This is a genomic window from Nocardia sp. NPDC003482, from assembly GCF_053588115.1.
The window spans coordinates 343310-399083 of the sequence record NZ_JBSFPI010000004.1 but is presented as its reverse complement, the minus strand read 5'-3'; the positions used below and the strand labels follow the sequence as shown (position 1 = coordinate 399083).

57 protein-coding genes and 4 tRNA genes (2 of these 61 cut by a window edge) are annotated in these 55774 nt (G+C 68.5%); 37 read left to right on the top strand and 24 right to left on the bottom strand.

The window, feature by feature from the left end:
- Both ACWDSJ_RS08970 and ACWDSJ_RS08965 read left to right on the top strand, forming a co-directional pair.
- Nucleotides 1-499, top strand: partial view of a PaaI family thioesterase gene (locus ACWDSJ_RS08970; protein WP_450030382.1) — the 3' portion only. 158 nt of this gene lie to the left of the window's left edge; the window shows 499 of its 657 coding nt (coding positions 159-657); the start codon falls outside the window, past its left edge; its stop codon occupies nucleotides 497-499.
- Nucleotides 500-583: 84 nt separating this feature from the next.
- Entirely contained in the window at nucleotides 584-1030 is a 447-nt protein-coding gene (locus ACWDSJ_RS08965) for a DUF6918 family protein (RefSeq protein ID WP_387359529.1), read from the top strand.
- A 48-nt stretch (nucleotides 1031-1078) separates the two neighbouring features.
- Here the strand turns inward: ACWDSJ_RS08965 and ACWDSJ_RS08960 are convergent, their stop codons facing one another.
- The gene (locus tag ACWDSJ_RS08960) at nucleotides 1079-1843 is read right to left on the bottom strand and encodes a siderophore-interacting protein (protein ID WP_450030380.1); all 765 of its coding nucleotides are present in this window, start codon (nucleotides 1841-1843) and stop codon (nucleotides 1079-1081) included.
- A gap of 145 nt (nucleotides 1844-1988) precedes the next feature.
- On the opposite strand from ACWDSJ_RS08960, the gene menD reads away from it, so the two are divergent.
- Nucleotides 1989-3620, top strand: coding sequence for a 2-succinyl-5-enolpyruvyl-6-hydroxy-3-cyclohexene-1-carboxylic-acid synthase (menD, locus tag ACWDSJ_RS08955; protein WP_450030378.1), 1632 nt, complete (start codon nucleotides 1989-1991; stop codon nucleotides 3618-3620).
- Here menD and ACWDSJ_RS08950 read toward each other — a convergent pair.
- Entirely contained in the window at nucleotides 3617-3814 is a 198-nt protein-coding gene (locus ACWDSJ_RS08950; RefSeq protein ID WP_450030377.1) for a hypothetical protein, read from the bottom strand. The genes menD and ACWDSJ_RS08950 overlap by 4 nt on opposite strands.
- 100 nt (nucleotides 3815-3914) lie before the next feature.
- A complete protein-coding gene (locus ACWDSJ_RS08945; protein ID WP_387359537.1) occupies nucleotides 3915-4148 on the bottom strand; it encodes a hypothetical protein in 234 nt (77 codons plus the stop codon).
- Nucleotides 4149-4258: 110 nt separating this feature from the next.
- Between ACWDSJ_RS08945 and ACWDSJ_RS08940 the strand changes: the two genes are divergently transcribed.
- Complete coding sequence (locus tag ACWDSJ_RS08940; RefSeq protein ID WP_450030375.1) at nucleotides 4259-4822, top strand: TIGR03086 family metal-binding protein; 564 nt, start codon at nucleotides 4259-4261, stop codon at nucleotides 4820-4822.
- 112 nt (nucleotides 4823-4934) lie between these two features.
- Here the strand turns inward: ACWDSJ_RS08940 and ACWDSJ_RS08935 are convergent, their stop codons facing one another.
- Nucleotides 4935-5537 carry a TetR/AcrR family transcriptional regulator gene (locus tag ACWDSJ_RS08935; protein ID WP_450030373.1) on the bottom strand — a complete coding sequence of 201 codons (603 nt, stop codon included), beginning with the start codon at nucleotides 5535-5537 and terminating at the stop codon, nucleotides 4935-4937.
- 83 nt (nucleotides 5538-5620) lie between these two features.
- Between ACWDSJ_RS08935 and ACWDSJ_RS08930 the strand changes: the two genes are divergently transcribed.
- A complete protein-coding gene (locus ACWDSJ_RS08930) occupies nucleotides 5621-6655 on the top strand; it encodes an aldo/keto reductase (protein WP_450030371.1) in 1035 nt (344 codons plus the stop codon).
- A gap of 1 nt (nucleotide 6656) precedes the next feature.
- Here ACWDSJ_RS08930 and ACWDSJ_RS08925 read toward each other — a convergent pair whose 3' ends face one another.
- The 5 genes from ACWDSJ_RS08925 to ACWDSJ_RS08905 form a co-directional block, all read right to left on the bottom strand.
- Complete coding sequence (locus ACWDSJ_RS08925) at nucleotides 6657-10736, bottom strand: molybdopterin-dependent oxidoreductase (protein WP_450030369.1); 4080 nt, start codon at nucleotides 10734-10736, stop codon at nucleotides 6657-6659.
- A 65-nt stretch (nucleotides 10737-10801) separates the two neighbouring features.
- On the bottom strand, nucleotides 10802-11506 hold the full coding sequence (locus ACWDSJ_RS08920; RefSeq protein WP_387359545.1) for a demethylmenaquinone methyltransferase: 705 nt from the start codon (nucleotides 11504-11506) through the stop codon (nucleotides 10802-10804).
- A 28-nt stretch (nucleotides 11507-11534) separates the two neighbouring features.
- On the bottom strand, nucleotides 11535-12311 hold the full coding sequence (gene erm / locus ACWDSJ_RS08915) for a 23S ribosomal RNA methyltransferase Erm (protein ID WP_450030367.1): 777 nt from the start codon (nucleotides 12309-12311) through the stop codon (nucleotides 11535-11537).
- A 259-nt stretch (nucleotides 12312-12570) separates the two neighbouring features.
- The gene (locus tag ACWDSJ_RS08910; RefSeq protein ID WP_450030365.1) at nucleotides 12571-13713 is read right to left on the bottom strand and encodes a glycosyltransferase family 4 protein; all 1143 of its coding nucleotides are present in this window, start codon (nucleotides 13711-13713) and stop codon (nucleotides 12571-12573) included.
- Nucleotides 13714-13787: 74 nt separating this feature from the next.
- On the bottom strand, nucleotides 13788-14219 hold the full coding sequence (locus ACWDSJ_RS08905) for a DUF3592 domain-containing protein (RefSeq protein WP_450030363.1): 432 nt from the start codon (nucleotides 14217-14219) through the stop codon (nucleotides 13788-13790).
- A gap of 41 nt (nucleotides 14220-14260) precedes the next feature.
- Here ACWDSJ_RS08905 and ACWDSJ_RS08900 point away from each other — a divergent pair, with 41 nt between their 5' ends.
- The gene (locus tag ACWDSJ_RS08900) at nucleotides 14261-14767 is read left to right on the top strand and encodes a DUF2505 domain-containing protein (protein ID WP_450030361.1); all 507 of its coding nucleotides are present in this window, start codon (nucleotides 14261-14263) and stop codon (nucleotides 14765-14767) included.
- A 129-nt stretch (nucleotides 14768-14896) separates the two neighbouring features.
- Here ACWDSJ_RS08900 and ACWDSJ_RS08895 read toward each other — a convergent pair whose 3' ends face one another.
- From ACWDSJ_RS08895 to ACWDSJ_RS08885, 3 genes are read right to left on the bottom strand one after another with little or no spacing between them, the layout of a single operon-like run.
- Nucleotides 14897-15343 (bottom strand): VOC family protein, encoded by a 447-nt coding sequence (locus ACWDSJ_RS08895; protein ID WP_450030359.1) that lies wholly within the window; start codon nucleotides 15341-15343, stop codon nucleotides 14897-14899.
- A 52-nt stretch (nucleotides 15344-15395) separates the two neighbouring features.
- The gene (locus tag ACWDSJ_RS08890) at nucleotides 15396-15809 is read right to left on the bottom strand and encodes a helix-turn-helix transcriptional regulator (protein WP_387359557.1); all 414 of its coding nucleotides are present in this window, start codon (nucleotides 15807-15809) and stop codon (nucleotides 15396-15398) included.
- Nucleotides 15809-17068, bottom strand: coding sequence for a geranylgeranyl reductase family protein (locus ACWDSJ_RS08885; protein WP_450030358.1), 1260 nt, complete (start codon nucleotides 17066-17068; stop codon nucleotides 15809-15811). Before ACWDSJ_RS08885 ends, ACWDSJ_RS08890 begins: the two co-directional genes overlap by 1 nt.
- A 160-nt stretch (nucleotides 17069-17228) precedes the next feature.
- Here ACWDSJ_RS08885 and ACWDSJ_RS08880 point away from each other — a divergent pair, with 160 nt between their 5' ends.
- Nucleotides 17229-18251, top strand: coding sequence for a polyprenyl synthetase family protein (locus ACWDSJ_RS08880; protein WP_387359561.1), 1023 nt, complete (start codon nucleotides 17229-17231; stop codon nucleotides 18249-18251).
- Between the two features lie 75 nt (nucleotides 18252-18326).
- Entirely contained in the window at nucleotides 18327-19211 is an 885-nt protein-coding gene (htpX, locus tag ACWDSJ_RS08875; RefSeq protein WP_387359563.1) for a zinc metalloprotease HtpX, read from the top strand.
- On the opposite strand, the gene ACWDSJ_RS08870 is transcribed toward htpX, so the two are convergent.
- Nucleotides 19202-19693 carry a YajQ family cyclic di-GMP-binding protein gene (locus ACWDSJ_RS08870; RefSeq protein ID WP_387359565.1) on the bottom strand — a complete coding sequence of 164 codons (492 nt, stop codon included), beginning with the start codon at nucleotides 19691-19693 and terminating at the stop codon, nucleotides 19202-19204. The two genes, htpX and ACWDSJ_RS08870, sit on opposite strands and share 10 nt — an antisense overlap.
- Nucleotides 19694-19865: 172 nt before the next feature.
- On the opposite strand from ACWDSJ_RS08870, the gene ACWDSJ_RS08865 reads away from it, so the two are divergent.
- The 25 genes from ACWDSJ_RS08865 to ACWDSJ_RS08745 all read left to right on the top strand — a co-directional run bounded on the left by ACWDSJ_RS08865 (nucleotide 19866) and on the right by ACWDSJ_RS08745 (nucleotide 45443).
- Nucleotides 19866-19946 (top strand) — tRNA-Tyr (locus ACWDSJ_RS08865).
- Between the two features lie 189 nt (nucleotides 19947-20135).
- Nucleotides 20136-20208 (top strand) — tRNA-Thr (locus ACWDSJ_RS08860).
- A gap of 73 nt (nucleotides 20209-20281) precedes the next feature.
- Nucleotides 20282-20354: transfer RNA gene (locus ACWDSJ_RS08855), tRNA-Met, on the top strand.
- A 45-nt stretch (nucleotides 20355-20399) separates the two neighbouring features.
- Nucleotides 20400-20570, top strand: coding sequence for a 50S ribosomal protein L33 (gene rpmG, locus ACWDSJ_RS08850; protein WP_011211653.1), 171 nt, complete (start codon nucleotides 20400-20402; stop codon nucleotides 20568-20570).
- A 138-nt stretch (nucleotides 20571-20708) separates the two neighbouring features.
- Nucleotides 20709-21764: a fused (3R)-hydroxyacyl-ACP dehydratase subunits HadA/HadB gene (locus ACWDSJ_RS08845; RefSeq protein WP_387360177.1), complete on the top strand. Its 1056-nt coding sequence runs from the start codon at nucleotides 20709-20711 to the stop codon at nucleotides 21762-21764.
- Nucleotides 21765-21937: 173 nt separating this feature from the next.
- Nucleotides 21938-22010: transfer RNA gene (locus ACWDSJ_RS08840), tRNA-Trp, on the top strand.
- 27 nt (nucleotides 22011-22037) lie between these two features.
- Entirely contained in the window at nucleotides 22038-22454 is a 417-nt protein-coding gene (gene secE, locus ACWDSJ_RS08835) for a preprotein translocase subunit SecE (RefSeq protein WP_387359567.1), read from the top strand.
- A 241-nt stretch (nucleotides 22455-22695) separates the two neighbouring features.
- On the top strand, nucleotides 22696-23403 hold the full coding sequence (gene nusG, locus ACWDSJ_RS08830) for a transcription termination/antitermination protein NusG (protein ID WP_387360179.1): 708 nt from the start codon (nucleotides 22696-22698) through the stop codon (nucleotides 23401-23403).
- Nucleotides 23404-23441: 38 nt separating this feature from the next.
- Complete coding sequence (gene rplK, locus ACWDSJ_RS08825) at nucleotides 23442-23876, top strand: 50S ribosomal protein L11 (RefSeq protein ID WP_387359569.1); 435 nt, start codon at nucleotides 23442-23444, stop codon at nucleotides 23874-23876.
- A gap of 68 nt (nucleotides 23877-23944) precedes the next feature.
- A complete protein-coding gene (rplA, locus tag ACWDSJ_RS08820; RefSeq protein ID WP_387359571.1) occupies nucleotides 23945-24658 on the top strand; it encodes a 50S ribosomal protein L1 in 714 nt (237 codons plus the stop codon).
- A 372-nt stretch (nucleotides 24659-25030) separates the two neighbouring features.
- The gene (rplJ, locus tag ACWDSJ_RS08815; protein ID WP_387359573.1) at nucleotides 25031-25585 is read left to right on the top strand and encodes a 50S ribosomal protein L10; all 555 of its coding nucleotides are present in this window, start codon (nucleotides 25031-25033) and stop codon (nucleotides 25583-25585) included.
- Nucleotides 25586-25647: 62 nt separating this feature from the next.
- Nucleotides 25648-26031, top strand: a complete 384-nt coding sequence (gene rplL, locus ACWDSJ_RS08810; RefSeq protein WP_387359575.1) for a 50S ribosomal protein L7/L12 — start codon at nucleotides 25648-25650, stop codon at nucleotides 26029-26031.
- A gap of 221 nt (nucleotides 26032-26252) precedes the next feature.
- The gene (locus ACWDSJ_RS08805; RefSeq protein ID WP_387359577.1) at nucleotides 26253-27329 is read left to right on the top strand and encodes an ABC transporter ATP-binding protein; all 1077 of its coding nucleotides are present in this window, start codon (nucleotides 26253-26255) and stop codon (nucleotides 27327-27329) included.
- An 11-nt stretch (nucleotides 27330-27340) separates the two neighbouring features.
- The gene (locus tag ACWDSJ_RS08800) at nucleotides 27341-28135 is read left to right on the top strand and encodes an MlaE family ABC transporter permease (protein ID WP_387359579.1); all 795 of its coding nucleotides are present in this window, start codon (nucleotides 27341-27343) and stop codon (nucleotides 28133-28135) included.
- A 2-nt stretch (nucleotides 28136-28137) separates the two neighbouring features.
- Complete coding sequence (locus tag ACWDSJ_RS08795) at nucleotides 28138-28992, top strand: MlaE family ABC transporter permease (protein WP_387360181.1); 855 nt, start codon at nucleotides 28138-28140, stop codon at nucleotides 28990-28992.
- A 17-nt stretch (nucleotides 28993-29009) separates the two neighbouring features.
- Nucleotides 29010-30341, top strand: a complete 1332-nt coding sequence (locus ACWDSJ_RS08790; protein WP_450030430.1) for an MCE family protein — start codon at nucleotides 29010-29012, stop codon at nucleotides 30339-30341.
- Nucleotides 30338-31420, top strand: a complete 1083-nt coding sequence (locus tag ACWDSJ_RS08785; RefSeq protein WP_450030352.1) for an MCE family protein — start codon at nucleotides 30338-30340, stop codon at nucleotides 31418-31420. The genes ACWDSJ_RS08790 and ACWDSJ_RS08785 overlap by 4 nt, the downstream gene beginning before the upstream one ends.
- Before the next feature lie 14 nt (nucleotides 31421-31434).
- A complete protein-coding gene (locus ACWDSJ_RS08780; protein ID WP_450030428.1) occupies nucleotides 31435-32430 on the top strand; it encodes an MCE family protein in 996 nt (331 codons plus the stop codon).
- Nucleotides 32430-33659, top strand: coding sequence for an MCE family protein (locus tag ACWDSJ_RS08775; RefSeq protein ID WP_387359583.1), 1230 nt, complete (start codon nucleotides 32430-32432; stop codon nucleotides 33657-33659). The genes ACWDSJ_RS08780 and ACWDSJ_RS08775 overlap by 1 nt, the downstream gene beginning before the upstream one ends.
- Nucleotides 33656-34867 (top strand): MCE family protein, encoded by a 1212-nt coding sequence (locus ACWDSJ_RS08770; RefSeq protein WP_450030350.1) that lies wholly within the window; start codon nucleotides 33656-33658, stop codon nucleotides 34865-34867. The genes ACWDSJ_RS08775 and ACWDSJ_RS08770 overlap by 4 nt, the downstream gene beginning before the upstream one ends.
- Nucleotides 34864-36105, top strand: a complete 1242-nt coding sequence (locus tag ACWDSJ_RS08765; RefSeq protein ID WP_387359587.1) for an MCE family protein — start codon at nucleotides 34864-34866, stop codon at nucleotides 36103-36105. The genes ACWDSJ_RS08770 and ACWDSJ_RS08765 overlap by 4 nt, the downstream gene beginning before the upstream one ends.
- A 52-nt stretch (nucleotides 36106-36157) precedes the next feature.
- Entirely contained in the window at nucleotides 36158-36826 is a 669-nt protein-coding gene (locus ACWDSJ_RS08760) for a hypothetical protein (protein WP_450030348.1), read from the top strand.
- Between the two features lie 9 nt (nucleotides 36827-36835).
- Complete coding sequence (locus tag ACWDSJ_RS08755) at nucleotides 36836-37525, top strand: hypothetical protein (RefSeq protein WP_450030347.1); 690 nt, start codon at nucleotides 36836-36838, stop codon at nucleotides 37523-37525.
- Between the two features lie 421 nt (nucleotides 37526-37946).
- Entirely contained in the window at nucleotides 37947-41432 is a 3486-nt protein-coding gene (rpoB, locus tag ACWDSJ_RS08750; RefSeq protein WP_387359593.1) for a DNA-directed RNA polymerase subunit beta, read from the top strand.
- Nucleotides 41433-41489: 57 nt separating this feature from the next.
- The gene (locus ACWDSJ_RS08745; protein WP_450030345.1) at nucleotides 41490-45443 is read left to right on the top strand and encodes a DNA-directed RNA polymerase subunit beta'; all 3954 of its coding nucleotides are present in this window, start codon (nucleotides 41490-41492) and stop codon (nucleotides 45441-45443) included.
- Between the two features lie 61 nt (nucleotides 45444-45504).
- Here ACWDSJ_RS08745 and ACWDSJ_RS08740 read toward each other — a convergent pair whose 3' ends face one another.
- The 5 genes from ACWDSJ_RS08740 to ACWDSJ_RS08720 form a co-directional block, all read right to left on the bottom strand.
- Complete coding sequence (locus ACWDSJ_RS08740; protein ID WP_450030344.1) at nucleotides 45505-45951, bottom strand: hypothetical protein; 447 nt, start codon at nucleotides 45949-45951, stop codon at nucleotides 45505-45507.
- On the bottom strand, nucleotides 45948-47201 hold the full coding sequence (locus ACWDSJ_RS08735) for a hypothetical protein (RefSeq protein WP_450030343.1): 1254 nt from the start codon (nucleotides 47199-47201) through the stop codon (nucleotides 45948-45950). Before ACWDSJ_RS08735 ends, ACWDSJ_RS08740 begins: the two co-directional genes overlap by 4 nt.
- 19 nt (nucleotides 47202-47220) lie before the next feature.
- Entirely contained in the window at nucleotides 47221-48036 is an 816-nt protein-coding gene (locus ACWDSJ_RS08730; RefSeq protein ID WP_450030341.1) for a hypothetical protein, read from the bottom strand.
- A gap of 2 nt (nucleotides 48037-48038) precedes the next feature.
- Nucleotides 48039-48656, bottom strand: coding sequence for a DUF3558 domain-containing protein (locus ACWDSJ_RS08725; protein ID WP_450030339.1), 618 nt, complete (start codon nucleotides 48654-48656; stop codon nucleotides 48039-48041).
- Nucleotides 48657-48765: 109 nt separating this feature from the next.
- Nucleotides 48766-48903, bottom strand: a complete 138-nt coding sequence (locus ACWDSJ_RS08720) for a hypothetical protein (RefSeq protein ID WP_387359605.1) — start codon at nucleotides 48901-48903, stop codon at nucleotides 48766-48768.
- 210 nt (nucleotides 48904-49113) lie between these two features.
- Between ACWDSJ_RS08720 and ACWDSJ_RS08715 the strand changes: the two genes are divergently transcribed.
- Nucleotides 49114-49584, top strand: a complete 471-nt coding sequence (locus ACWDSJ_RS08715) for a PaaI family thioesterase (protein ID WP_450030337.1) — start codon at nucleotides 49114-49116, stop codon at nucleotides 49582-49584.
- On the opposite strand, the gene ACWDSJ_RS08710 is transcribed toward ACWDSJ_RS08715, so the two are convergent.
- Together ACWDSJ_RS08710 and ACWDSJ_RS08705 are read right to left on the bottom strand one after the other, a co-directional pair.
- Nucleotides 49556-50209, bottom strand: a complete 654-nt coding sequence (locus tag ACWDSJ_RS08710) for a hypothetical protein (protein WP_450030335.1) — start codon at nucleotides 50207-50209, stop codon at nucleotides 49556-49558. The two genes, ACWDSJ_RS08715 and ACWDSJ_RS08710, sit on opposite strands and share 29 nt — an antisense overlap.
- Before the next feature lie 106 nt (nucleotides 50210-50315).
- A complete protein-coding gene (locus tag ACWDSJ_RS08705; RefSeq protein WP_450030333.1) occupies nucleotides 50316-51320 on the bottom strand; it encodes an aldo/keto reductase in 1005 nt (334 codons plus the stop codon).
- Between the two features lie 101 nt (nucleotides 51321-51421).
- On the opposite strand from ACWDSJ_RS08705, the gene ACWDSJ_RS08700 reads away from it, so the two are divergent.
- On the top strand, nucleotides 51422-52285 hold the full coding sequence (locus ACWDSJ_RS08700; RefSeq protein WP_450030331.1) for a helix-turn-helix transcriptional regulator: 864 nt from the start codon (nucleotides 51422-51424) through the stop codon (nucleotides 52283-52285).
- Here ACWDSJ_RS08700 and ACWDSJ_RS08695 read toward each other — a convergent pair.
- The 3 genes from ACWDSJ_RS08695 to ACWDSJ_RS08685 form a co-directional block, all read right to left on the bottom strand.
- Nucleotides 52280-53266 (bottom strand): pirin family protein, encoded by a 987-nt coding sequence (locus ACWDSJ_RS08695; protein WP_450030329.1) that lies wholly within the window; start codon nucleotides 53264-53266, stop codon nucleotides 52280-52282. The genes ACWDSJ_RS08700 and ACWDSJ_RS08695 overlap by 6 nt on opposite strands.
- Nucleotides 53263-53574 (bottom strand): GNAT family N-acetyltransferase, encoded by a 312-nt coding sequence (locus ACWDSJ_RS08690; RefSeq protein ID WP_387359620.1) that lies wholly within the window; start codon nucleotides 53572-53574, stop codon nucleotides 53263-53265. Before ACWDSJ_RS08690 ends, ACWDSJ_RS08695 begins: the two co-directional genes overlap by 4 nt.
- 70 nt (nucleotides 53575-53644) lie before the next feature.
- Nucleotides 53645-54106, bottom strand: a complete 462-nt coding sequence (locus tag ACWDSJ_RS08685; RefSeq protein ID WP_387359622.1) for a MarR family winged helix-turn-helix transcriptional regulator — start codon at nucleotides 54104-54106, stop codon at nucleotides 53645-53647.
- A gap of 93 nt (nucleotides 54107-54199) precedes the next feature.
- Here ACWDSJ_RS08685 and ACWDSJ_RS08680 point away from each other — a divergent pair, with 93 nt between their 5' ends.
- Nucleotides 54200-54808, top strand: a complete 609-nt coding sequence (locus tag ACWDSJ_RS08680) for a GTP cyclohydrolase II (RefSeq protein WP_450030326.1) — start codon at nucleotides 54200-54202, stop codon at nucleotides 54806-54808.
- 13 nt (nucleotides 54809-54821) lie between these two features.
- Nucleotides 54822-55607, top strand: coding sequence for a dioxygenase family protein (locus ACWDSJ_RS08675; RefSeq protein ID WP_450030324.1), 786 nt, complete (start codon nucleotides 54822-54824; stop codon nucleotides 55605-55607).
- Between the two features lie 9 nt (nucleotides 55608-55616).
- On the opposite strand, the gene ACWDSJ_RS08670 is transcribed toward ACWDSJ_RS08675, so the two are convergent.
- On the bottom strand, nucleotides 55617-55774 hold the 3' portion of the coding sequence (locus tag ACWDSJ_RS08670; RefSeq protein ID WP_387359629.1) for an STAS domain-containing protein. The gene runs 166 nt beyond the window's last position; 158 of the gene's 324 nt are visible here — the last part of the coding sequence; its start codon lies beyond the right edge, outside the window; it ends in the stop codon at nucleotides 55617-55619.

The window sequence follows — 55774 nt, the reverse complement described above, 5'->3', positions numbered from 1 at the left end:
CGCCGACTGCCCGGACGAGGTGTTCGGGGCGGCGCTGGACAAGGCGCGCGAACTCATCGATCTGCTCGAGCCCTATCGGGCCCCCGAATTGCACAGTCCCGCCGGGCGGGTCGTGACCCTGCCGGGGCGCGGCAGTCTGCTCATGCCGCCGTGGGTCACCGTCGAGGCGGGACCGACGGGCGTGCGGATGCGCGGGGAGTTCCGCCGCTATCACCTCGGCGGCAACAGCGCGGTGCACGGCGGCGTGTTGCCGCTGCTGTTCGACGATCTGTTCGGCTCGCTCGTGCACTATGCCGGTCGTCCGATCAGTCGCACCGCCTTCCTGCATGTCAACTACCGCAAGGTGACTCCGCTCGAGACTCCGCTCGTGGTAGAGGGCACCGTGGACCGGATCGAGGGGCGCAAGACATTCGTAAGCGCAAGGCTCCGAGACGAATCCGAAACGCTGCTCGCCGATTGTGAAGGGCTCATGGTGCAACTGCTGCCCTGGCAGCCTTAGCGGGTTGCGGGAGTGTGCCTGGTTCGTCCGGTGCGTATAGTGGCGTGCGCTCGCTCATCGAAAACTATCCGGAGGAACCTGAAAGTGGTTGCTGCACTGTCTGAATCCCTGCTCGATGATGCCAAGCGCCCGGCCTTCATCGCCGACGCTCAGCAGGTTCTGGACGCGGAGGTGTCGGACAAGGGTGGCGCGTCCGGCCTCGCCGTGAAGGGTGCCTACGCCGCGGCGAAGAAGGTCAGCCCGACCATCGTGTCGGACGCGCTGGAATCGTTCGTGCCCAAGTTCGTCGAGCGCCTCGAGCCCTACTGGGCCGAGTACCAGGCCGGCGGTAGCGGTCGGTTCGCCGACCTGCTGGTGTCCAAGCAGGACGAGGTTGCCGAATCGCTGCTCGCGGTGACCGACGCCCGTGCCGAGGCCTCCTCGCGTCCGGCCCTGAAGAAGGCGTACTCCGCGGTGCGCGGTTCGGCGAAAAAGCATGTCGTCGAGGCGCTTCCGCGAGTCGGCGATCTCATCGAGAAGCACGCGGGCTGATCCGGGCTCGGCGGGCGCCCGCCCGCCGAGACCAGCCGTGGGCCGCGCTCAGCCCTGAGCCCTGCCCACCCGCCAATATCCGGTGAAGCAGATATCGGCCTTCGGGACGCCGCGGTCGGCAGCCAGGTGCCGCCGCACGCCCGAGGCGAGTCGCTGCTCACCGGCGACGAAGCCGTACACGCCCCCTTCGGGCAGCGCGGCATCGCGGACCGCCGCCAGTGCGACGCTGCCGACGGCGGCGGTCGGATCGCTGCGCACCAGCCAATTCACTTGCACGCCTTCGGGTTCGCCCAGGTCCTGCGCGTCGTCGGGGTGGACGATCTCGACATAGGCGGACCCGCGCAGATCCCGCGGCGCCGACCGCAGGATGCCCGCGATCGCGGGCAGCGCGCTCTCGTCGCCGACCAGCAGCGAATACGAACAATGCTGCGGCACTTGGTACATGATGCCCTCGTCGAGCAGTCCGACCCGCTCGCCCGGCGTCACCCCGCCGGCCCACTCGCAGGCGGGCGTCTCGCCGCCGTGCATGGCGAAATCGATGTCCAGCTCGCCCGTTTCGCCGAATTCCCCCGCACCCGCCGGGCGCCACGCGCGCACCGTGTAGTTGCGCACCACGGGCCGATGATCCTTGCCCATCATCAGATATTGGGCGTACCAGAGGTTGCTCGCCGCGCTCGGCAGCCGAAGTCCGTCCCGGCCCGGCAGGAACAGCCGGAACCACTGGTCGTAACCCATCGGGATGAACCCGGCGAGCCCCGGGCCGCCGAGCGTGACGCGGACGAAATTCGGACCGATCCGCTTGCTCGCCAGCACCTCGGCGGTGAGTATCTCCCGCTGCTCGGGCTTGACGTATTTGTGCGCTTCGCCATGGACGTTAGGTTAGCGCAACCTAACTCCCTCGACATCGTGTGAGCGAGTCGACTGCCCCGATCCGACGGTGGTCTGACAGTCTGGGGTGGTGAATCCATCGACTGCACAGGCGCAGGTCGTCGTCGACGAGCTCGTGCGCGGCGGGGTGCGCGAGGTCGTGCTGTGCCCCGGTTCGCGCAACGCGCCGCTGGCCTTCGCGTTGCAGGCCGCCGACGCGGCGGGCCGGTTGCGGCTGCACATGCGCGTCGATGAGCGCACCGCCGGATTCCTCGCGATCGGGCTGGCCGTGTCGAGCGGGCATCCGGTGCCGGTCGTGATGACGTCCGGGACCGCGGTGGCCAATCTGGGCCCGGCGGTGCTGGAGGCGAACTACGCCCGGCAGCCGCTGATCGTGCTGAGCGCCAACCGGCCCTACGAGATGCTGGGCAGCGGCGCCAACCAGACGGTGGAGCAGTTCGGGCTGTTCGGCAGTCAGGTGCGCGCGGCCATCAGCCTCGGGCTGGCCGAGCGGGAGGACGGTTACCGGCGGCAGAACAGCGTGTGGCGGGCGGCGGTGTGCCGAGTCTTGGCTGCGGCGCGCGGCACCCGCTCGGGGAACGCCGGTCCGGTGCAGTTCGACATCCCGTTGCGCGAGCCGCTCGTGCCCGACGCGCACGAGGGCGAGTCGTTCCCCGTCGGTCGTGAGGGCGGAAAGCCTTGGACCGCAACGCAATACGCGACCCTCGACGTCCCGCTAGACATCGATCTGACGCCCGATACCGTGGTGATCTCCGGACACGGCGCGGGATATCGCCCGGAGCTGGCCGCGCTGCCGACGGTCGCCGAGCCGACCGCGCCCATGCCCGGGCCCGCGCTGCATCCGATGGCGTTGCCGCTGCTGCGGCCCCGGCAGGCGATCATCACCGGGCGGCCGACCCTGCACCGGCAGGTGTCGAAGGTGTTGTCCGATCCGGAGATCACGGTGTTCGCGCTGACCACCGGTCCGCGCTGGCCGGATGTCTCGGGCAATGTGGTCGGCACCGGCACCCGCGCGGTCACCGCCGGTGCGCCGAGCGCGAGCTGGCTCGAGCGGTGCCGCGCGCTGGACGCCATGGCGCGGCGGGTGATGCGCGACGAGCTGGCCCGGCATCCCAAACCGACGGGGTTGCACGTGGCCGCGGTGGTGACCGACGCGCTGCGCGAGGGCGATCAGTTGTTGCTGGGCGCGTCGAATCCGGTGCGGGACGCGGCACTGGTCTCGTATCCGCGGCCGGGGATCAAGGTGGTGTCCAATCGCGGCGTCGCGGGGATCGATGGCACGGTGTCGACGGCGGTCGGTGCGGCGCTGAGTCATTCGGGCCGCACGGTCGCGCTCATCGGCGATCTCACCTTCCTGCACGACGCGTCCGGGCTGCTGATCGGTCCGGGGGAGCCGCGGCCGGAGGATCTGACCATCGTGGTCGCCAATGACGACGGCGGCGGCATCTTCGAACTGCTCGAGCAGGGCGATCCGCAGTACGCGGGGGTGTTCGAGCGCGTGTTCGGCACTCCGCACGGCATGGATCTGGCCGCGTTGTGCGCGGCGTATCGGGTTCCGCACCGGCAGGTGGATCCGGCCGAACTCGCGCTCGAATTGTCCCGTCCCGCACACGGAATCCGCGTGCTCGAGGTCGCCACCGAACGGTCCGGTCTGCGGGAGTTGCACGCGGCCGTGAAGGCGGGGATCACCGCCGGGGGTTAGTACTCCGGTTCGGTGTCCGGGTACTCGTCGTCGAGGGGAACCTCGCGGGACTGCTCGAAGACGTCGGCCTCGGGGGCCTCCAGCGCGGGTTCCGGGGGGAGGGCGAGGTCGTCGCCGTCGTCGTCGGGGTCGGCGGGGACGGCCTGTTCCACATAGTCGGCTTCGGGAACGGCGTCGACGATCGGGTCGGTCATCGGGTGCTCCTTTCGCTGCTCGGCCGTGGGCCGGTAGTACCCCGGCTGGTGTCGAGCATGCGCGCCCAGCGCCGACCTGGCAACCGTCGTGTCGATCGTGTCACTCGTCCGGCAGCGGACCCGGATCGGCCGGATACTCCACGAGCGCCAGTGTGCGCCCGGCCATGAACCGCGCGGTGCGCACCGCGGTTCCGGTCCGCGTCACCTCGCTGACCTCGACCACGCCCCGCGCGATCCGGATCTCGACCCGCCGCCCCGCGCGCGTGGCGGCCACCTCGTAACTGCGCGAGCCGTCGCCGGTGTCGACGACGATCTCCACTCGATCGCCCTTCATCAACCAATTCTCCCCGGTACCAGGGGTTTTCGCTGCTAACAAGTGGGTTTCGGGATTCCGGTGTACGTACGGGCCGATGAATTCTCCCGGCCCGAGTCGTCTCGTCACACATGTTCGATCTGGAACCCGCGGCCACCGAACTGGAATCGGTACTCGCCGCCATCACCGACGACCAACTCGACGCGACCACCCCCTGCGACGGCATCTCGGTGCGCGCCCTCCTGGCCCACGTCGAAATGCTCACCGAGGCATTCCGCCAGGCGGCCACGAAGGAATCCGTCGGCCGCTCCCGGGCCCCCCGGGTGGGCGACGACGACACGCCCCTGTCCCCCGACTGGCGAACCCTGATCCCGGCACGTCTGAAGGCCCTAGCGGCCGCCTGGCGTGACCCCGCCGCCTGGCAGGGCGACACCGAAGCGGGCGGCGTCACCATGCCCGCCGAACCCATGGCCAAGGTCGCCCTCAACGAACTCGTCGTCCACGCCTGGGACCTCGCCACCGCCACCGGCACCCCCTACCACCCCACCCCCACCGACATCACCCTCCTCCTCGACTTCCTCGCCGACACCCCCGCCGAAGGCGTCCCCGGCATGTTCGCCCCCGTCGTCCCCCTCCCACCCACCGCCCCACCCCTGGCCCAACTCCTCGCCCGCACCGGCCGAAACCCGAACTGACCCCAGGCCCACGAACCCAGCCGCACCCCTTATTCGGATCCGCACCCGTTGTATAGCTCTGCAAGGGGTGCGGATTCGAATAAAGGGTGCGGCTGGGTTCGTGCGCCTGGGGTCAGGTGTAGAGGCCCAGGAGGGCGGCTTGGTGGGCGGAATGGGCTGCGGTGGTGGCGGATTGGGGGGTTATGGGGTCGCCGGTGGTTAGGAGGTTGTAGTAGAGGGGGGCGGAGACTGCTTTGAGGAGGGTTCGGGGGTTGGTTTCGGGGGGGATTTCGGCTCGGGATTTGGCTCGTTCCACGCAGGGGGTCCATTCGGTGAGGCGGGTGTCGTAGAAGTGGCGTAGGGCTCGGGCGGCCTCTTCGTCGCAGGTGGCGGCGGCTATGAGGGATTTGAAGAGGGGGCCTTGGCGGGGGTGGGTGAGGGTTTCGGCGACCAGGGTCGCGTTGGCCAGCAGGTCGCCGAGGAGGGTGCCGGTGTCGGCGTGGGGGAGGGAGGTTTCGGCCATGTCGGTGAGGATGTCGGCGACCAGGCCCGCGGGAGTGCGCCAGCGGCGGTAGACGGTGGTCTTGCCGACGCCCGCGCGGGTGGCGACCTCGGTGAGGTCGAGGTGGGCGAAGCCGCGTTCGACGAGCAGGTCGCCCCCGGCGCGCAGGACGGCCTCGCGGACGCGGGCGGTGCGGCCGCCGGGGCGGAGTGAGCCGGGCCTCTCATCGGTCATAACGGTTCTCCAGTTTCATTAGTTGCCTGATGAGTGTATCGTCGGCGGCGTTAATGAAACAGTAGTTCCGTTAGGAGTGAGTCATGGAGTATCGGCGGCTGGGTGCGTCGGGGCTGTTGGTGCCCGCGTTGAGCTTCGGGGCGGGGACGTTCGGCGGGCGCGGCGAGCTGTTCTCGGCGTGGGGCGATACCGACGCGCGGGCGGCGCGGGAGATGGCGGACATCGCGCTGGACGCGGGCGTGACGATGTTCGACACCGCGGACGTCTACTCGGACGGGGCCTCGGAAGAGGTGCTGGGACAGGCGATCCGGGGCCGACGCGATCGAATCCTGTTGTCCACCAAGGCTTCCCTACCCACCGGTCCGGGACCCAACGACGCCGGATCCGGCCGATCCCGGTTGATCGGCGCGGTGGAGGCGTCGCTGCGGCGGCTCGGCACCGACCACATCGACCTGTTCCAGCTGCACGCCTTCGACGCCGGAACGCCGGTGGAGGAGACCCTCGGCGCGCTGCGTGATCTGGTGACCGCGGGCAAGATCCGCTACGTCGGCGCCTCGAATTTCGCGGGCTGGCAGCTGATGAAGTCGCTCGCCGCCGCCGACCGGCACGGCTTCCCCCGCTACGTCGCCCACCAGGTGTACTACTCCCTCGTCGGCCGCGATTACGAATGGGAGCTCATGCCGCTCGGCCGCGATCAGGGCGTGGGCGCGGTGGTGTGGAGTCCCCTCGGCTGGGGCCGCCTGACCGGGAAAATCCGTCGCGGACAACCCCTTCCGCCGAACTCTCGCCTGCACAAGACCGCCGCCGCGGGCCCGCCCGTCGACGACGAACTGCTCTACGACGTGGTCGACGTCCTCGACGACATCGCCGCCGAAACCGGCCGCACCGTCCCGCAGATCGCCCTGAACTGGCTGCTGTCCCGCCCCACCGTCGCCACCGTCATCGTCGGCGCCCGCGACGCCGACCAACTGCGCCAGAACCTCGGCGCCATCGGCTGGCAGCTGACCCCCGACCAGATCGCCCGCCTGGACAAGGCCAGCGCCGTCACCCCGCCCTATCCCTACTATCCGTACTATCGCCTGCCGGACTTCACCCGCCTGAATCCGCCTGCGGCATAGCTCAATACACGTCCCGCAGGTACCGCTTCTCGGCCACCAGCCGCTTCCGGAAGGCCAGCGCGGCGTCCGGATCGAGGTTGCCGTGGACGCGGGCGATGCGCAGCAGGGCGTCGTCGACGTCGCTCGCCATGCGGGCGGCGTCGCCGCAGACGTAGAGGTGCGCGCCGTCGGCCAGCCACGACCACAGCTCCGCGCCGTGCTCGATCATGCGGTGCTGCACGTAGATCCGCTCCCGCTGATCCCGGGAGAACGCCAGATCCAGGCGGGTGAGGAAGCCCGTGCGGAACATGTCCTCGAGTTCCTCGCGGTAATAGAAGTTGTCGGCGGCGTGCTGATCGCCGAAGAACAGCCAGTTGCGCCCGCGGCTGCCCAGCGCCCGCCGCTCCTGGAGGAAGCCGCGGAACGGCGCGATGCCCGTGCCGGGACCGATCATGATCATGGGCGCGTTCGGATCCCGCGGCGGCCGGAAGTGCGGGGCGCGGTGCAGGAAGACCGGCACCTCCCCGCACCGGTCGGCGAGAAAGGTCGAGCACACCCCGCCCCGGCGCGCGCCCGGTGCGCCGTAGCGGACGACGCCGACGGTCAGCTCCACCTCGTGCGGGCTGACCGCCGGGCTCGACGAGATCGAATACTGGCGTGGCTGAAGCCTTTTCAGCACGCCGAGCCAGTCGACGAGATCCGCCCGCACCGGGAAGTCGCGCAGCACGTCGACGGCCTGCCGGTCCCACAGATAGCCGTCGAGCTCGTTGCGGTTGTCGCGGCGCAGCAGTTTGGCCAGCCGCGGGCTGGCGTTGTGCCGGGCGATGAACGTCAGCAGGTCGGGGGAGACCTTGCTGATGTCGTAGTGGGTGCGCAACGCCTCGGCGAGCGGCACCTCGCGGTCGTCGATCTCGACGCCGTGCCGGCCGTCGAGTCCGGTCGCGGCGAGCCATTCGGCGATCATGTGCTCGCCGTTGGTCGGCCACACCCCGAGCGAATCGCCGACCTCGTAGGTCGCCTCGACCGCGCCGAGGTCGAAGCCGAACCGCCGCACCTCCTTCGCCGAGCCGGGGCGGGAGAGCAGTTCGTTGCGGACCAGCGGAACCGTCACCGGCGCGTTGCGGGTGAAGGGGACCGCCGCCCGGCGGGTGCGCTCGAGGACCAGGGTGGTGCCGCCCGCCGGGCGCGGCGGTTCGGGCGCGTCGCCGGAGAGCGCGTCGATCACCTCGTCGAGCCAGGTGCGCGAGCGGGTGTCGTGATCCGGTTCGCTGTCGACGCGCTCCAGCAGCCGGGTCGCCCCGCGTTCGGCGAGCAGCTGATCCAGGCGGCGGCCGTGGCCGCAGAAGTCGTCGTAGGACGAGTCGCCCAGCGCGAACACCGCGTACCGCAGGCCGGTGAGGCGAATCTCGGTGCCGCGCAGGCGGTCCCAGAAGTCCGCGCCGTTGTCCGGCGGGCCGCCGTCGCCGAAGGTGCTGGTGATCACCAGCGCGTTCCCGGTGAGGTCGGACAGGTCGCAGGAGTCCATGTCCAGCAGCCGGGGCGTGAAGCCGGACTCGGTCAGGCGCTCGGCGGCCGCGGCCGCGAGTTCCTCCGCGGTTCCGGTCTGGGAGGCCCACAGCACCGTGATCGCCTCGCCCGCAGCGGATTCGCTCGGGGTAGCATCGGGTTCGATTGCGCGCGAGTACATTCCGGCCAGCAGGCCGTTGATCCACAGTCGGCTGCGTTCGGCCAGCGGCGCGGAGTCGGGCAGCACCGGTTGCCCCCGCACCGGAAGCTGTTGCAGCGCGGCCAGATAGCCGCTGAGGTAGATCCGTTCGTGCTCACCGAGCGTCGGCGTGCTGGCCGCGTCGAGGCCGAGCACGGCGGCCAGCGGGTGCGCCGCGGGCGCGGGCGGCGCGGGCGGTTCGGGCACGGACGCCACCCGGCGCAGGGCCACCGCGCACGCCTTGAACTCCGGTTGCCGCGAGGCCGGGTCGACCGCGTCGTTGGTGACCGCGTTGACGGTCAGATACTCGCCCTGCTCGTCGTTCCAGTGGAACGGCGCGAAGCAGCACCCGGGCCGTACCCGATCGGTGATCCGCACCGGCAGCACCGCGCGGCCGCGCCGCGACGCCACCTCCAGCTGATCGCCCGCACGCAGTCCGAGCCGCTCGGCGTCCTCGGGATGCACCTCGACGAACGGGTCGCCGGTGAGCTTCACCAGCTTCGGCACCCGCCCGGTCTTGGTCATGGTGTGCCATTGATGTGCCAGGCGACCGGTGTTGAGCACGAACGGATAGTCGTCGTCGGGCATCTCGGCGGGCAGCAGATGCGGGCGCGGCCAGAACACCGCGCGGCGGCTCGGGGTGGCGAAGGCCAGGCGCGGTCGCCGTCCGTCGGCGTCGACGAACAGGTCCTGGCTCACGCCGTCGTTCACGTACCGCACCGGATTGCGCCGCCGCGCCGGATCGGGGCACGGCCACTGCATCGGCCCGTCGCGCAGCGCGTCGTGGCTGATGCCGCGCAGATCGTAGCCCGTCGCCGGATTGGCGAAGCGCCGGATCTCGTCGAAAACCTCGGCGCTGGAGGCGAAATCGAAGCCCGGGAAACCCATGGCCGTGGCCACCTGGGCGATCAGCTGCCAGTCCGGGCGCGCGTCGCCGACCGGATCGACCGAGCGGCGCAGCAGGCTGACCGTGCGTTCGGAGTTCACCATGGTCGCGTCCGCCTCGGCCCACAGGGTGGCGGGCAGCAGCAGATCCGCGTAGGCGTTGGTGGCGGTGTCGGTGTAGACGTCCTGCACCACCACCAGTTCGGCCGCCTCCAGCCCGGCGATCACCGTCTTCCGATTGGCAACGGACGCAACGGGATTGGAGCAGATGATCCAGCACGCCTTGATCCGCTCCTCGGCCAGGCCGCGGAACATGTCGATGGTGCCGGGCCCGACCTCGGACCGGATCGTGCCGGGCGGCAGCCCCCACACCGTCTCGACGAAGGCGCGATCGCCCTCGGCGAGCACGCTGCGCTGACCGGGCAGGCCCGGACCCATGTACCCCATCTCGCGCCCGCCCATGGCATTGGGCTGACCGGTGAGCGAGAACGGGCCGCTGCCCGGACGGCAGATCGCGCCGGTGGCCAGATGCAGATTGCACAGCGCGTTGGTGTTCCAGGTGCCGTGCGTGGACTGGTTGAGGCCCATGGTCCACAGCGACATCCACTCGCCCGCCTCGCCGATCCAGCGGGCGGCGGTGCGGATGTCGGCCTCGGCCAGGCCGGTGAGTTCGGCGACGCGGGCCGGGGGATAGTCGGCCAGGAACTCCGGCATCGCCGCCCAGCCCTCGGTGTGCTCGGCGATGAAGTCCTCGTCGATGTCGCCGTTCTCGACCAGCAGATGCAGCAGGCCGTTCAGCAACGCGAGATCGGTACCGGGAGCTATCTGCAAAAACAGGTCCGCGCGCTCGGCGGTCTCGGTGCGGCGCGGATCCACCACGATCAGGCGCGCACCCGCCTTCAGCCGATCGGCCATGCGCAGGAACAGGATCGGATGACAGTCGGCCATATTCGCGCCGATCACGAAGAACAGGTCGGCGTGGTCGATGTCGTCGTAGGAACCGGGCGGGCCGTCCGCGCCCAGGGACTGCTTGTAGCCGGTGCCCGCGCTGGCCATGCACAGCCGCGAATTGGCCTCGATGTGCACGGTCCGCAGATAGCCCTTGGCGAGTTTGGTGGCCAGGTACTGCGCCTCGAGCGACATCTGGCCGGAGACGTAGAGCGCGAGGGCGTCGGGGCCGTGCCGGTCGAGGATGTCGCGCAGGCGGTCGGCGGTCTCGCGCACGGCGTCGTCGACGGGGACGGGCTGGGCGGGCCGGTCGCGTTGCGGACGCCGGTGGGCGGTGGTCATGCGGCCGGACGCGGCCATGAGGTCGGCGTGCGTGGCGCCCTTGGTGCACAGCCGTCCGGCGTTGACCGGATGCAGTTTGTCGCCGCGCACGGCGGCGATCACCGGCTTGCCCTGTTCGTCCGGGCGGGTCTGGACGACCATCCCGCACCCCACACCGCAGTAGGAGCACGTGGTGGCGGTGGTGCTCGACATGACCCCGATCATGGCCGTCGGCGATTTCATCGGATTTACCCGACGTTAGCGGCAGGTGACGAAGGTCCGCACAGTCGGGAATCGATCTTGTGAGGTCATTCCAGCTTGTAGGCCCGATGCAGGGCGACGATGCCGCCGGTGAGGTTGCGCCACTTGACCGCCGACCAGCCCGCGTCGGCGATGCGCAGGGCGAGTTGCCGCTGGTTGGGCCAGGCGCGGATGGATTCGGCCAGGTAGACGTAGGCGTCGGGATTGCTGCTCACCGCGCGCGCCACCCGCGGCAGCGCCTTCATCAGGTACTCCATGTACAGGGTGCGGAACGGGCCGAAGACCGGGGTGGAGAACTCGGCGACCACCAACCGGCCGCCCGGCTTGGTCACCCGCAGCATCTCGCGCAGCGCCGCATCGGGTTCGGAGACGTTGCGCAGACCGTAGGAGATCGTCACCGCGTCGAACGCCTCGTCGGCGAACGGCAGCGCGGTGGCGTCGCCCGCGACCATCGGCACCCCGCGGAACCGGCCCGCGGCGAGCATGCCCTGGGAGAAGTCGGTGGCCACGCACCACGCGCCGGACTTGGTGAACTCGGCGGTCGACACCCCGGTCCCGGCGGCGAGGTCGAGCACCCGCTCGCCGGGCCGCAGCGCCAGCGCCTGCCGCGTCGCCCACCGCCAATAGCGGTCCTGACCGGCGGAGATCACCGTATTGGTGAGGTCGTACCGCTCGGCCACCCCGTCGAACATCGACGCGACCTCGTGCGGTTGCTTGTCCAGGGAGGCCCGGAACGACTCTGTCTTCGCCACGATCCGACCCTAACCCGGCCGCGCGGGTTCAGCGCAGCAGGTGCTCGAACAACCGGACCCAGGCGTCGGGGCGGACGTGCCCGACGGGCACGCCGTCCGCGATTCCCGCGGCCGCACAGGCGTTTTCGACGCGCCGGGCCGGGAAGTATCGCCGCAGGGAGGCCCGCACCGAACCGCCGACGCCGCGGAAGCCGATCTCGACCAGGCGGCGATACTCGGGCACGGCCGCGTGCGGGAGCAGCGGCGTCGGGCGGCGATCGAGGCGCAGGACGGCGGCATCGACGCTCGGCACGGGACGGAAACCATCGCGCGGCACCCGCAATCCCAGCGAGACCGCGGTCCAGGGCCATTGCGACACCGCGAGTTTCGACCAACGGCCGTAGTCGCCGGAGTGCTTGCGGGCGAATTCGAGCTGGGTCAGCAGGGTGGCCGAGGTCAGGTGCGGGGCGGCGAGGCACCATCGGACGATGGCCGTGCTCACCCCGAACGGGATGTTCGCCACCACCATGAACGGTTCCGTCGGGGGTTGAACGTCTCGAATATCGTTGTGATGGACCATAATTCGAGGTTCGGAAGCGTAGCGGCGGGCCAGCTTCGCCGCCCAGTGCGGATCCTTCTCGTAGGCCGACACCCGCCCGGCGGAGGCGAGCAGCCGCCGGGTGAGCATCCCGTCGCCGGGACCGATCTCGACGACGAGATCGTCGCGGGTCACCCCGGCGGAACGCACCAGACGGTCCGCCGCGGCGGCGTCGACGAGAAAATTCTGGGACAGGGTCTTGCGGGCACGCGACATCGCGCGGGACATGCGGAATCCTCCGGACGGAGCGGTCGAATCAGGACGTGATTCGCCCGAACCCGGGCCGGGGCGCTCGAAAGGACCTGGTGGAGAACCGAAGTCGGGAAAGCGGAATTACCGCACGAAGCGATGCGAGACGCGGGCCGGGTTCAGGCTGCCGCGCGGATCCGCACGAAGGACGCGCCGATCGCGCACGCTCCGTTCATCGCTGTTACTCCCACGGGGACGACCGTAGGGGACGGGTCCGCTGATGGTCCAGCGAATTTCGTCAGGCCGTGCGGTAGGCCGATTCGCGGTTGCCGCCGATGACCTCGGTGTAGTGGCCCAGCAGTTCGGTGCAGATGGCGGGCCAGGTGCGGTGCAGGACCGATTTGCGGGCGGCGGTCGCGAAGCGGGTGCGCAACGCGGTGTCGCGCAGGGCGCCGACGGCGCTGGGGAGCAGTTCGGTGAAGCGGTCCACCGGCAGCAGATATCCGTTGCGGCAGTGGGCGATCAGATCGCGCGGGCCGCCCGCGTCGGGGCCGATGACCGGCAGGCCCGAGGCCAGCGCCTCCTGCACGCCCTGACAGAACGTCTCGTGCTCGCCCGCGTGCACCATCACGTCGAGGCTGGCGTAGGCGGCGGCCAGGTCGGCGCCGCCGAGTTCACCGGTGAAGATCGCGGTGGGCATCAGCTGGGCCAGCGCCGCCCGCTGCGGGCCGTCGCCGACGATGACCAACTGCACATCGGGATCGTCCGCGAGCGCGGCCAGGCGTTCCACGTGCTTCTCCGGCGCGAGCCGCCCGACGAAGCCGACGATCAGCTTGTCGTCGGCGTGCCAGGCCGCGCGCAGTTCCGGATCGCGGGCCGAGGGGGTGAAGCGGGCGATGTCCACGCCTCGGGCCCAGCGATGCACCCGCGGAATGCCATGGGCGACAAGGTCTTCCGCGGCCGCCGAGGAGGGCGCCAGGGTGCGCGCGGCGCGGACGTGGATGCGCCGGGTCCAGGCCCAGGCCGCGCGGCGGGCCGGGCCGAGCCCGTAGCTCTTGGCGAATCCGGCGACATCGGTCTGGTAGATCGCCACCGCGGGCAGATCCAGGCGCAGCGCCGCCGCGACCCCGCCCGCGCCCAACAGGAACGGCGAGGCCAGATGCACCACATCGGCGTCGAATTCGTCGATGGCGGCGGTGATCACCGGCTGCGGCAGCCCGACCGGCAGCGAACTGATCTTGGGCACCATCACCGCGGGCACCCGCACCACCGGGAACCGCCCGTGCCCGCGCGGGGCGGGCGGCTGGCCGCGCGGGGTGTCCGGCGCGATGATCAGCGCCTCGTGGCCGTGCCGGTCCAGGTGGTCGAGCACCTGCAGCACGGAGTTCACCACACCGTTCATATTCGGCAGGAACGACTCCGCGACAATCGCAACACGCACGGTTTCGAGTGTGGTCATCGCGCCCCGCCCGGCCGTCACACGCACATGACACGCATACGAAGATCCGGCGAACTTCAGTCCTCGCGCCGGCGCATCCGGGCCAGCAGCCACAGCGCCGGCAGCGCGATCGCCCACACCACCACGATCACCGACAGCGCGGGCACGATCGCCACCCGGGCGTCGCGGCCCGCCACCCGCACCAGATCCGGGTCCGCGCGGCTGTATTCGACGTTGATGCGTTCGCCCGCGGTGAGTTTCGTCGGGTAGAGCACGCCGACGCGCGGGTTGTGGGTCACGCCGTCGGGGGTGGTGAACACGACCGCTGAGCGCAGCCGCCCGGCCGACAACACCTCCGCGCTGGTCACGCCCTTGTCCGAGCTGATCAGCAGGTCGTCGCGCCAGGCCGCCAGCACCAGGAGGACGGCCAGCACGCTCACCGTGACGGCGGCGATGAGGACCCCGATCCGGGTGCGGCGCAGGCGATCAGACTGCGTGGTTTCCGACACCGCACCAAGGCTATTGCATCGTTCCGATAGCGTGTGCGGCCATGTCCCGAAAATTCAGCTTCACCGTGCCGTACAGCGTTCCGGTAGAAGAGCTTCACCGGGCGATCACCAGCGACGAGATGTGGCAGGCGCGGTTCTCCGGCGCGGAGACCGCGACCCTGGACCTGTCCCACGAGGACGGCCCCGACACCATCCGCGTCCACATGACCGAGCGGGCGAAGGCGGAGAAGATCCCGGCCATCGTGAGCAAGGTCCTCAAGAGCGAACTCGTGCTCGAGCGCACCGACAACTGGGGCCCGCTGCGCGGCGACATCGCCCGCGGCACCTTCGTCGGCCTGTCCAAGGGCATCACCACCGAGATGGAGGGCAGCTACGAAATGCGGCCCACCGCAGGCGGTTCCGAGATCGAGGTCTCCGGCGTCGTCACCGTGAAGGTCCCGATCGTCGGCGGCGCCATCGAGCCCCTCGCCGAACAGCTCCAGCATCGCGTGGTCGACAGCGAGCGCAAGTTCATCGAGGAGTACCTCACCACCAAGGCCGACGCCTAGCTCCCGAAGCCCGCCCCCCGGCCGGAGCGTTGGTTCCGGCCGGGGCCTGTCCCGGCGAAGAGCGTGCCGGGACCTGATCGGGGCGTGCCGGGACCAGAGTGGGAGGGCCGGACCAGCAGGGCGCGGGGTCTAATTCCCCCAGTCCGCCGTGGCCGGATCGAACTCGCGGCGTTCGACGAGGACGAGCCAGTTGCCGGAGTTGTCGCGGAGGACGGCCTCGACGCCGTAGGGGCGTTCGGCGGGAGGCTGGACGAAGTCGACGCCCTTGGCGGTCAATTCCTCGTAGGCCTTCTGGCAGTTGTCGGTGCGGAGGCCGAGGGCGCCGTGGGTGCCGTTGGCGAGGGAGCGGCGGATGGCCTCGGCGAGGGTGTCGTCCAGGGGCGGGCCGGGGATCATCAGGGTGACCTCCAGCTCGGGGTGGTCGGGCTGGGCGACGGTGACCCAGCGGAAGCCGTTGTCGCCCATGGTGACATCGGCGGTCTCGACGAAGCCGAGCTTGTCGATGTACCACCGCTTGGCCTCGGTTTGATCGGTCACGTACACGGTGACCAGCGAAACGTTCGTGATCGTTGCCATGCGTCGAGGCTATGGCAGCGGGCCGGCGCGGCGCTTCTCCGAAATTGCGGAATCAGCCCCGGCGGTCGGACAGGCCGTGCATGAACACGTAACAACCCGGAATGTGCGGCGCGCCCTCGGCGGCGAACTTGGCCTGATACGCCGACGGCGACATCCCGACCAGCTCGGTGAACTTCCGGCTGAACGAGCCCAGGCTCGAATATCCGACCAGGACGCACACCTCGGTGACCGTCACATTCGTGGCCCGCAGCAGATCCTGGGCGCGCTCGATGCGCCGCTCGGCCAGATACAGCGCGGGCGTCTTGCCGTAGGTCGCGGCGAAACAGCGCAGGAAGTGGTACTTGGACACCCCGGCCGCGGCGGCCAGCTCGTCCAGATCCAGCGGATCGGCGTACCGGCGGTCGGCCAGATCCCGCGCCCGGCGCAGATGCGGGAGCAGGTCCTCGGGAACCGACCACGTGCCCATCAGGTGAACGGCGCCAACTCGTCGAGCCGCATCGAGGCGTGTCCCGCGCCGCGCCACGCGCGGGCCACCAGATCGTGGTCCTCCTCGGTGACCAGATTGCCCATCACCCGAACGGCGGTGCGCTGCAAGAACTTCGACCGCATCACCGGCGGCCCGCCGAGCGGCACCATGCGCGGATGGGTGGCCAGCCCGGCGATCCGCCGCGCCACCGAGAACGTGCGGCCGTAGCGGGCGCGCAGCAGATCCGGCCACAGCGTGGTGAGATCCGGTTCGTCGAGCAGCCCGGCCAGCAGATGGCCGCCCTCGAGTCCGTAGTCGATGCCCTCGCCGTTGAGCGGGTTCACGCAGCCCGCCGCGTCCCCGACCAGCGCCCAGTTGCGGCCCGCGACATGCGACACCGCGCCGCCCATCGGCAGCAGCGCCGAGGCCACCGCGCGGGTCTCGCCCTCGAACTCCCATTCCGGCCGTCGCAACGAAACATAGTGTTGCAGAAGCGGTTTCAACGCGATGTGCGAGGGCCGCCGCTCGGTGGCCAGCGAGCCGACGCCGATGTTGACCTCACCGTTGCCGAGCGGGAACACCCAGCCGTACCCGGGCACCAGCGTGCCGTCGGCGTCGCGCAGTTCCAGATGCGAGGTGATCCACTCGTCGTCGCTGCGGTTCGAGCGGATGTAGGCGCGCGCCGCCACGCCGAAGGCGTAGTGCCGATGCCAGGTGCGGCCCAACAGCTTTCCGACCGGCGACCGCACCCCGTCGGCGACTATCAGTGTGCGGCAACCGATTTCGGACGTGCCCGCGGCGGTGCGCACCCGCACTCCGGTGGCCCGGTCCCCGGCGCGGATCACCTCCACCACGCGCGCGTCGTCCACCATCCGCGCGCCCCACTTCACGGCCGTCTCGCGCAGTTTGTCGTCGAGTTCGGTGCGCGGCACGGCACTTCCGTAGGTCGGGAAGGAGCCGTCGGGCCAGGGCAGCAGGGCCTCGCGGCCGAAGCCGGTCATGCGCAGGCCGCGGTTGACGGTGTGGGCGCGCACCCATTCGCCCAAGCCGAGATGTTCGAGTTCGGCCGTGGCGCGCGGGGTCAGCCCGTCGCCGCAGGTCTTGTCGCGGGGGAAGGTCGCGGCGTCCAGGAGCAGGACGTCGCGGCCCGCCCGCGCGGCCCAGGCGGCGGCCGCCGAACCGGCCGGTCCCGCGCCCACCACCAGCACCTCGGCGTGGCGGGGCAGCGATTCGGCGCGACTGGGATCCGGTGCAACCATGCGTTCAATCCTTCCAGGACGGTCGGACGCCCGTACCCCCGTGTCCGATTTGCGGCGTCGGCCTGTCTGTTTTCTCCCACAGTGACGGTGTTCATGGGGCTGCGGCACCCGACACGCTAGGTTCTTCGGTGTGGGGACGGACGCGGCGTTGGGAGACGAGATGAGTGCATCGGCTGTGCGCGATGAGAGCACGGTGGTCGCCGGGGTGGATCTGGGCGACCCCGACCTCGCGGCCACGGTGCGCAACGGCCTCGACGATGTCGAGAAGCTGCTGGTCAGCGAGCTTTCCGACGGGGAGGAGTTTCTCCAGGAGGCCGCCCTGCACCTGGCCAAGGCCGGGGGCAAGCGGTTCCGCCCGCTGTTCACCATCCTCACCGGGCAGCTCGGCCCGCGTCCCACCGATCCCGATCTGATCACCGCGGGCACGGTCGTCGAACTCGTGCACCTGGCCACGCTGTACCACGACGACGTGATGGACGAGGCGCCGATGCGGCGCGGCGCGCCCAGCGTGAATTCGCGCTGGGGCAACAGCATTGCCATCCTCGCCGGGGACTACCTGTTCGCGCACGCCTCCCGCCTGGTGTCCACGCTCGGCCCCGACGCGGTCCGCGTCATCGCCGAGACCTTCGCCGAACTGGTCACCGGCCAGATGCGAGAAACCATGGGCGCCAAGCGGACTCAGGATCCGGTCGAGCACTACCTGCGGGTGGTGTGGGAGAAGACCGGTTCGCTCATCGCGGCCGCGGGCCGGTTCGGCGGCACCTTCTCCGGCGCGGACCTCGACCACGTCGAGCGGCTGGCCCGGCTCGGCGACGCGGTCGGCACCGCCTTCCAGATCTCCGACGACATCATCGACATCTCCTCGGTGTCCGAACAGTCCGGCAAGACGCCGGGCACCGATCTGCGCGAGGGCGTGCACACCCTGCCGGTGCTGTACGCGCTGCGTGAGGAGGGCGCCGAGGGCGATCGGCTGCGCGCGCTGCTGGCCCGTCCGCTGGAGACCGACGCCGAGGTCGCCGAGGCGCTCGAGCTGCTGTCCCGTTCGCGCGGCATGGTGCTGGCCAAGGAGAAGCTGCGCGGTTACGCCGACCTCGCCCACACCGAGCTGGCGGCGCTGCCCGCGGGTCCGGCCAATCAAGCGCTGCGGCGGTTGGTGAGCTACACCATCGAACGCGTCGGGTGAGGAACTCGTGCCACGCTCCGGTCGTTGACCTGGTGTAACGCATTTCTGGGGGCGGATGAGCACAGAGAGGCGGACATGCACGGGCACGGGTATGCGAACGGACTCAAGACCTTCGGATTGATGGTCGGACTGTCGGCGTTGATCGTGGCCGCGGGCGCGCTGTTCCGGAATCCGACGATCCTGGTGCTCGCCATCCTGCTGGCCGTCGGCATGAACGCCTACGCCTACTTCAACAGCGACAAGCTGGCGTTGCGGGCGATGCACGCCCAGCCGGTATCCGAACTCGAGGCGCCGGTCATGTACAAGATCGTGCGCGAACTGGCCACGGCCGCACGGCAACCCATGCCCCGGCTCTACATCAGCCCGACCAACGCGCCCAACGCCTTCGCCACCGGCCGCGATCCGCGGCACGCGGCGGTGTGCTGTACCAGCGGAATCCTGCAGATCCTGGACGAGCGCGAACTGCGCGCGGTGCTCGGGCACGAGCTGTCGCACGTGTACAACCGCGACATCCTGATCTCGTCGGTGGCCGGGGCCATGGCCGCGGTGATCTCGGGCCTGGCCAACCTGGCCTTCTTCGCCGGGGCCTTCGGCGGCAACCGCGACGGCGAGGGGCCGAACATCATCGGCGTGCTGCTGGTTTCGCTGCTCGGCCCGATCGCGGCGTCGCTGATCAAACTGGCCGTGTCCCGCTCCCGCGAATACCAGGCCGACCAGGACGGGGCCGCGCTCACCGGTGACCCGCTGGCCCTGGCCTCGGCCCTGCGCAAGCTGGAGAGCGGCACCCAGGCGGCCCCGCTGCCGCCCGAGCCGCAGCTCACCGCGCAATCGCATCTGATGATCGCCAACCCGTTCCGGGCCGGTGACCGGATGGCCCGGTGGTTCTCCACCCATCCGCCGATGGCCGAGCGGATCGCCCGGCTCGAGCAGATGGCCGGGGGACCGCGCTACTACCGGTAGTTCACGAACTGCAGGGCCACATCGAAATCGGAGCTCTTCAACAGCGCGATGACCGCCTGCAGATCGTCGCGCTTCTTGCTGCTGACCCGCAGTTCGTCGCCCTGGATCTGGGCCTTCACGCCCTTGGGGCCCTCGTCGCGGATCTTCTTGGAGATCTTCTTCGCGTTGTCGGGGTCGATGCCCTCCTTGACCGTCCCCGTGATCTTGTACACCTTTCCCGACGCCTGCGGATCGCCGGCGTCGAACGCCTTGAGCGAGATGTCGCGGCGGATCAGCTTCTCCTTGAACACGTCGAGGGCGGCCTTGACCCGGTCCTCCGAGTTGGCCGAGAGGACGATCTTCTCCTCCCCGGACCATTCGATGCTCGCGTCCGTGCCGCGGAAGTCGTAGCGCGTGTTCAGCTCCTTCGCCGCCTGGTTGAGGGCGTTGTCGACCTCCTGCCGATCGACCTTGCTGACGACATCGAATGACGAATCGGCCACACTCTGCTCCTGTCTCACGGCTCGCGGTTCGTAGCGAATTTTCTACCCCGACCGTCCGACGGTAGTCGCCCGGCGCGCGGGAGTCGATCCGGGCAGCGGGCCGCCACCAGCCGGTTTGCGTGGACAACCGGTGTTCGTTGTATTCTCGTCACCGCACTCGAGCAGTGCACCCGGCAGGTTGCCCGAGCGGCCAAAGGGAGCTGACTGTAAATCAGCCGCGTAAGCTTCGGAGGTTCGAATCCTCCACCTGCCACCCCCGAAGGGCCCACGCGCTGTCAGGCGCGCGGGCCTTTCGTGTTCCGGGCGGTCGTGCGCCCCGCGTGCGGCCCGAAAAAGCCTCGTGACCACTCGGTTTGGCGCTACGCCCCGGGTGTGTGTAACCTCGTTCAAGGCTTCGGCGCCCCGGGTGCGAGAGATCGCCACTCGGAGCGCCAGTAGTCGTGCCCCCTTAGCTCAGTCGGCAGAGCGTTTCCATGGTAAGGAAAAGGTCAACGGTTCGATTCCGTTAGGGGGCTCGCCGGATTGCCGGTGGTGACCAACTCGGCACTCCATGGGCCGGGCGGCGGCACCGCAGCAATACCGTGTCATGGCGGTGTAGCTCAGGTGGTAGAGCAAACGACTCATAATCGTTGTGTCGCCGGTTCGAGTCCGGCCATCGCTACCCATACCGATCCACCCTCAGGCTGACTGGAAAGAAGGCATTATCGTGGCCGCGAAGTCCACCGATGTCCGGCCAAAGATCACCTTGGCCTGCGAGCAGTGCAAGCATCGCAACTACATCACCAAGAAGAACCGGCGCAACGACCCGGACCGCCTCGAGCTGAAGAAGTTCTGCCCGAACTGCGGCACCCACCGGGCGCACCGCGAATCTCGCTAACTTCACCACGCGTGCCAGCTGCCGCGTAGAAACGGTGCCGGAGTGGTCTCCCCGCTCCGGCATTTGGTGTAAGTGCGGTAGTGAGCGCTCCGCCGACTCCCGGTAGCGGGGTCAGATAGGGATCAGCCTTCCGTGACAATCAACACCGGAACCGCGGTCGAGACCGAGCAGGTGCTCGATCCGGCGGCCCACGCCGCCGAGATGGTCGGCCATCACTACCGCGTGGACGACTACTACGAGGTCGGCCGCGAGAAGGTGCGCGAGTACGCGCGCGCCGTGCAGGACTACCACCCGGTGCACTGGCAGGAGGGCGCGGCCCGCGAACACGGCTACGACGGCCTGCTCGCCCCGCTGACCTTCATCTCCCTGGTCGGAATCCTGGCCCAGCGCAAGCTCTTCGAACAGGTCGTCACCGGCTACGACCTGAGCCAGATCATGCAGACCGATCAGATCCTGGAGTTCCACCGGCCCATCAAGGTCGGCGATCAGCTCGTCTGCGACGTGTATCTGCACTCGTTCCGGCAGGCGTTCGGCGGCGACATCATCGTCACCAAGAACATCGTCACCTCGCGCGACGAGCTGGTGCTCACCACCTACACCACGCTGGTCGGACGCAGTGGCGGCGACGTCGATCCGAATATCGCCGACGCGGTGCGCAACATCCTCATGCACGGCCTCGGCGAGACGCCCGAACAGGCGCCGGAATCCGAGGCGGCCGGGCTGGACGCCCCCGCGGCGACCCCGACCGAGCCGGAACCGTGGATCCCGGCCCGCGCCCTGTCCTTCGACAGCGTGTCCGTCGGCGACGAACTCCCCCCGCGGACCGTCACGCTGACCCGCGGCGATCTGGTGAACTACGCGGGCGTGTCCGGCGACGCCAACCCGATCCACTGGAGTGACGAGGTCGTCAAGCTCGCCGGGCTCGACAACGTGGTCGCGCACGGCATGCTCACCATGGGTCTGGGCGGCGGTCTGGTCACCTCGTGGCTGGGCGATCCGGGCGGGGTCAAGGAGTACAACGTCCGCTTCACCAGCCCGGTCTACGTGCCCGCGGACCGCCCGGCGCAGATCGAGTACACCGGCAAGGTGAAGTCGGTCGATCCCGCGACCCGCACGGCCGTCGTGGCGATCGTCGCGAAATCCGAGGGGCGCAAGATCTTCGGGCGCGCGACGGCGACGGTCCAGCTGTCCTGACAGGCCGATTGGCAATCGCGCGGGACGGTAACGTACACTCGGGTCTCTGGGGATTCCAGCCGCTGCGCGCTGCTCTGAATGGGGCGGCGCGCGTATTGTGTGGCTCCCGGGAATACAACTGAATCGAATCGTGCTGGATCACCGTGCGCCCGCGGCGACGGAAGTCCGGCCCGAGGGGCGTAGCTCAATTGGCAGAGCAGCGGTCTCCAAAACCGCAGGTTGCAGGTTCAAGTCCTGTCGCCCCTGCACTGGATGCCAGCGAAAGGACTAGACGTGAGCGACGAGCGGGACCTTCGCCACGGCGGCGCGCATGCCGCCGATGACGATGACACCGCTGCGGTGAGTCGGCCGACCGGTAAGCGGTCCGCCCGGCGTGCTCGCGGCTCCCAGAGCGACACCGGCTCGGTCGCCACGATCGAGCGTTCGAGTTCTCGCTCCGATACGGCATCGCGCAAGGCGTCCAAGCCGGCCGACAAGGGCAAGGCCGGTCGCGGTTCGGGTAATCCGCTCAAGCGCCTGGTGAAGTTCCTGCGCGAGGTCATCGCCGAACTGCGCAAGGTGATCTGGCCCAACCGCAAGCAGATGGTCACCTATACGAGCGTGGTCCTGGTGTTCGTGGTCTTCATGGTCGCGTTCATCGCCGGGTTGGATCTGGCGTTCATCAAGGGCGTCAACTGGCTGTTCGGCTAGCTGACCGTCGGCGCCGGTCACCGTCTCGGGTTGGATTCGGACGGTGCCATCCGCCGGATTCCGTATCCGGCACGCAGAGGAAGTTAGTGACGACACAGGAAGCGAGTGCCCAGTGAGCACCCCGGAGAACGGCACATACGAAGAGTTCCCGGCCGAGGAGACGGTGGCCGAGGCCACCGAGACGACGGCCGAGGACTCCGCGGGGGCCACCGGCGGGAGCGCTGGGCCCGAAGGCGGCAGCTTGCGTAACCACGAAGGGCCTGCGGACGCCGCATCGAACACCGAGGCCACTGAGGCGCCCGCCGAACCCGAGGCACCGGCCGATCCGGTCGCGGAGATGAAGGCCGCGCTGCGGCGCGCCCCCGGCGACTGGTACGTCGTGCACTCCTACGCCGGGTACGAGAACAAGGTCAAGGCCAACCTCGAGACCCGCGTGCAGAACCTGGGCCTCGAGGACTACATCTTCCAGGTCGAGGTGCCGACCGAACAGGTCACCCTGATCAAGAACGGCCAGCGCAAGAACGTGCAGCAGAAGGTGCTGCCGGGCTACATCCTGGTGCGGATGGACCTCAACGACGAGTCGTGGGGCGCGGTGCGCAACACGCCCGGCGTCACCGGATTCGTCGGCGCCACCTCCCGGCCCTCGCCGCTGTCCATCGATGACGTGGTGAAGTTCCTGGTCCCCGCCGAGCAGCAGCAGAAGAAGCCCGCCGCCGCGGCCGCCAACGCCTCCGCCGCCGAGACCGCGACCGAGGTCGCGCCCAAGCCGACCATCCAGGTCGACTTCGAGGTCGGCGAGTCGGTCACCGTCATGGACGGCCCCTTCGCGACGCTGCCCGCCAGCATCTCCGAGGTCAACGCCGAGCAGCAGAAGCTCAAGGTGCTGGTGTCGATCTTCGGGCGCGAGACCCCGGTGGAGCTGGCCTTCACCCAGGTCGCGAAGATCTGAGACTTGCAATAACGCAAGAAACCAACCAAGGAAGAAAGATGCCCCCCAAGAAGAAGAAGGTCTCCGGGCTCATCAAGCTCCAGATCCAGGCCGGTGCGGCCAACCCCGCCCCGCCCGTGGGTCCCGCGCTCGGTCAGCACGGCGTCAACATCATGGAGTTCTGCAAGGCGTACAACGCGGCGACCGAGTCGCAGCGTGGCAACGTCATCCCGGTCGAGATCACGGTCTACGAGGACCGCTCGTTCGACTTCAAGCTGAAGACTCCGCCCGCCGCCAAGCTCCTGCTCAAGGCCGCCGGTGTGCAGAAGGGCTCCCCCGAGCCGCACCGCAACAAGGTCGCCCAGGTCACCATGGAGCAGATCCGCGAGATCGCCAAGACCAAGCAGGAAGACCTGAACGCCAACGATCTCGATCAGGCGGCGAAGATCATCGCGGGCACCGCCCGTTCGATGGGGATCACCATCGCGGAGTAGCTCACTCCCTCGTGGGAGGGACGGCCAGTCCCGTACCACTGCTGACTTACGACTAAGGACAGAACAACATGGCAAAACGAAGCAAGGCGTATCTCGAGGCGGCCGCCAAGGTCGACCGTTCGCTGCTGTACTCCCCGTTGTCGGCCACCCGGCTGGCCAAGGAGACCTCCACCACGAAGACCGACGCCACCGTCGAGGTGGCCGTGCGCCTGGGCGTGGACCCGCGCAAGGCCGATCAGATGGTCCGCGGCACCGTGAACCTGCCGCACGGCACCGGTAAGACCGCCCGCGTCATCGTGTTCGCGGCCGGTGAGAAGGCCGCCGAGGCCGAGGCCGCCGGCGCGGACGCCGTGGGCGCCGAGGATCTGATCGAGCGCATCCAGGGCGGCTGGCTGGACTTCGACGCCGCGATCGCCACCCCGGACCAGATGGCCAAGGTCGGCCGCATCGCGCGCGTGCTGGGCCCCCGCGGCCTGATGCCGAACCCGAAGACGGGCACGGTCACCACCGATGTGACCAAGGCCGTCAACGACATCAAGGGCGGCAAGATCAACTTCCGCGTCGACAAGCAGGCCAACCTCCACTTCGTGATCGGCAAGGCCAGCTTCGAGGACAAGAAGCTGGTGGAGAACTACGGCGCGGCCCTCGACGAGATCCTCCGCCTCAAGCCCTCCACCGCGAAGGGCCGCTACGTCAAGAAGGTGACGATTTCGACCAACACCGGCCCGGGCATCCCGGTGGACCCGAACCGCACCCGCAACCTCACCGACGAGGACGCGTAGCGACGAGAACTCGACAGGGCCGGTGCGAATCCCGCACCGGCCCTTCGTGTTTCGCGGGGTGGCCGACCCGTTTTGGCAGTTCGGGGGCCTTCCGCTATTCTGGACAACGGTCGTCGGCCTGTTCGGCGATCACCCCCAATCGTTCTACCGAAGACCGTTGGTCGCTGCCCTCGGGCAGTCGAAGGTCCGGCGTCATCGCTGGCGGCCCACGCAGGCAGAGCCGAGGTCGGGAAATCTGTGCGAGTTCGCTCGTGCGTGTTTTCTTGTGCGCCCCGGGATGCCCTGCGTCCGGGGCGTTTGCTTTGCCGCCGGGCAGTCTCCCTCCGGGAATCGGTAGTTCTCATCACCGACCATCCAGAGAGGAGGCGAAGTATGGCGAAGACCTGGAAGGTCGAGGCGGTCGAGGAGATCACCGAGCAGTTCAAGGGTGCTACCGCCACCGTGGTCACGGAATACCGTGGCCTGTCGGTCGGCAAGCTCACCGAGCTGCGTCGGGCGCTCGGCGCCGGGGCGACCTACTCCGTCGCCAAGAACACCCTGGTCAAGCGCGCGGCCGCCGAGGCGGGCGTCGACGGCCTGGATGACCTGTTCGTCGGTCCGACCGCCATCACCTTCATCACCGGTGAACCGGTCGAGGCCGCGAAGGCGCTGAAGACCTTCGCCAAGGACAACAAGGCCCTGATCATCAAGGGCGGCTACATGGACGGCGCGCCGCTGTCCGTGGCCGAGGTCGAGCGGATCGCCGACCTGGAGTCCCGCGAGGTGCTGCTGGCCAAGCTGGCCGGTGCCATGAAGGGCAACCTGACCAAGGCGGCCGGCCTGTTCGCCGCGCCCGCGAGCCAGGTCGCTCGGCTGTTCGCTGCCCTCGAGGAGAAGCAGCGCACCGCCGGTGGGGCCGCCGAGGCTCCCGCCGCGGACGCCGAATAAGCGCATCCACCAACACTTTTCCCGTTCCGGCGGGAGCAAGCCTCATATCGAAAGGAAACACCATGGCCAACGTTGACGAGCTGCTCGAGACCATCGGCAACATGACCCTGCTCGAGCTCTCGGACTTCGTGAAGAAGTTCGAGGAGAAGTTCGAGGTCACCGCCGCCGCTCCGGTCGCGGTCGCCGCCGCCCCGGGTGCCGCGGGCGCCCCGGCCGAAGCCGCCGAGGAGCAGGACGAGTTCGACGTCGTGCTCGAGGGCGCCGGCGACAAGAAGATCCAGGTCATCAAGGTCGTCCGCGAGATCGTGTCCGGCCTGGGCCTGAAGGAGGCCAAGGACCTCGTCGAGAGCGCCCCGAAGCCGATCCTGGAGAAGGTCGCCAAGGACGCCGCCGAGGCCGCCAAGGCGAAGCTGGAAGAGGCCGGCGCCAAGGTCTCGGTCAAGTAATAAGCCGTAAAAGGCTGGTAGAAAAGGGCGGTTCCCCTTGGGGGGCCGCCTTTTTCGCATTTCCGTAGCACGGGGGAAGTTTTCTACCCGCGAGTCAGGTAGGGTGTGCTGCGCCAGCGGCATGCGATACAGTTGCCGCACCCAGTGTGACGCGTCACACGGCACCCGAAAAATCGGTGACGCGGCCAGTGGGCGCTCGTCGAAGAATTGTGGAGGTTGGCGTGGGCGTCGAGGTCAGGACCGAAGGGGTCACCAAGTCTTTCGGGTCCCAGCGTATTTGGCAGGACGTCACGCTGACGCTGCCACCGGGGGAAGTCAGCGCGCTGCTCGGCCCGTCCGGCACCGGTAAGTCCGTGTTCCTGAAGTCGCTCATCGGTCTGCTGCGCCCCGAGCGCGGCCACATCTACATCGATGGCCGCGACATCACCACCTGCTCCAACAAGGAGCTCTACGAGATCCGCAAGCTGTTCGGCGTCCTGTTCCAGGACGGCGCGCTGTTCGGCTCGATGAACCTGTTCGACAACGTGGCGTTCCCGCTGCGCGAGCACACCAAGAAGAACGAGTCCGAGATCCGCAAGATCGTCATGGAGAAGCTCGAGCTGACCGGTCTGCTCGGCGCGGAGGGCAAGCTCCCGGGCGAGATCTCCGGCGGTATGCGCAAGCGCGCCGGGCTGGCCCGCGCGCTCGTGCTGGATCCGCAGATCATCCTCGTCGACGAGCCCGACTCCGGTCTGGACCCGGTCCGCACGACCTATCTGTCGCAGCTGCTGATCGACATCAACGCGCAGATCGACGCGACGATCCTGATCGTGACCCACAACATCAACCTGGCCCGGACCGTGCCCGACAACATCGGCATGCTGTTCCGTCGCCAGCTGGTCATGTTCGGCCCGCGTGAGGTGCTGCTGACCTCGGAGGAGCCGGTGGTCAAGCAGTTCCTCAACGGCCGCATGATCGGTCCGATCGGCATGTCCGAGGAGAAGGACGAGGCGCAGATGGCCCGCGAGCAGGCGCTCGCCGACGCCGGCCACTACGACAACGGCACCGACGAGGTCGAGGGCATCATCCCGCAGATGAAGGCCACCCCGGGTATGCCGCTGCGCCAGGCCGTCGAGCGCCGCCGCGCCCGGGTGCTGGAGATCATGCACACCCTGCCGCATGCGGCCCAGGTCGCTATCCGCGAATCCATGGACCAGAACGGCGATACACAAGTTCTGCCCGCCTACACCGGCAACGCTCCGGAATACCAGGGCGGCGCGTACGACACCACGGTCCGTCACCACCCAACCAACGGGTAACATCTCGAACCGTGAATCAAACCCTGGCACGGCTGCGCACCCCGGTCGAGTCGGGTTTTGCACAGGCCGGCAATATCTTCGCGCTATTACTCGATGTAGCGCGCAAGGTATTCCGCCGGCCTTTCCAGTGGCGGGAGTTCGTCGAACAGTCGTGGTTCATCGCGAGTGTCTCGATTCTCCCGGCCGCACTGGTGGCAATCCCGTTCGGCGCCGTGGTGGCGTTACAGACCGGTTCACTCATCAAACAGATCGGCGCGGAGTCGCTCACCGGCGCGACGAGCGTGCTGGCAGTCGTCCAGCAAGCGGCGCCGGTCGTCACGGCCCTGATCACCGCGGGCGCCGCGGGGTCGGCCGTGGCCGCGGATCTCGGCTCGCGGACCATCCGCGAGGAGATCGACGCGATGGAGGTCCTCGGCATCGATCCCGTACAGCGGCTCGTGGTGCCGCGCGTGCTGGGCATGATGCTGGTGGCGTTGCTGCTCAACGGTCTGGTGTCGGTCGTCGGCATCTGCGGCGGCTATTTCTTCAACGTGCTGCTGCAGGGCGGCACCCCGGGCTCGTATCTGGCGTCCTTCTCGGCGCTGGCCCAGCTGCCCGACCTGTGGGTCGGCGAGTTGAAGGCATTGATCTTCGGCCTGATCGCGGGCGTCATCGCCGCGTACAAGGGCCTGAATCCCAAGGGGGGCCCGAAAGGAGTCGGTGACGCGGTGAATCAATCCGTGGTGATCACCTTCCTGGTCCTCTTCTTCGTCAATCTCGTGGTCACGCTGGTGTACCTGCAGATCGTCCCGGCCAAGGGGTCGTGAGCATGGTCTCCGTACAACGTTCCCCGGCGTTGCGCCGGGTGGGCTCGGCCCTGCGCGCACCCGTGAACGTCATCGATCGCGCGGGCGATCAGATGTCGTTCTACTCCAAGGCGATCGCCTGGATCCCGCGCACGATCGTGCACTTCCGCAAGGAGGTCATGCGGCTGCTGGCCGAGGTGACCTTCGGTTCGGGCGCGCTCGCGGTCATCGGCGGCACGATCGGCGTGGTCGTGATGATGTCGGCCTCGGTCGGCGTGGTGGTCGGTCTGCAGGGCTTCAAGGCGCTCGACGCGCTGGGCTCGTCGGTGCTCACCGGCTTCCTGACCGGCTACATCAACACCCGTGAGCTGGCCCCGCTGGTCGCCGCGATCGCGTTGTCGGCCACGGTCGGCTGCGGTTTCACCGCGCAGCTGGGCGCGATGCGCATCTCCGAGGAGATCGACGCGCTCGAGGTGATGGCCGTGCCGGGCGTGCCGTTCCTGGTGTCCACCCGGGTCATCGCGGGCTTCGTGGCGGTGATCCCGCTCTACGTCGTCGGCCTGCTCGGCACATACCTGGCATCCCGGCAGATCAACGTGTGGTTCAACGGGCAGTCGTCCGGTTCCTACGACCACTATTTCGGCTTGTTCCTGCCCCCGGAGGACGTTCTCTATTCGTTCCTCAAGGTGCTCGTGTTCGCATTCGTGATCATCCTGATCCACTGCTATTACGGGTATACCGCCACGGGCGGACCGGCCGGCGTCGGCGTGGCCGTGGGCCGCGCGGTGCGCGCATCGATCGTTCTGATCAACATCCTGGATTTCTTTTTGAGCCTTGCCATTTGGGGAACGAATACCACGGTGCGGGTGGCCGGATGAACGAGCGCAGGGTCGAAATGTGGCGTGCCACAGAGAAATTGCGCAAGCGAACGCTGGGCATACTCTTCTTCGTCGTGATGGCTCTGTTCCTCTACACGACCATCGCCATCTACAACAAGGTGTGGGTCGACACCGTGAAGGTGGACCTGCTCACCGACAACGTGGGCAACGCGCTGACCCGCAACGCGGATGTGAAGGTCCGCGGCGTGAACGTCGGCGAGGTCCGCTCGAGCGAATCCACCGGCGGCCGAGTCACTCTGCATCTGGCCCTGGACCCCGGTAAGGCCGCGAAGATCCCGGCCAACGTGACCGGACGTCTGCTGCCCAAGACCCTGTTCGGTGAGCGCTACGTCGAACTGATGTGGCCCGAGCAGCCCAGCGGGCAGTACCTGAAGCCGGGCGCGGTCCTGCATCAGGACGCGAGCGGTAACGCCGTCGAGGTGAGCCGCCTGCTCGACAGCGTGCTGCCGCTGTTGCAGGCGATCCCGCCGCAGTATCTGGCCTCCACCCTGGGCGCGCTGTCGCAGGCGCTCGGCGGCCAGGGCCGGGAACTGGGCGACACCATCGATCGGCTCGACCACATCTTCCGCGATCTCAACGACGTGCTGCCCACCCTGCGCGACGATCTGCGCAGCTTCGCCACCGTGGCCGACACCTACTCCGACGCGCTGCCGCAGCTGGTGGACACCTTCGACAACCTGCGCACGACCAATGCCACGATCGGGCAGAAGCGGTCGCAGATCGACACCCTGTACTCGGTGCTGACCCCGACGTCCTCGCATACGGCCGACTTCCTGATCCTCAACCGCGACAACATCATCGACGTCGCCGCGGACTCCCGTGAGGCGCTGGAACTGCTGGCCACCTACTCACCCAGCTACGCCTGCACCATGCGCAACTTCGCTCAGCTCAGCCCGCGCATCACCAAGCTGTTCGGTCCCGGCACGGGCATGCCCGGCGTGCGGACCAATGTGCAGATCGTGAATCCGCGCGGCCGCTACCTGCCCAACCAGGACGAGCCGCGCTGGCTCGACACCCGCGGACCGGTCTGCCTGCCCGAACCCGCGCTGGGCACCGATCTCGGCCAGTACCCGACCGGGCCCTACAACGACGGTTCCTATCCGGTGCCCAGCCGCGCGCCCGGCGATCAGAACGCCGGACATCTACCGCCCGCGCAGTTCTCGGTGTACGGATCGGGCGCGCCGACGCTGGCCGGATCGCCCGCCGAGGAGCGGGCCGTGGGCGCGGTGCTCGGCGCGGCCAACGACGTCCCACCGTCCGAGGTGCCGGACTGGATCAGCCGCATCGCGGCTCCGGCCCTGCGCGGCAGCGAGGTGAGTGTGCGATGAGCGGATCCCTGCGCGGCCTGGCCGGGCCGCTGACCAAACTGCTGATCTTCGTCGTGGTGACGTTGTTCGTGACCACGCTGCTGGCGCTGACCATCGCCAACTACAGCGGCGGCGGCAAACAGTTCAAGGCCCGCTTCGCCGACGCGACCTCGCTGAATCCGGGCGACGAGGTCCGGGTGGCCGGGGTGCGGGTCGGCAAGGTGAACAAGGTGGCGGTGGCCGACCGCTCCCAGGCCGAGGTCACCTTCGAACTCAACGACCGCGACTGGCTGCCCGCCTCGACCATCGCGACCATCCGGTACCGCAACCTGGTCGGACAGCGCTACATCGCGCTGGAACAGGGCAGCGGGCAGCAGGGCCGAAAGCTCAACGCGGGCGGCACGATTCCGCTCGACCACACCCGGTCGGCGCTGAATCTGACCACCCTGTTCAACGGCTTCCGGCCGCTGTTCCAGACGCTGTCGGCCGAGGACGTGAACAAGCTGTCCTACGAGATCATCCAGGTCTTCCAGGGTGAATCGGGCACGATCACCGATCTGGTCCGCAACACCGCGAGCCTGACCAACAAGATCGCCGACAAGGACGCGGTGATCGGCGAGATCGTCAAGAACCTCAATGCCATTCTGGACGCGGTCAATTCGCGCGACGGTCAGCTCAACGATCTGATCGTCAATACCGAATCGCTGGTCAGCGGTCTCAACGCCGAACGCGGCACGATCGGTTCGGCGGTGCAGTCGCTGGGCAACCTGGCCTCGGCCACCTCCGATCTGCTGGTGCCGACCCGCCCGACCCTGCAGGGGTCGATCGCGGGCCTGAACCAGCTGACCGGCGAATTGTCCTCGCGCCGAGACGATATCGATCAGGCGCTGACGAATCTGCCGATCAAGATGGAGAAGCTGGCGCGGGCCGGCAGCTACGGTTCCTGGTTCCAGTTCTATCTGTGCGGCATCGACGTCGTCGCCGGGCCGGGGGATCCGCGCAAGACCCCGGACCTCAACGTGCCCGCGGGGCTGCCGACGGTGAATCAGCCCGTCTACACCAACCCCGCGCCGCGCTGCCATGGGAAGGGTGGTCGCTGATGGACGAACGCGGCATGTTCGGCAAGCGCAGCCCGGCGTTCATGGGCGGGCTCGGCCTGCTGCTGGTCCTGTTGGTCACGATGTCGGCGTTCTCGGTCGACAAACTGCCGATCATCGGGGCCGGGATCCGGTACACCGCCGAGTTCTCCGAGGCGGCCGGGCTGAAGAAGGGCAACGAGGTCCGCATCGCGGGGGTGAAGGTCGGCGACGTCTCGGATGTGAGCCTCGCCGGTGACCACGTGCTGGTCACCTTCCGCGCGCGCGACGCCTGGGTGGGCGATCAGACCACCGCGTCCATCCAGATCAAGACCCTGCTCGGGCAGAAGTATCTGGCACTGGATCCCAAGGGGAGCAAGGCCGCCGATCCGGGTCATCCGATTCCGTTGTCCCGCACGGTGTCTCCGTACGACGTGGTGGACGCGTTCAGCGACGCCGCCAAGCAGATCCAGCAGACCGACACCGCGCAGCTGGCCACCAGCTTCCGTGTGCTGTCCGACGCGTTCTCGGGCACCCCGCCGGAGATCCGCGGCTCGATCGACGGCGTGGCCCGGCTGTCGGAGACCCTCGCCAAGCGCGACGAACAGTTGAAGCAGCTGTTCGCGGCGACCAGCAAGACGACCAAGGTGCTGGCCGACCGCAACGCCGAATTCGAGAGGCTGCTCGCCAACGGCGGCCAGCTGCTGACCGAGCTGAACGTCCGCCAGCAGGCCATCCAACAGCTGCTCACCGGCGCGAAGTCGGTGGCGGCCGAGCTGACCGCGCTCGTGCACGACAACGAGCAGCAGATCGGCCCGGCGCTGACCAATCTGAAGAAGTCCATCGACCTGCTCAACGACAACCAGCAGAACATCTCCAGGACGCTGACCCTGGCCGCGCCCTTCTACAACATCTACGCCAACGTGCTGGGCAGCGGTCGCTGGTTCGACGCGGTGATCACGAATCTGATCCCGCCCGCGCTGCCGGAGATCCCGGGTGCTCGCCCGCCGGTCCGGACCCTGGGAGGCAACTGATGGGACGCACCGCCAAGGTTTCCATCGCGCTGGTGGCCGCGGCCGCGGTCGTGCTCGCGGGCGTGTTGTGGTGGCTGTTCGACCATTTCAACACCACGAAGATCACCGCGTACTTCGACAAGTCGATCGGCATCTACACCGGTTCCGACGTCCGCATCCTGGGCGTGCCGGTCGGTTCGGTGGATTCGGTTGTGCCGCAGGGTGATCAGGTGAAGGTCACGATGTCCGTCGACCGCAAGTACGACATCCCGGCCGACGCCAAGGCCGCGCAGATCACCCCGTCGGTGGTGTCGGACCGGTTCATCCAGCTCACCCCGGTCTATCGGGGCGGGCCGAAGATGCCCCGCGAGGCCACGATTCCCAAGGAGCGCACCGCGACCCCGGTCGAGGTGGACCGGCTCTACAAGAGCATCGCCCAGCTGTCGGACGCCCTCGGTCCGGACGGCGCGAACAAGGACGGCGCGGTCAACGACCTGGTGCGCTCGTCGGCGGCGAATCTCGCGGGTAACGGTGAGGCGCTGGCCAATTCGTTCACCCAGCTCTCGCACGCGGCGCGGTACCTGTCGGATTCGCGCGGCGACATCTTCGACACCATCAAGAACCTCCAGGTCTTCGTGCACACGCTGGCCGAGAACGACGCCCAGGTGCGCGAATTCAATACGCAGCTGGCCGATCTCGCGACCTTCCTCGCCGGTGAGCGGCAGGATCTCGGCCAGGCGCTGAACCTGCTGTCGATCGCGCTGGGCGATGTGGCCCGGTTCATCGACGACAACCGGGATCTGGTCGCCCAGAACGCCGAGGCGCTGACCAAACTCACCAAGACCCTCGCCGACCAGCGCGACGATCTGGCCCGCGCGCTGCCGGTGCTGCCGGTCGCGCTGAGCAACCTGATCAACGCGCACAACGGCGAGACCGGCACCCTCGACATGCGGCCGAACTTCCCCGATCTCCAGGATCCGTTCGGCGTGATCTGCAAGATGCTGGATCTGAGCAAGCTGCGCCCCGGCGATCCGCAGTTCGACGCGCTCGGACGGCAGATGCGGCCGCTCCTCGACCACTGCCAGGCGATCACCGACCAGATCACCGCCGGGGTGAAGACCCCGACGCTGATCCTGCCGTTCGGCATCCTCTCCGGCGACAACGAGCAGCGCGCGCCGGTTCCGGGCACCGTGCCCGGCACGCCGTCGAACCAGCTGCCGCCCTCGCAGCAGGAAGGTGGGCAGCGATGACACGCACCGCGCGAATCGCGTTGGGCGGCACCGCTTTCGGGCTGTGCGCCGCGTTGGTGACGGCGTGTTCGTCGGACGGCATGTACAGCGTGCCGCTGCCCGGCGGCGCCGACACCGGCGATCATCCGCTGCACATCGACGTCCGCTTCGACGACGTGCTGGATCTGGTGCCGCAGTCCGCGGTCAAGGTCGAGGGCGTGCCGGTCGGCCGGGTCGACAAGATCGATGTCGCGCCGGACGGCTGGACCGCCAGCGTGCACACCCTCGTCAACGCGTCGGTGAAACTGCCCGCCAACGCGCACGCCGAGGTGAAGCAGTCCAATCTGCTGGGCGAGAAGTTCATCGAATTGTCCGCTCCCGCACAGGATCCCGCGCCCGAACGGCTCGCCGACGGCGCGGTCATCCCGGTCGAGCGCACCCGGCACGCGACCGAGGTCGAACAGGTCCTCGGCGCGCTGTCGCTGCTGCTCAACGGCGGCGGGGTGGCGCAGTTGCAGCCGATCGTGGTCGAGCTGAACAAGGCGCTGGCCGGGCGGGAGAACAAGGCCCGTTCGCTGCTCGACCAGGCCGACACCCTCATCGACGGACTGAACAAACAGGTCGACGACATCCAGCGCGCGCTCGACGGGCTCGGCACGCTGTCGAGCCGGGTGGGCCAGCAGACCGAGCAGATCGGCAAGATCCTCGACGAACTGCCCGCGGGCATCAAGATCCTCGACGAGCAGCGGCCGCAGCTGATCGGGCTGCTGCGGCAACTGGACCGGCTCGGTCAGGCGGGCATGGACGTGCTCGACCACTCCAAGGAGAACCTGATCCGGGATCTGCAATCGCTGCGGCCGACCTTGCAGGAATTGGGTAGGGCCGCACCGGATCTGGTGACCGCGCTGCCGCTCATCCCGACCTATCCGTTCCCCGACGCCTCGATCGACGCGGCCATCGGCGGGCAGGTCAACACGTTCCTGGTGGTGGATCTGCAGATCGCCGAGACGCTGTCCAATCTCGGTGTGGGCAAACCGGATCCGGTGTTCATCCAGACCACCCCGCCGATCAATGTGGACCCGTCGAATCCGTGGGTGGGCGGCAACGGGCCGCGCCCGGGCTGGCCGACGGTGTCGCTGCTGCCGCTGCCCGCGGCCGTGGCCGCGCCCGCGCCGAACAATCCGCTCGGGGCGATCCTCGACCAGTTGGGAGTGGGTGGTCACCCGTGAGTCGCCTCGTCCGTATCCAGCTCATCGCGTTCGCGGTGATCGCGGTGCTCGGCGTCGTGTACGTCGGCGCGCGCTACGTCCACCTGGACCACATGCTCGGCTTCGGCCAGTACCGGGTCACCGTGCGGGCCAAGGAGACCGGCAATCTCTCCAAGGGCGCCGAGGTCACCTATCGCGGCGTGGCGGTGGGCCGGGTGAACTCCATGGACATCACCCCCGACGGCGTGCTCATCGACCTCGAACTCGATTCGGGCAAGCCGAAGGTGCCCGCGAGCGCGAAGGCCGTGGTGGCCAACCGATCCGCGATCGGCGAGCAGTACGTGGATCTGGAACCGGACCGCGCGGGCGGGCCGTATCTGCGCGACGGTTCGGTCATCGACGGCGCGGAGACCCCGATCCGAGTGGAGGACCTGCTGGCCAGCGTCGACCACTTCGCGTCCACGACCGATCTACAGGCGCTGTCGACCACGGTCACCGAACTCGGCAAGGCGTTCGACGGCCAGGGCGACAATCTGCGCGTGCTGCTGGACTCGCTGAACAAGTTCAGCGCCACCGGCGTCGAGGCGTTGCGGCCGACGGTCGATCTGATCCGCGACGCCCAGGTGGTGCTCGGCACCCAGGCCGACCAGTCCGGGGCCATCCGGCAGTTCAGCGAGGGCCTGGACCGGCTCAGCCTGCAACTGAAGGCCAACGACCCCGATCTGCGGCGGTTGATCGGCACCGGCACCGACGCGGGCCGCGCGATCGACGCCCTGCTGGATCAGAGCGCCGATCCGCTGACCAAGGATCTGGCGAATCTGCGCGCGCTGCTGCTGTCGGTGTCGCCGAAGTACTACGCGCTCAAACCGCTGTTGCAGATGCTGCCGATCCTGTCGTGGGGCGGTTCGGCGACCGCGCCGGGCGACGGCACCACGCACTTCGGGCTGGTGCTCGAGACCAACAATCCGCCCGCCTGCACCCAGGGCTACGAGGGCACCAAACAGCTCCTCCAGCAGATGAAGGCGCAGAACCCGGACTTCGACGACACCCGCGACGACTTCCCGCTCAATCTGAACGCGCAATGCACTGTCCCACAAGGCAATCCGACCGCGGTGCGCGGCGGGGCGCGGGCCGAACTGGCCGATCCGAGCATCCCGCAACCCTGGGACGGCAAGCCCAAGACCGATCCGGACCGGCTCGACCTGTCCCCGGTGGCCGTGCAGCTGGCGACCCTCATGGGCGTGACCCCGAAGCGGTGAGCAGCGGGAAGGGCCGATTCGACGGCGGAGACGACGACGTTAGGGTGACGCTGTGAGTTCCGATCCCGATACCGCTACGCCGCCCGCGCCGACCCAGCCGGTCCCGTCCGGCGAATCGTCGGCATCCCGGCTGCCGACGGTGCTGACCGCCGTCGCGGCGGTCGCCGCCGCCGTGGCCCTGGTGGCCGCGCTGTGGTTCGGATTCGGCTGGGCGCGCGCGGCCTGGTTCACCGACGGCCCGCGCGCGGCCGCCCGGGACGCCGCCCTCGACGGGGCGCGGCAGGCGGCGGTGAACATCACCACCCTGAAACTCGACGACGTCGACGGGTCGCTGGGCACCGCCCGCTCGTCGATGACCGGCGATCTGCTCGACACCGCCGACAAGAACAAGGACCAGATGAAGCAGCGGGCCGTCGCGGGCGGGGTGAACTCGACCTCGAAGGTGCTCAACGCCGCGCTCACCCAGCTGAACAGCGAACGCGACCACGCCTCGACGCTGGTCGTGCTGGAGGTGGATTCCGCCGGTCCCGGAAAGCCCTCGGAGCGACTGCGTTTCACCTGGGCGATCGACATGGTGAAGACCGGGGACGTGTGGAAGGCCGAACAGGTCCAGACCGTCGCCGAGCCGGTCTCGCTCGACGCGGCCGCCCCGGAGCCCCAGCCCGGCGCCCAGCCCGCGCCGGCCACGACGCCCGCGCCCACCCCGACGCCGGGACCGTAGGAGGCCACCATGACGGAATCCCGCCGACCGATCAATCGCGTCTCGCGCCGCCGCCCGGCCGCGAAGACGCCCGCGAAGAAGACGACCACCCGCCGGGTGGCCGGGCGTCCGGGCCCGGCCGAACAGCGCCGATCCGTCCAGCGTCCGCCCGCCGACCGGTCCGCGGGCGCGCGGGCGTGGCGGCTGCCGACACGGGACCGGACGCGGGCCACGTCGCGCTGGCGGCCCGCGATCCTGCTCGCGGTCGCCGCGTTGCTGCTGGCCGCGGTCGCGGTGACGGCCGCATTCCGGCCGGGTGTGGACGACGCGAATCGCGCCTTCCTCGACAATGCCGAGACCGAACAGGTCAAGGCCGCGACCGCGCAGGTGCTCGCCACGGTCTACGGCACCGACGCCGCGAATATGGGCGGCTACAAGGACGCCGCCAAGAAGGTCCTGACCGGTAAGGCGCTCGCCGATTCGGACAAATATCTCGACACCGTCGTGCAGGCCGTCCAGCAGACCGGCACCAAGGCCGACATCCGTACCGACCCCATCGGTGTGACTTTCCTCACCAAAGACAACGCCGAGGTCATCGCGAACATGACCGTCGGACTGACCAAGGACGGCGCCGTGCAGCAGAGCGCCACGGGTCCGATCTTGGTCCGATTGACGAAGGTGGGCGACCGCTGGCTCGCCAGCGATCTCCCCGATCGCTGAGGTCAGCGGGAGATCTACCAGCGCCACAGGCGATCTCGTGCCCGTTTTCGCGGCCCCGCCACTTGACGAGTGTCGTCCGACCAGTCACGCTATTCACAACAGCGGCAGCTGTCACAGGGTCGAGTGCCCCGGTTGAGACGCAGCCGACGAGCCCGCACGCAGCCAGCGGAAACGGGTCCGGCGCGCCAACTGTTTGGAACTCGGCTCGGGTGGTACTTTGACACCCTCTCTTCAGGGGTGTAGGTTTGGACGTTGCGCTGGCTGCCCTCTGTCCATACCTCGATCACACTACGAAAGTTCCACCGCCGAGGTGTTACTTCCGTCTTTTGCTGTTTGGGGTTCGTTCTGGGGTGCTACCAGCGGGAATCTCCAAGTAGCAAAGACAAGCGACGGTCGCGGACCACCACGCGACGCGCGTGAGGTGCTGGAAGGACGCATCTTGGCAGTCTCCACCCAGACCAAGGCCGGTATCCCCGGAGCCCCGAAGCGGGTGTCTTTCGCGAAGATCCGTGAGCCTCTCGAGGTTCCGGGTCTTCTCGATCTACAGACCGATTCGTTCGCCTGGCTGATCGGTTCGCCGGATTGGCGGGAGAAGGCGATCGCCCGCGGCGACGTCAACCCGTTCGGCGGGCTCGAGGAGGTGCTCGAAGAGCTCTCGCCGATCGAGGACTTCTCGGGATCGATGTCCCTGTCCTTCTCCGATCCGCGCTTCGAAGAGGTCAAGGCCTCCATCGAGGAGTGCAAGGACAAGGACATGACCTACGCGGCGCCGCTGTTCGTCACCGCGGAGTTCATCAACAACAACACGGGTGAGATCAAGTCCCAGACGGTCTTCATGGGTGACTTCCCGATGATGACCGACAAGGGCACGTTCATCATCAACGGCACCGAGCGTGTCGTCGTCTCCCAGCTGGTCCGCTCGCCGGGCGTCTACTTCGACGAGACCATCGACAAGGGCACCGAGAAGACCCTGCACAGCGTGCGCGTGATCCCGAGCCGCGGGGCGTGGCTCGAGTTCGACGTGGACAAGCGCGACACCGTCGGCGTCCGCATCGACCGCAAGCGCCGCCAGCCGGTCACCGTGCTGCTCAAGGCGCTGGGCATGACCACCGAGGAGATCGTCGAGCGCTTCTCCTTCTCCGAGATCATGATGTCGACCCTGGAGAAGGACAACACCGCCGGTCAGGACGAGGCGTTGCTGGACATCTACCGCAAGCTGCGTCCGGGCGAGCCGCCGACCAAGGAGTCCGCGCAGACCCTGCTGGAGAACCTGTTCTTCAAGGAGAAGCGCTACGACCTCGCGCGCGTCGGCCGCTACAAGGTCAACAAGAAGCTCGGCCTGAACCCGGGCGAGCCGATCACCGGTTCGGTGCTGACCCGCGACGACATCATCACCACCATCGAGTACCTGGTCCGCCTGCATCAGGGCGACAAGGAGATGACCGCCCCCGGCGGCGTGGAGGTGCCCGTCGAGGTCGACGACATCGACCACTTCGGCAACCGTCGCCTGCGCACGGTCGGCGAGCTGATCCAGAACCAGATCCGCGTGGGCCTCTCGCGCATGGAACGCGTTGTGCGCGAACGCATGACGACCCAGGACGTCGAGGCGATCACCCCGCAGACCCTGATCAACATCCGGCCCGTGGTGGCGGCGATCAAGGAGTTCTTCGGCACCTCGCAGCTGTCGCAGTTCATGGACCAGAACAACCCGCTGTCGGGCCTGACCCACAAGCGCCGCCTCTCGGCGCTGGGCCCGGGTGGTCTGTCCCGTGAGCGCGCCGGCCTCGAGGTCCGCGACGTGCACCCCTCGCACTACGGCCGCATGTGCCCGATCGAGACCCCGGAAGGCCCGAACATCGGCCTGATCGGCTCGCTGTCGGTGTACGCGCGGGTCAACCCGTTCGGGTTCATCGAGACCCCGTACCGCAAGGTCGTCGACGGCCGGGTCACCGACGAGGTCGTGTACCTGACCGCCGACGAGGAGGACCGCCACATCCGCGCCCAGGCGAACTCGCCGGTGGAGCGGGACGGCACCTTCGTCGAGGACCGGGTCCTGGCCCGCCGCGGCAACGAGGAGATGGAGTACGTCCCGGCCAAGGACGTCGACTACATGGATGTGTCGCCGCGCCAGATGGTTTCGGTCGCGACCGCGATGATCCCGTTCCTCGAGCACGACGACGCCAACCGCGCGCTCATGGGCGCGAACATGCAGCGCCAGGCCGTGCCGCTGATCCGTTCCGAGTCGCCGCTCGTCGGCACCGGCATGGAACTGCGCGCCGCGGTCGACGCCGGTGACGTGGTCGTGAACGACAAACCTGGTGTGGTGGAAGAGGTTTCGGCCGACTACATCACCGTCATGCACGACGACGGCACCCGGCGCAGCTACCGGTTGCGTAAGTTCGCGCGGTCGAATCAGGGCACCTGCGCGAATCAGCGTCCGATCGTGGACGAGGGTCAGCGGGTGGAGAAGGGTCAGGTTCTCGCCGACGGTCCGTGCACCGAGAACGGTGAGATGGCCCTGGGCAAGAACCTGCTCGTCGCCGTCATGCCGTGGGAGGGTCACAACTACGAGGACGCGATCATCCTGTCGCAGCGTCTCGTGGAGGAGGACGTGCTCACCTCGATCCATATCGAGGAGCACGAGATCGACGCCCGGGACACCAAGCTCGGTGCGGAGGAGATCACTCGCGATATCCCGAATGTGTCCGATGAGGTGCTCGCCGATCTGGACGAGCGTGGCATCGTGCGTATCGGCGCGGAGGTTCGTGACGGTGACATCCTGGTCGGCAAGGTGACCCCGAAGGGTGAGACCGAGCTGACGCCGGAGGAGCGGTTGCTGCGGGCGATCTTCGGTGAGAAGGCGCGTGAGGTGCGTGACACCTCGTTGAAGGTGCCGCACGGTGAGTCCGGCAAGGTGATCGGTATTCGCGTGTTCTCCCGTGAGGACGACGACGATCTGCCGCCGGGTGTGAACGAGCTGGTGCGGGTGTATGTGGCGCAGAAGCGCAAGATCCAGGACGGTGACAAGCTCGCCGGTCGCCACGGGAACAAGGGTGTGATCGGGAAGATCCTCGCGAAGGAGGATATGCCGTTCCTGCCCGACGGGACCCCGGTGGACATCATCTTGAACACCCATGGTGTGCCGCGTCGTATGAACATCGGCCAGATCCTGGAGACCCACCTGGGGTGGATCGCCAAGAGCGGCTGGCAGGTCGAGGGCGAGCCCGAGTGGGCGAAGAACCTGCCCGAGGAGATGATCGGCCAGCCCGCCGACACCAATATCGCCACCCCGGTGTTCGACGGCGCCCAGGAAGAGGAGCTCACCGGCCTGCTCGGCTCGACGCTGCCCAACCGCGACGGCGAGACGATGGTCAACTCCGACGGTAAGGCCGTGCTGTTCGACGGCCGCTCCGGCGAACCGTTCCCGTACCCGGTCGCGGTCGGCTACATGTACATCCTGAAGCTGCACCACCTGGTCGACGACAAGATCCACGCGCGCTCGACCGGTCCGTACTCGATGATCACCCAGCAGCCGCTGGGCGGTAAGGCGCAGTTCGGTGGTCAGCGCTTCGGCGAGATGGAGTGCTGGGCCATGCAGGCCTACGGCGCCGCCTACACCCTGCAGGAACTGCTCACCATCAAGTCCGACGACGTGGTCGGCCGCGTGAAGGTGTACGAGGCGATCGTCAAGGGCGAGAACATCCCCGAGCCGGGCATTCCGGAGTCGTTCAAGGTGTTGCTCAAGGAACTCCAGTCCCTGTGCCTGAACGTCGAGGTGCTGTCGTCCGACGGCGCCGCGATCGAACTGCGCGAGGGCGAGGACGAGGACCTCGAGCGCGCCGCGGCGAACCTGGGAATCAACCTGTCCCGCAACGAGGCTGCGACGGTCGACGATCTGGCGCAGTGAGCTGATGACTAGCGAATTTTGCTCGAAACTCAACCCGAACAGGGGAAAGGAAGTTACGTGCTAGACGTCAACTTCTTCGATGAACTCCGGATCGGCCTGGCCACCGCCGAAGACATCCGTAACTGGTCCTACGGTGAGGTCAAGAAGCCGGAGACCATCAACTACCGCACGCTCAAGCCGGAGAAGGACGGCTTGTTCTGCGAGAAGATCTTCGGTCCCACCCGGGACTGGGAGTGCTACTGCGGCAAGTACAAGCGCGTGCGCTTCAAGGGCATCATCTGCGAGCGCTGCGGCGTCGAGGTGACCCGTGCCAAGGTGCGGCGTGAGCGGATGGGCCACATCGAGCTGGCCGCGCCGGTCACCCACATCTGGTACTTCAAGGGCGTCCCGTCGCGCCTGGGCTACCTGCTGGACCTGGCGCCGAAGGATCTCGAGAAGATCATCTACTTCGCCGCCTACGTCATCACCACCGTCGACGACGAGCTGCGCCACAACGAACTCTCCACCCTCGAGGCGGAGATGGAGGTCGAGAAGAAGGCCGTCGCCGATCAGCGCGACGCCGATCTCGAGGCCCGCGCCCAGAAGCTGGAGGCCGACCTGGCCGAGCTCGAGGCCGAGGGCGCGAAGTCCGACGTGCGCCGCAAGGTCAAGGACGGCGGCGAGCGCGAGATGCGTCAGCTGCGCGACCGCGCCCAGCGCGAGCTGGACCGGCTCGACGAGATCTGGACCACCTTCACCAAGCTGGCCCCCAAGCAGCTGATCGTGGACGAGGTCCTCTACCGCGAGCTCCAGGACCGCTACGGCGAGTACTTCACCGGTGCCATGGGTGCCGAGGCGATCCAGAAGCTCATGGAGAACTTCGACATCGAGGCCGAGGCCGAGAACCTGCGCGAGACCATCCGAACGGGCAAGGGCCAGAAGAAGCTTCGCGCCCTCAAGCGCCTGAAGGTCGTCGCCGCGTTCCAGACCAACGGCAACTCGCCGATGGGCATGGTCCTCGACGCCGTCCCGGTGATCCCGCCGGAACTGCGCCCGATGGTGCAGCTCGACGGTGGCCGCTTCGCGACCTCCGACCTGAACGACCTGTACCGCCGCGTCATCAACCGCAACAACCGCCTCAAGCGACTGATCGATCTGGGCGCGCCCGAGATCATCGTCAACAACGAGAAGCGGATGCTGCAGGAGTCGGTGGACGCCCTGTTCGACAACGGCCGCCGCGGCCGTCCGGTCACCGGACCGGGCAACCGTCCGCTGAAGTCGCTGTCGGATCTGCTCAAGGGCAAGCAGGGTCGCTTCCGTCAGAACCTGCTCGGCAAGCGCGTCGACTACTCCGGCCGTTCCGTCATCGTCGTCGGTCCCCAGCTGAAGCTGCACCAGTGCGGTCTGCCGAAGCTGATGGCGCTCGAGCTGTTCAAGCCGTTCGTCATGAAGCGGCTGGTCGACCTGAACCACGCGCAGAACATCAAGTCCGCCAAGCGGATGGTCGAGCGGCAGCGGCCGCAGGTGTGGGACGTCCTCGAAGAGGTCATCGCCGAGCACCCCGTGCTGCTCAACCGCGCGCCCACCCTGCACCGGCTGGGTATCCAGGCCTTCGAACCACTTCTGGTGGAGGGCAAGGCGATTCAGCTGCACCCGCTGGTCTGTGAGGCGTTCAACGCCGACTTCGACGGTGACCAGATGGCCGTGCACCTGCCGCTGTCCGCGGAGGCGCAGGCCGAGGCCCGCATCCTGATGCTGTCCTCGAACAACATCCTGTCCCCGGCGTCGGGCCGCCCGCTGGCCATGCCCCGCCTGGACATGGTGACCGGCCTGTACTACCTGACCCGCATGGAGGAGGGCGCCAAGGGCGAGTACCGCGAAGCCACCGCGGACGAGCCGGAATTCGGCGTGTACTCCTCCCCGGCCGAGGCCCAGATGGCCGTCGACCGCGGCGAGCTGACCGTGCGCTCGCGGATCAAGGTGCGCCTGACCGATCAGCGCCCGCCGAAGAACGTCGAGGCCGAGCTGTTCCCGAACGGCTGGCAGCGCGGCGACGCCTGGACCACGATCACCACGCTGGGCCGGGTCATCTTCAACGAGCTGCTGCCCGCGGACTACGCGTTCATCGACGAGCAGATGCCGAAGAAGCGGCAGGCCGCGATCATCAACGATCTGGCCGAGCGCTACCCGATGATCGTGGTCGCGCAGACCGTCGACAAGCTCAAGGACGCCGGTTTCTACTGGGCCACCCGGTCCGGTGTCACCGTCTCCATGTCCGACGTGCTGGTGCCGCCGGAGAAGACCGAGATCATGGAGCGCTACGAGGCGCAGTCGGATCAGATCGAGAAGAAGTACCAGCGCGGTGCGCTCGATCATCAGGAGCGCAACAACGCCCTGGTCAAGATCTGGCAGGAGGCCACCGAAGAGGTCGGTAAGGCGCTGCGCGCGCACTACCCGGCCGACAACCCGATCATCACGATCGTGGATTCGGGCGCCACGGGTAACTTCACCCAGACCCGTACCCTCGCGGGCATGAAGGGTCTGGTGACCAACCCGAAGGGTGAGTTCATCCCGCGGCCGATCAAGTCCTCCTTCCGTGAGGGCCTGACGGTGCTGGAGTACTTCATCAACACCCACGGTGCGCGAAAGGGCTTGGCCGACACCGCGCTTCGCACCGCCGACTCGGGTTACCTGACCCGTCGTCTGGTGGACGTGTCGCAGGACGTCATCGTCCGCGAGGAGGACTGCGGCACCGAGCGCGGCATCAACGTCCGCATCGCGGAGAAGATGGCCGACGGCACGCTGATCCGCGACCCGCACGTCGAGACCAGCACCTACGCCCGGACCGCGGCGATCGACATCATCGACGCGAACGGCAACGTGGTGGTCGAGAAGGGCCACGACATCGGCGACCCGGCGATCGACGCGCTGCTCGAGGCCGGCGTCACCGAGGTCAAGGTGCGGTCGGTGCTGACCTGCACCTCGGCGACCGGTGTCTGCGCGATGTGCTACGGCCGTTCGATGGCCACCGGCAAGCTGGTGGACGTCGGCGAGGCCGTCGGCATCGTCGCCGCCCAGTCCATCGGTGAGCCCGGCACCCAGCTGACCATGCGCACCTTCCACCAGGGTGGTGTCGCCGGTGACGACATCACCGGTGGTCTGCCCCGCGTGCAGGAGCTGTTCGAGGCCCGTGTCCCCAAGGGCAAGGCCCCGATCGCGGAGGTCTCGGGCCGGGTGCGGCTCGAGGACGACGACCGCTTCTACAAGATCACCATCATTCCGGACGACGGTTCGGAGGAGGTGCTCTACGACAAGCTGTCGAAGCGGCAGCGGCTGCGGGTGTTCAAGCACGACGACGGCTCCGAGCGCCTGCTCGCCGACGGCGACCACGTCGAGGTCGGCCAGCAGCTGCTGGAGGGCTCGGCGGATCCGCACGAGGTGCTGCGCATCATGGGTCCGCGTCAGGTGCAGGTCCACCTGGTCCACGAGGTCCAGGAGGTCTACCGGTCGCAGGGTGTGTCCATCCACGACAAGCACATCGAGGTGATCGTCCGCCAGATGCTGCGCCGCGTCACGATCATCGACTCGGGCGCGACGGAGTTCCTGCCCGGTTCGCTGGTCGAGCGCGCCGAGTTCGAGGCGTCGAACCGTCGCGTGGTGGCCGAGGGCGCCGAGCCCGCGGCCGGCCGTCCGGTGCTGATGGGTATCACCAAGGCGTCGCTGGCCACGGATTCCTGGCTGTCGGCGGCCTCCTTCCAGGAGACCACCCGAGTGCTGACGGACGCGGCCATCAACTGCCGCTCCGACAAGCTGATCGGCCTGAAGGAGAACGTGATCATCGGCAAGCTGATCCCCGCGGGCACCGGCATCAACCGGTACCGCAACATCCAGGTTCAGCCCACCGAGGAGGCCCGCGCGGCCGCCTACGCCGTCCCGTCCTACGACGACACCTACTACACCCCCGACGGCTTCGGCCAGACCACGGGTGCCGCGGTGCCGCTGGACGACTACGGCTTCAGCGACTACCGGTAACCACCTGGTAGACAACGACATTCGGCCCCCGCTCCGATTCCGGAGCGGGGGCCGAAGTGTGTCAGCGCAACCACCAGGGTTCGTCGCCGGGATACTCGTCGAAGTCGTCGGGCCAGTCGCTCGGCCCCACCACCCCCTCCCCGAGGCGCCCGCGCGGCGGCTCCGGCGGCGCGGCCTTCACCTCCCAGACCCACACGAACCGCGGCGAGCCCTTCAACTCCGCCACCTCCGGCGGCACCGGCCGCGCGAGCGATTCGATATCCGCCCAACCACATTCACCCGCCCGCACCCGCTCGGCATAGGCCCGCAGGGCCGGGGAGGCGGCCTCGGCGTCGGCGAGGGCGGCCATGAAATCCTCGGTGACGATCGTGGGTTCGCGCAGCAGCGCGTCGACATCGAGGTCGTCCAATCTGATTCGGGCCGTGCGCAAGTCGTCTACGGCGCTCATGACCTCGCGCATCAGCGACTCGACGGTCGGGTCGAGGTTCGGTTCGTCGCGGCGGTTCACGCGTTGTCCCACGGATTGGTTCCGGAGCCCACGTCATATCCCTGGGTGGGTCTGTCCCGCATACTGTCGACCTGGGCGATCTGCGCGACATCGGCGGCGATGGCGGCCTTGCGGGTGGCGTCCTGGACGCGATCGGTGATGGGGGCGACGACCTCGTTCAGCTTCTGCTGGGCGTTGTCCTTCAGCTTGGCGATCGGGTTTTTGATGAATTCGAGGAGTTTCTTCACCTTGTCGACCAGGGTCTGGATCTTCTGCACCAGATCGACGGCGGTCGTGATGATGTTGACCAACTTGCGGCCGAGGTCGATGATCTCGTAGGCCTGCCCGACGATCGGGATCTTCTTGCCGATCGTCTTGAAAATGCCTTTGACACTGGTGAAGTCGATCTGACTCTCCAGAATGCTCCACAACTTCTGGAGGACGGATTTGACGGCGTCGCGGATCTCGTCCGCCACGACGCCGAGCCCGTCGCTGATCACCCGCCCGACCGGTCCCTCCCACTTCATCGCGGCGATCTGATGGTTCGCCCAATCGTTGAAGGACAAGGCGGCCTTGCCGTTCCAGGTCGGATCGACCCGCTTCAGCCCGGCCTCGAGGTTCTTGCCGCACGCCTCCATCCCGTTCCCGGCGCCCTTGTACGCCTCCCCGATGCGCCGGACCTCGCTCCAGTTTCCCGGAATCGGCTCCAAACACTTTCCGAGCGGGTCGATTTCGTTTCCTGCCGTGCGGGTGACGCTCTTGATCGTCTCGTTCAGGTCGCCGAGGACGGGCGCGACCTCGGCGATGAGGGCGATGGTGTCCTCGCGATTGGCGGCGGGCTTGTCGAGCTTGAAGTCCTCGGGCTTGGCGTAGTGTTGCGGCGACGTGAATCCCTCGGTGGCGCCGGGCGATTCGACGCGAGGGTCGGACGTATGCGTCACGCCTGGCCCCTCGGGACCGAGGAAGGTGTGCTGGTTCAGCGCGTCGTAGTTCTTCTTCTCCTGGTCGACGTACATCCAGGCGACCTTGTTCAGCTCGGTTCCGGTGGCGCTGGTCGTCCTCGCGAGCTCGCTCATGCGCGACTTCGTTCCCTCGGCGGCGCCGCGGATGTATTCCACCAGCCCGTCGATGATGGGACCGTGCAGCCATTCGGCGGGCATGCCCTCGTGTCCGATGAATTCGGCGGCCTTGGTCGCGTCCGCTCCGATATCGGCGACCAGGACACCGAGTCCCGCGATCTCGCTCGCATCGGCATCGAATTTCTCGCCCACGTACTGCTGTCCTTTGCTCTCAGGGCGTTTTCGCGATCGTCGCGATGATCGCGTCCACCTCGTTGTCCGACAGGGAATTCGGTAGTCCTCGATGGTGCTCGACCATGAACACCGCCACCTCGGCCGACGCGTACGCGGGGGTGGCGATGATGTCGAATCCGGCCTCGGTGGGGTCGCACGAGGATTTCTTCGGAATATTCGACGCGGCCGCCGTGAAACGCACCGCTGGTCGACCGGAGATCGTCCGCGATTCGGGCCCGCTCACTGTGACCGTGGCCTGACGTCCGGTCGCGCTGTCGGAGAAGATCCGCCGGGCCTTCTCGACCTCCTCGCGGGCCGCCGCCTCGGGTTCCACGCCGTTGCGTCCGCGAACTCCGATGTGCGCCAGGGCCGATCCCTCGGTCGCCCGGCAGTACCCCGCTCCGTAATCGCTGGCCGCGCCGTAGAGCGCGATGAACGCGCCGGTGACATCATCGGTCCACCCCGAGATCGACTGGTTGCTCGCCTGCCAGCGCGGTCCGGGCGGCACGCTGTAACTCAGGCCGTACCGCGTCGGCACCGGCTGCGGGCGGCCCTCGGGGGCCGCGACCATCGGGGGTGGCATTTCCATGGACGGAAAGCCCGGCGGCAGTGGGGGATCCGGTTTCTCGGTATCGGCGGGCAATGGTGGGGGATGCCAGGCCGTGGGTGGTCCCGACTCGCGCAACGCCGGATTGCCTACCCATGCCACGAGGCTCAGGAACGCCACGGCGACGACCAGGAGCAGCGCGATCCGGAGGAGCTGAACGAGGATTCCGCCCTCTCGGAAGAATCGCACCACCCACGAGACGCGCACGGCTACTTCTCGCCGAGCGCCGCCGCGAAGGCGTCGGCGAGTTCGCGAATCTGATCGCACGGCGCGGGAACCTGTGCGGCCGTGGGAAATACGATCAGATCGACATTGAGGACGCCGTCGGACGAGGTGACCGCCGCCGAGCAGGTCCCCGGAAGCGACGGCGTGGTGTACAGCACGGCCGGGCGGCCGTGAATGGTCTCGCTGCTGAAGACCGAGCGCAGGGAGTTGTCGCGGATCTCGTCGAGCGACATCGTGCGGGAGGTGACCGCGACGCTGCACGTGATGACCTTCTCCCCGTCCACCACCGCCACCCGATTGAAATCGCACCCGATGGAAGTCAGCAGATCCGTGACCATCTCCCCGGAATCACGTTCCCGCGTCCCCGGATCGAACCCCAATCGGCCGACCACCTCGTCGCCGATCTCCACGCACGGATCGAACCGCACCTGCTTCGTCCCGGTCTGCGCGGGGGCGGGGGGAACGGATACCCGGATCGACGGCCGGGCGGGCGTGGTCGTGGTCGCGGCGGCCGTCGCCCGCTCACCGGAATCCCCACCGCCGCACGCGGATACCGCGCAACAGGTGACCACAGCCCAGCCGAACGCGCGGATCCGTCGCATAGGGCGGTGCCCTCCCCTCCCGACTACCTATCGGACATTTCGGTCTCGAACAGTAGGACGCAGCGTAACGCCCCGCGGTTCCATCGAAATCGGGGGAGGGCGCCGGGGGTCAGTGGAAGATGCCGCCGCCCTGGGTCGTCGAGCCCGAAGAGCCGGAGACGAACAGGTTCATGATGTTGGTGAAGACGCTGGTGCTGTTCACCGTGCCGGCGGAGTTGGAGTCGATGAGGGCGATCAGTGCGAGCATGCTGTGTTCCTGGGGCTTCGGGGGTCGGGGACCCGGTTCGGGCTGCGGCTACGGCGCAGTGAAACGTAGCTTAGTCAGAATCGGAAAGCTCTGACTAGAGATCGTTTCAGAATCCCGCCCGAATTTCCCGGATCCCGCTCACCATGGACAACGCCGCGCCGACCCGGTATGAAAAACTGGAACAGGTTTCAATTCGGACGGGAGCGGCGAATGACCGACGCGGCGGCGCTGGGTGAGCTGGTGATGGCCGGTTTCAAGAAGCTGGGCTTCATCCGCTTCGCGGGGATCGAGGGCGCGGGGTACGGGCCGGGGCGCAGTGTGGTGACGATGGCCCCGACCTCGGAACACCTCAATCACAATGGGGATCTGCACGCCGCCATGCTGTTCGGCCTCGCCGAGACGGCGGCCATGGGCGCGGCGGTCTCCGGGATCGTGGATCTGATGGGGGAGACCTTCATCGTGGCGCGCGACGGCCGGATCGACTATCTCGCGCGCGCCAAGGGTTCCGCGGGGCCGTTCGCGGCGACCTCGGATCTCGGTGCGGCACAGGTGGATCGGATGCGGGCCGAGATCCGGGCCCGCACGCCGATCGAACTGCTCGTCCCGGTGGACATCACCGACGGCGACGGAAAGCGCGTCGCCGCGGCCGAATTCACCGCGGTGATTCGCCCGCGCCGGTGACCATCTCGGTGAGGGCCGCGGTCGCGGCGTCGACGGCGGGCTGGCCGCCGGAGGCGTAGAGCCCGGCGACGGCCCCGAGCGCGCCGCCGAGCACGGTGGTGATCGGCACCGTGATGAAGTCGAGGACGAACAGCCCCAACGGGAATCCGATCACGAATCCGAGGGCCGCGCCGATCGCGGCGCCGGTGCCCACCGCCGCCAGGTGCGGCTGCACGATGTCGAACAACCGCTGCTGGGCGTCGATCTCGCGCAGCGGGCCCGCGCTCTCCCCCACGGGGGTGAGGGTCAGCCGCCGTCCCGCCTCGTCGATCACGGGCGCGAGTTCGACCCGCGTGCCCGCGAGATCGAAGCGCAGCGGCAGATTCGCCAGCAGGTGGCCCGAATCATCGGTCACCGCAACGGTTTCCGCGTCCCAGGTGGCCAGGAACCGGCCCGCGGTGAGCGTGCCGACCGCCGAGCGGCTGTCGTCGCTGAGCGCGACCTCGTAGCCGACGCCGCGGTCGTCCCCGCGCACCGCGAGCGCGGGCCGGTTCTCCGGTTCCGGCGCGGCCGCCGCGACGCCCGCGGAACCCACCACCACGCTCGCGCAGAGCGCCGCCGCCGCAACCATTCTCGTGATCCTCATCGCGCTTCTCTCACTTCGGCCCCCGCGTGTTTTCGGAAGAACCTACCGGGTGCGCGGCGTGAGCAGAAGTGTTGCTGGGGTCGGTGGCGGAAAGCGGACGCGGGCCTCAGCGTTCGCTGTCGAGCATGGCCATCTGCGGTGCGGCGTACCGGTCCCCGGCCACCCGATCGGCCGGGACCGCCGCCTCGATCCGCGCCAGATCCTCCGGCGAGAGCCGGATGTCGAGCGCCGCCACGGCCTCGGCCCAGCGCTCGGGCCGGCGCGCCCCGACGACGGGCACGATGTCGTCGCCGCGGGAGAGGACCCAGGCGATCGCCAGCTGGGCCACGCTCACCCCGTGCGCGGCGGCGATCTCGCCCAGCTCCTCGACCAGCCGCAGATTCGCGGTCAGGTTCTCGCCCTGGAAGCGCGGGCTGTGCGCGCGGAAGTCGGTGGGCGCGAAGGCTTGTCCGGCGCGGATCGAATCGCTCAGCAGACCGCGTGAGAGCACCCCGTAGGCGGTGACGCCGATGCCCAGTTCGCGCGCGGTCGGCAGGATCTCCCGCTCGATGCCGCGGGTGACGAGCGCGTACTCGATCTGCAGATCGACGATGGGATGCACGGCCGCGGCCCGGCGCAGCGTCTCCGCGCCGACCTCGGACAGGCCGATGTGGCGCACGTACCCCGCCTCGACCATGTCCGCGATCGCGCCGACGGTGTCCTCGATCGGCACGGTCGGGTCCAGGCGGGCCGGGCGGTAGATGTCGATGTGGTCGACGCCCAGCCGTTGCAGGGAGTACGCGAGGAAGTTGCGCACGGCCGCGGGTCGGCAGTCGAAGCCCACGAATTCGCCGTCGGGCGCGCGCAGGCCGCCGAACTTGACGCTGAGCAGGTAGTCCTCGCGCTTGCGATCGGCCAGCGCGCGGCGGATGAGCATCTCGTTGTGGCCATGACCGTAGAAATCTCCGGTATCGATCAGGTTCGCGCCCGAATCCAGGACGGCGTGGATCGTCGCGACGGACTCGGTCTCGTCGGAGGGCCCGTAGCTGCCCGACATCCCCATCGCGCCCAGGGCGATGCGGCTCACCTCGGGTCCGGTCGTGCCGAGCCGTACTTTCTCGATGTTCGTCATACCGGGAATCCTGCCCGCCGATCCGGGGACCCGGCAGAGACCGCCGATCGGGGGACCGGCGATCCCTGGTTCGGGCCGGCGGCGCCGGGCACAGTGGAGCTATGGACCGCCCCGAACTCGCCGACTTCCTGCGCCGCCGCCGCGAGCAGTTGCAGCCCTCGGACGTGGGTCTGCCGCCGGGCGCGCGGCGGCGGACGCCCGGTCTGCGGCGCGACGAGGTGGCCCTGCTCGCGGGCATGTCGACCGACTACTACACCCGCCTCGAACAGGCCCGCGGCCCGAATCCGTCCGTCCAGGTGCTGAGTTCGCTGGCGCGGGCGCTGCGGTTCACCGACGACGAGCGCGACCACCTGTTCCACCTGTGCGGCCACCCCGCGCCCACCCGCGGCGGCGGGGACCGGCACGTCAGCCCGGGGTTGCTCTATCTGCTGCACAAGCTCGACGACACCCCGGCGTGCGTGGTCTCGGATCTGGGCGAGGTGCTGGCGCAGAACCGGATGCACGTCCTGGTCTCCGGCGACGCCACCCGCTACACCGGGCTGGATCGGTATCTGCTGTGGCGCTGGTTCACCCATCCGCGCGAGGAGTCGGCCATTCCCGAGGAGGATCGCGCCCGCATGACCCGCCAGCACGTCGCGGCGTTGCGCGCCACCGCCGCCCGGCGCGCGGGCGACGCCGACGTGACCGAGCTCGTCAGCCGATTGCGTTCGGCCAGTCCGGAATTCGAGCGGCTGTGGACCGAACACGAAGTGGCCGTGGGGATCTCGAAGACCAAGCGCATCGAGCACCCGAAGGTCGGCCTGCTGGATCTGGTGTGCGAGACCCTGATCACGCCCAACGCCACCCAGAGCGTGCTGGTCCTCTACCCGCGTCCGGGCGGCGACGCGCAGGACAAACTGGATCTGCTGCGCGTCATCGGCACCCAGTCGCTGCTGGATTCGACGGAGACCTCCGCCGAGCTATAGGTGCGGCCCGCCGACGCGGCGGCGGCGCGGGGTCAGCCGCAGATTCGGCAACGGCGGGGCGGGGATGCGCTGGGCGGGGGTGTGCCCGGCGATATCGCCGAACCGGCTGGTGTCGTGGGTTTCCCACGCGGTGCGCGCGGCGTCGATCTCGTCGTGGGCGCGCCCGACGAAATTCCACCACATGACCAGATCCTCGGCGAACGGCTCGCCGCCGAGCAGCACCGCGTGCGCGCCGCCCGCGCTGCGCAGCCGCAGCGTCTCCCGGCCGCTGCCCAGGTACAGCAGCGGGCCCGGGGTGACGGGGGTGTCCGCGACGGTCAGCTCACCGTCGACGACCAGCACCGCGTACTCGAATTCCGTTGTCAGCGGCAGGGTTTCGTCCGCCCCGGCCGCGACGGTGAGATCCGCGCCGACGAGCGGGGTGTAGGTCACGGCCGGGGAACTCACCCCGGCCAGCGTGCCGAGCAGCACCCGGGCGCGCAGGCCCGGCGAGGTCAGCTCGGGCAGGTCGCGATGCTGTTCGAAATGCGGTTCGATGTCGCGCCGGTCGTCGGGCAGCGTGATCCAGAACTGGAGGCCCCGGCCCGCGGGCGCGCCCGGCACGGTGTACTCCGAATGCGCGATGCCGCGCCCGGAGGTCATCAGGTTGAGCTGGCCCGGTTCGATCTCCACATCGGAGCCGACGCTGTCGCGGTGGCGGATCCGTCCCTCGAACGGCCAGGTGACCGTCTGCAACCCGATGTGCGGATGCGGATCGATGTTCGGGGGCAGTTCGGTGCGGGGCGCGGTGGAACCGAACAGATCGAGGAAGCACCACGCGCCCACGGTCGGCAGATCACGTTGCGGCAGTACGCGTTTCACGGTGACGCCGCGCACCCCGCCCAGCGGCACCTCGCGCGCGGGGTAGAACTCCGCGCGCGGGCCCGGCGGCGCGGCGGCCCGGCAGACCGCCGCGTCCGGTGCGACCTCGAGGTCGCTCATCGCTGGATGCCCTTGCCGACCACGTGTTCATCGTATTCCGGATGCTTGTCCAGCCAGCCCTTGATGAACGCGCAGCGCGCCACGATGGGCTTCCCGCGCCGCACCGCGTCGTCGATCGCGTTGCGGGCGAGGACGCCGCCCAGACCCTTACCGCCGAATTCGGAGTCGACCTCGGTGTGGATGAACGCGATGTCGTCGTCGCGTTCGCGGTACTCGGCGAATCCGGCCAGCTTGTCGCCGTACCACACCTCGTAGCGGTGCTGCGCGTCGTTGCGGACGACGGCTGCTGAGACGGCCTGCTCGGTCATTGGTTCAGTTCTCCGATACCTGATCACCCGACAATATGCGGTGGCATCGTAACCGGGCGGCGGGATCCGTTCAGTGCTCGTCGCGCAGCCGCCGCACGACCTCGCCCAATCCGTCGGCGAGGGCCGAGATCTGTTCGGGGGTCAGCACATCGATGAACAATTCCCGCACGGTCGCCACGTGGCCGGGCGCGGCCCGTTCCAGCGCGCGCTGCCCGGCCTCGGTGAGCACCGCGTAGACCGCGCGCATATCGGTGGCGCACGAATGCCGCCGCACCAGACCGGCGTGTTCGAGCCGATCGATCTGATAGGTGAGCTTGCTCTTGGACGCGAGCAGGGTCGCGGCCAGATCGCTCATCCGCAGCCGGTGCTCGGGCGCGGCGACGAGTTCGACCAGGATCGCGTATTGCAGGTGCGAGAGCCCGGCGTCGCGTTCCAACTGCTGGTCGAGGCGCCGATCGAGCAGGCCCGCGGCCGCGAGGAAGGCCAGCCACGCGCGGCGCTCGGTTTCGCTCAGCCAGCGCGGAACGCTCATGGGCCGAGGTTACCGCCGGTTGTTCCCGATGGAATATCGTCCGGACGCCATCCGTTCAAATTTGAACGAAGCGTCCCCGACCTCGGAGCAGCCATGACAGTTACGGCAACGGTCCGCACCCGCGTGCGCATCCCGCTCACCTTCGGTGACGGCTACTCGACGGACGCGGAGGCGGTCACCTTCGACGGGCTCGCCGACGGCCGCGAACATCTCGCGCTGCTGCTCGGGGAGCCGACGGGAACGCCGCTGGTCCGGCTGCATTCGGAATGCCTGACCGGGGACGTGTTCGGGTCGGCGCGCTGCGACTGCGGCGCGCAACTGCGCGAGGCCGCCGGGCGCATCGGCGAGGTCGGCGGCGTGCTGCTGTATCTGCGGCAGGAGGGCCGCGACATCGGGCTGTACAACAAGCTCGACGCCTACGCCCTCCAGGATCGGGGCCTGGACACCTATCAGGCCAATGCCGCCCTGGGCCTGCCCGAGGACGGCCGCGACTACCGCGCCGCGGCGCAGATGCTGAGCGCGCTGGGCGTCGGCACGGTCGATCTGCTCACCAACAATCCGGACAAGCCGCGGCAGTTGCGCGCGCACGGCATCGAGGTGCGGGCCACGGTCCCCACCGGGGTGCACGCCTCCGCCTCGAATCTGCGGTATCTGCGCGCCAAGGCCGAGCACACCGGGCACACCATACGTCTGATCGGATGAACGAGGAAACATCATGTCGCACAGCGCGATTCGGGAACGGATGCCGGTCGTCTACCTGAGCCACGGCGCGCCGCCGCTGGCCGACGATCCGGTCTGGCCGGGCCAACTGGCCGACTGGTCGGCCGAATTGCCCAGGCCCACGGCCGTTCTCGTGGTCTCGGCGCACTGGGAGGACGCCCCGGTCACCCTCGGCGCCACCACCACGGTGCCGCTGACCTACGACTTCTGGGGCTTCCCGGAGCACTACTACGCCGTCCGCTATCCCGCGCCCGGCGCACCGGAACTGGCGGCGAAGGTGCGCGCGCTGCTCGGCCCGAACGTGCACGAGGCGCCCGAGCGCGGCCTCGATCACGGCGCGTACGTGCCGCTGGTGGAGATGTATCCCGCGGCCGACGTCCCCGTGCTGCAACTGTCCATGCCCACCCTGGATCCGGTGGGCCTCTACGATCTCGGCCGTCGGCTCGCGCCGCTGCGCGAGGAGGGTGTGCTGATCATCGGCAGCGGCTTCTTCACCCACAATCTGAGCGAGATGCGCCGCGACGCCGCGGCGGACGAGGCCCCGGGCTGGTCGCGGGAATTCGACGACTGGGGTGCGCGGGCCGTCGCCGCCGGGGATGTCGACGCGCTGCTGAACTTCCGGCACACCGCGCCCGCCGCCGGCCGCGCGCATCCGCGCACCGAGCACTTCGCCCCGCTGTTCGTCGCGCTCGGCGCGGGCGAGGCCGATCTCTCGGTGCGCCGCAGCGTGATCGACGGCTTCTGGCACGGCCTGGCCAAGCGCTCGATCCAGCTGGGCTAGCGGGAGCGGTCAGGACAGCGTGCGCGCGGCCGCGGCGGCGTCGCCGTGGAACGGCAGCTCGACCAGTGCGGCGGCGCGGTGGATGGGACTGCCGGGCGCGAGCACCAGGACCACGGCCTCGTCGGCCAGTAACCGGTCCAGGGCCGCGAAGCCCGCGCTGTCGAGGT

What these genes read in the sequence shown, in the direction of transcription:
- ACWDSJ_RS08950 (WP_450030377.1), bottom strand. Translation starts at nt 3,814, where the DNA reads ATGACCGACCCGATCGTCGACGCCGTTCCCGAAGCCGACTATGTGGAA.
- ACWDSJ_RS08945 (WP_387359537.1), bottom strand. Translation starts at nt 4,148, where the DNA reads ATGAAGGGCGATCGAGTGGAGATCGTCGTCGACACCGGCGACGGCTCG.
- ACWDSJ_RS08940 (WP_450030375.1), top strand. Translation starts at nt 4,259, where the DNA reads ATGTTCGATCTGGAACCCGCGGCCACCGAACTGGAATCGGTACTCGCC.
- ACWDSJ_RS08935 (WP_450030373.1), bottom strand. Translation starts at nt 5,537, where the DNA reads ATGACCGATGAGAGGCCCGGCTCACTCCGCCCCGGCGGCCGCACCGCC.
- ACWDSJ_RS08930 (WP_450030371.1), top strand. Translation starts at nt 5,621, where the DNA reads ATGGAGTATCGGCGGCTGGGTGCGTCGGGGCTGTTGGTGCCCGCGTTG.
- ACWDSJ_RS08925 (WP_450030369.1), bottom strand. Translation starts at nt 10,736, where the DNA reads ATGAAATCGCCGACGGCCATGATCGGGGTCATGTCGAGCACCACCGCC.
- erm (WP_450030367.1), bottom strand. Translation starts at nt 12,311, where the DNA reads ATGTCCCGCGCGATGTCGCGTGCCCGCAAGACCCTGTCCCAGAATTTT.
- ACWDSJ_RS08900 (WP_450030361.1), top strand. Translation starts at nt 14,261, where the DNA reads ATGTCCCGAAAATTCAGCTTCACCGTGCCGTACAGCGTTCCGGTAGAA.
- ACWDSJ_RS08895 (WP_450030359.1), bottom strand. Translation starts at nt 15,343, where the DNA reads ATGGCAACGATCACGAACGTTTCGCTGGTCACCGTGTACGTGACCGAT.
- ACWDSJ_RS08890 (WP_387359557.1), bottom strand. Translation starts at nt 15,809, where the DNA reads ATGGGCACGTGGTCGGTTCCCGAGGACCTGCTCCCGCATCTGCGCCGG.
- ACWDSJ_RS08885 (WP_450030358.1), bottom strand. Translation starts at nt 17,068, where the DNA reads ATGGTTGCACCGGATCCCAGTCGCGCCGAATCGCTGCCCCGCCACGCC.
- ACWDSJ_RS08880 (WP_387359561.1), top strand. Translation starts at nt 17,229, where the DNA reads ATGAGTGCATCGGCTGTGCGCGATGAGAGCACGGTGGTCGCCGGGGTG.
- htpX (WP_387359563.1), top strand. Translation starts at nt 18,327, where the DNA reads ATGCACGGGCACGGGTATGCGAACGGACTCAAGACCTTCGGATTGATG.
- rplK (WP_387359569.1), top strand. Translation starts at nt 23,442, where the DNA reads ATGCCCCCCAAGAAGAAGAAGGTCTCCGGGCTCATCAAGCTCCAGATC.
- rplA (WP_387359571.1), top strand. Translation starts at nt 23,945, where the DNA reads ATGGCAAAACGAAGCAAGGCGTATCTCGAGGCGGCCGCCAAGGTCGAC.
- rplJ (WP_387359573.1), top strand. Translation starts at nt 25,031, where the DNA reads ATGGCGAAGACCTGGAAGGTCGAGGCGGTCGAGGAGATCACCGAGCAG.
- rplL (WP_387359575.1), top strand. Translation starts at nt 25,648, where the DNA reads ATGGCCAACGTTGACGAGCTGCTCGAGACCATCGGCAACATGACCCTG.
- ACWDSJ_RS08795 (WP_387360181.1), top strand. Translation starts at nt 28,138, where the DNA reads ATGGTCTCCGTACAACGTTCCCCGGCGTTGCGCCGGGTGGGCTCGGCC.
- ACWDSJ_RS08790 (WP_450030430.1), top strand. Translation starts at nt 29,010, where the DNA reads ATGTGGCGTGCCACAGAGAAATTGCGCAAGCGAACGCTGGGCATACTC.
- ACWDSJ_RS08785 (WP_450030352.1), top strand. Translation starts at nt 30,338, where the DNA reads ATGAGCGGATCCCTGCGCGGCCTGGCCGGGCCGCTGACCAAACTGCTG.
- ACWDSJ_RS08780 (WP_450030428.1), top strand. Translation starts at nt 31,435, where the DNA reads ATGTTCGGCAAGCGCAGCCCGGCGTTCATGGGCGGGCTCGGCCTGCTG.
- ACWDSJ_RS08775 (WP_387359583.1), top strand. Translation starts at nt 32,430, where the DNA reads ATGGGACGCACCGCCAAGGTTTCCATCGCGCTGGTGGCCGCGGCCGCG.
- ACWDSJ_RS08770 (WP_450030350.1), top strand. Translation starts at nt 33,656, where the DNA reads ATGACACGCACCGCGCGAATCGCGTTGGGCGGCACCGCTTTCGGGCTG.
- ACWDSJ_RS08755 (WP_450030347.1), top strand. Translation starts at nt 36,836, where the DNA reads ATGACGGAATCCCGCCGACCGATCAATCGCGTCTCGCGCCGCCGCCCG.
- ACWDSJ_RS08725 (WP_450030339.1), bottom strand. Translation starts at nt 48,656, where the DNA reads ATGCGACGGATCCGCGCGTTCGGCTGGGCTGTGGTCACCTGTTGCGCG.
- ACWDSJ_RS08720 (WP_387359605.1), bottom strand. Translation starts at nt 48,903, where the DNA reads ATGCTCGCACTGATCGCCCTCATCGACTCCAACTCCGCCGGCACGGTG.
- ACWDSJ_RS08715 (WP_450030337.1), top strand. Translation starts at nt 49,114, where the DNA reads ATGACCGACGCGGCGGCGCTGGGTGAGCTGGTGATGGCCGGTTTCAAG.
- ACWDSJ_RS08710 (WP_450030335.1), bottom strand. Translation starts at nt 50,209, where the DNA reads ATGAGGATCACGAGAATGGTTGCGGCGGCGGCGCTCTGCGCGAGCGTG.
- ACWDSJ_RS08705 (WP_450030333.1), bottom strand. Translation starts at nt 51,320, where the DNA reads ATGACGAACATCGAGAAAGTACGGCTCGGCACGACCGGACCCGAGGTG.
- ACWDSJ_RS08700 (WP_450030331.1), top strand. Translation starts at nt 51,422, where the DNA reads ATGGACCGCCCCGAACTCGCCGACTTCCTGCGCCGCCGCCGCGAGCAG.
- ACWDSJ_RS08695 (WP_450030329.1), bottom strand. Translation starts at nt 53,266, where the DNA reads ATGAGCGACCTCGAGGTCGCACCGGACGCGGCGGTCTGCCGGGCCGCC.
- ACWDSJ_RS08690 (WP_387359620.1), bottom strand. Translation starts at nt 53,574, where the DNA reads ATGACCGAGCAGGCCGTCTCAGCAGCCGTCGTCCGCAACGACGCGCAG.
- ACWDSJ_RS08685 (WP_387359622.1), bottom strand. Translation starts at nt 54,106, where the DNA reads ATGAGCGTTCCGCGCTGGCTGAGCGAAACCGAGCGCCGCGCGTGGCTG.
- ACWDSJ_RS08680 (WP_450030326.1), top strand. Translation starts at nt 54,200, where the DNA reads ATGACAGTTACGGCAACGGTCCGCACCCGCGTGCGCATCCCGCTCACC.
- ACWDSJ_RS08675 (WP_450030324.1), top strand. Translation starts at nt 54,822, where the DNA reads ATGTCGCACAGCGCGATTCGGGAACGGATGCCGGTCGTCTACCTGAGC.